General features: G+C 32.2%; 35 protein-coding genes, 1 riboswitch and 1 other annotated feature. Of the genes, 34 read left to right on the top strand and 1 reads right to left on the bottom strand.

What is annotated here, in order from left to right; translation table 11 throughout:
* The coding region (gene mnmA / locus Q0U66_RS00755) for a tRNA 2-thiouridine(34) synthase MnmA (RefSeq protein WP_297376454.1) at positions 1-1,040 on the top strand (1,040 nt) is incomplete at its 5' end.
* Positions 1,041-1,084: 44 nt separating this feature from the next.
* Here mnmA and Q0U66_RS00750 read toward each other — a convergent pair.
* Positions 1,085-1,591, bottom strand: a complete 507-nt coding sequence (locus tag Q0U66_RS00750) for a hypothetical protein (RefSeq protein WP_297376452.1) — start codon at positions 1,589-1,591, stop codon at positions 1,085-1,087.
* A 102-nt stretch (positions 1,592-1,693) separates the two neighbouring features.
* On the opposite strand from Q0U66_RS00750, the gene Q0U66_RS00745 reads away from it, so the two are divergent.
* The 33 genes from Q0U66_RS00745 to rpoC form a co-directional block, all read left to right on the top strand.
* Positions 1,694-2,923, top strand: coding sequence for an NAD(P)H-hydrate dehydratase (locus tag Q0U66_RS00745; protein WP_297376450.1), 1,230 nt, complete (start codon positions 1,694-1,696; stop codon positions 2,921-2,923).
* A complete protein-coding gene (gene alr, locus Q0U66_RS00740) occupies positions 2,913-4,022 on the top strand; it encodes an alanine racemase (protein WP_297376448.1) in 1,110 nt (369 codons plus the stop codon). Before Q0U66_RS00745 ends, alr begins: the two co-directional genes overlap by 11 nt.
* A gap of 3 nt (positions 4,023-4,025) precedes the next feature.
* Entirely contained in the window at positions 4,026-4,373 is a 348-nt protein-coding gene (locus Q0U66_RS00735; protein WP_297376446.1) for a type II toxin-antitoxin system PemK/MazF family toxin, read from the top strand.
* A gap of 26 nt (positions 4,374-4,399) precedes the next feature.
* Positions 4,400-5,251 (top strand): metallophosphoesterase, encoded by an 852-nt coding sequence (locus Q0U66_RS00730; RefSeq protein ID WP_297376444.1) that lies wholly within the window; start codon positions 4,400-4,402, stop codon positions 5,249-5,251.
* 62 nt (positions 5,252-5,313) lie between these two features.
* Complete coding sequence (locus Q0U66_RS00725; RefSeq protein WP_297376442.1) at positions 5,314-5,832, top strand: adenine phosphoribosyltransferase; 519 nt, start codon at positions 5,314-5,316, stop codon at positions 5,830-5,832.
* A gap of 62 nt (positions 5,833-5,894) precedes the next feature.
* On the top strand, positions 5,895-7,385 hold the full coding sequence (locus Q0U66_RS00720; protein WP_297376440.1) for a shikimate kinase: 1,491 nt from the start codon (positions 5,895-5,897) through the stop codon (positions 7,383-7,385).
* Positions 7,386-7,395: 10 nt separating this feature from the next.
* Positions 7,396-8,187 (top strand): bifunctional hydroxymethylpyrimidine kinase/phosphomethylpyrimidine kinase, encoded by a 792-nt coding sequence (thiD, locus tag Q0U66_RS00715; protein ID WP_297376438.1) that lies wholly within the window; start codon positions 7,396-7,398, stop codon positions 8,185-8,187.
* An 11-nt stretch (positions 8,188-8,198) separates the two neighbouring features.
* Positions 8,199-8,894 (top strand): ATP-binding cassette domain-containing protein, encoded by a 696-nt coding sequence (locus Q0U66_RS00710; protein WP_297376436.1) that lies wholly within the window; start codon positions 8,199-8,201, stop codon positions 8,892-8,894.
* A gap of 202 nt (positions 8,895-9,096) precedes the next feature.
* Positions 9,097-10,521, top strand: coding sequence for a hypothetical protein (locus Q0U66_RS00705; protein ID WP_297376433.1), 1,425 nt, complete (start codon positions 9,097-9,099; stop codon positions 10,519-10,521).
* A gap of 110 nt (positions 10,522-10,631) precedes the next feature.
* On the top strand, positions 10,632-10,781 hold the full coding sequence (gene rpmG, locus Q0U66_RS00700; RefSeq protein ID WP_103981515.1) for a 50S ribosomal protein L33: 150 nt from the start codon (positions 10,632-10,634) through the stop codon (positions 10,779-10,781).
* Positions 10,782-10,790: 9 nt separating this feature from the next.
* Positions 10,791-10,976, top strand: a complete 186-nt coding sequence (gene secE, locus Q0U66_RS00695) for a preprotein translocase subunit SecE (RefSeq protein ID WP_297376430.1) — start codon at positions 10,791-10,793, stop codon at positions 10,974-10,976.
* A 16-nt stretch (positions 10,977-10,992) separates the two neighbouring features.
* The gene (nusG, locus tag Q0U66_RS00690; RefSeq protein ID WP_297376428.1) at positions 10,993-11,538 is read left to right on the top strand and encodes a transcription termination/antitermination protein NusG; all 546 of its coding nucleotides are present in this window, start codon (positions 10,993-10,995) and stop codon (positions 11,536-11,538) included.
* 59 nt (positions 11,539-11,597) lie between these two features.
* Entirely contained in the window at positions 11,598-12,023 is a 426-nt protein-coding gene (gene rplK / locus Q0U66_RS00685; RefSeq protein ID WP_103981512.1) for a 50S ribosomal protein L11, read from the top strand.
* A gap of 37 nt (positions 12,024-12,060) precedes the next feature.
* The gene (gene rplA, locus Q0U66_RS00680) at positions 12,061-12,768 is read left to right on the top strand and encodes a 50S ribosomal protein L1 (RefSeq protein ID WP_297376408.1); all 708 of its coding nucleotides are present in this window, start codon (positions 12,061-12,063) and stop codon (positions 12,766-12,768) included.
* A 35-nt stretch (positions 12,769-12,803) separates the two neighbouring features.
* Positions 12,804-12,924, top strand: a sequence feature (ribosomal protein L10 leader region).
* Positions 12,925-12,960: 36 nt separating this feature from the next.
* Positions 12,961-13,494, top strand: coding sequence for a 50S ribosomal protein L10 (gene rplJ / locus Q0U66_RS00675; protein ID WP_297376406.1), 534 nt, complete (start codon positions 12,961-12,963; stop codon positions 13,492-13,494).
* Positions 13,495-13,511: 17 nt separating this feature from the next.
* Positions 13,512-13,895: a 50S ribosomal protein L7/L12 gene (gene rplL, locus Q0U66_RS00670; protein ID WP_103981509.1), complete on the top strand. Its 384-nt coding sequence runs from the start codon at positions 13,512-13,514 to the stop codon at positions 13,893-13,895.
* Positions 13,896-14,063: 168 nt separating this feature from the next.
* Positions 14,064-15,131, top strand: a complete 1,068-nt coding sequence (locus Q0U66_RS00665) for a PTS sugar transporter subunit IIC (RefSeq protein WP_297376402.1) — start codon at positions 14,064-14,066, stop codon at positions 15,129-15,131.
* A 98-nt stretch (positions 15,132-15,229) separates the two neighbouring features.
* A complete protein-coding gene (locus Q0U66_RS00660; RefSeq protein ID WP_297376400.1) occupies positions 15,230-16,153 on the top strand; it encodes a 2-dehydropantoate 2-reductase in 924 nt (307 codons plus the stop codon).
* Positions 16,154-16,273: 120 nt separating this feature from the next.
* The gene (locus tag Q0U66_RS00655) at positions 16,274-16,993 is read left to right on the top strand and encodes an epoxyqueuosine reductase QueH (protein ID WP_297376398.1); all 720 of its coding nucleotides are present in this window, start codon (positions 16,274-16,276) and stop codon (positions 16,991-16,993) included.
* Between the two features lie 50 nt (positions 16,994-17,043).
* Positions 17,044-17,138: riboswitch (SAM riboswitch) on the top strand.
* A 75-nt stretch (positions 17,139-17,213) separates the two neighbouring features.
* Positions 17,214-18,389 carry a methionine adenosyltransferase gene (gene metK, locus Q0U66_RS00650; RefSeq protein ID WP_297376396.1) on the top strand — a complete coding sequence of 392 codons (1,176 nt, stop codon included), beginning with the start codon at positions 17,214-17,216 and terminating at the stop codon, positions 18,387-18,389.
* A 114-nt stretch (positions 18,390-18,503) separates the two neighbouring features.
* Entirely contained in the window at positions 18,504-18,959 is a 456-nt protein-coding gene (locus Q0U66_RS00645) for a nucleoside deaminase (protein WP_297376394.1), read from the top strand.
* The gene (locus Q0U66_RS00640; protein WP_297376392.1) at positions 18,956-22,420 is read left to right on the top strand and encodes a DNA polymerase III subunit alpha; all 3,465 of its coding nucleotides are present in this window, start codon (positions 18,956-18,958) and stop codon (positions 22,418-22,420) included. The genes Q0U66_RS00645 and Q0U66_RS00640 overlap by 4 nt, the downstream gene beginning before the upstream one ends.
* 8 nt (positions 22,421-22,428) lie before the next feature.
* Positions 22,429-23,388, top strand: a complete 960-nt coding sequence (pfkA, locus tag Q0U66_RS00635) for a 6-phosphofructokinase (protein WP_103981503.1) — start codon at positions 22,429-22,431, stop codon at positions 23,386-23,388.
* Positions 23,389-23,407: 19 nt separating this feature from the next.
* Positions 23,408-25,165 carry a pyruvate kinase gene (gene pyk / locus Q0U66_RS00630; protein ID WP_297376390.1) on the top strand — a complete coding sequence of 586 codons (1,758 nt, stop codon included), beginning with the start codon at positions 23,408-23,410 and terminating at the stop codon, positions 25,163-25,165.
* Positions 25,166-25,249: 84 nt separating this feature from the next.
* Positions 25,250-26,893 (top strand): formate--tetrahydrofolate ligase, encoded by a 1,644-nt coding sequence (locus Q0U66_RS00625; protein ID WP_297376388.1) that lies wholly within the window; start codon positions 25,250-25,252, stop codon positions 26,891-26,893.
* 85 nt (positions 26,894-26,978) lie between these two features.
* Positions 26,979-27,665: a cell division ATP-binding protein FtsE gene (gene ftsE, locus Q0U66_RS00620; protein ID WP_297376386.1), complete on the top strand. Its 687-nt coding sequence runs from the start codon at positions 26,979-26,981 to the stop codon at positions 27,663-27,665.
* The gene (ftsX, locus tag Q0U66_RS00615) at positions 27,652-28,578 is read left to right on the top strand and encodes a permease-like cell division protein FtsX (protein WP_297376384.1); all 927 of its coding nucleotides are present in this window, start codon (positions 27,652-27,654) and stop codon (positions 28,576-28,578) included. Before ftsE ends, ftsX begins: the two co-directional genes overlap by 14 nt.
* Entirely contained in the window at positions 28,568-30,010 is a 1,443-nt protein-coding gene (locus Q0U66_RS00610) for a peptidoglycan DD-metalloendopeptidase family protein (protein WP_297376382.1), read from the top strand. The genes ftsX and Q0U66_RS00610 overlap by 11 nt, the downstream gene beginning before the upstream one ends.
* A gap of 118 nt (positions 30,011-30,128) precedes the next feature.
* Positions 30,129-31,331 carry a S41 family peptidase gene (locus Q0U66_RS00605; protein WP_297376380.1) on the top strand — a complete coding sequence of 401 codons (1,203 nt, stop codon included), beginning with the start codon at positions 30,129-30,131 and terminating at the stop codon, positions 31,329-31,331.
* 11 nt (positions 31,332-31,342) lie between these two features.
* The gene (gene uvrB, locus Q0U66_RS00600; RefSeq protein WP_297376378.1) at positions 31,343-33,319 is read left to right on the top strand and encodes an excinuclease ABC subunit UvrB; all 1,977 of its coding nucleotides are present in this window, start codon (positions 31,343-31,345) and stop codon (positions 33,317-33,319) included.
* A 9-nt stretch (positions 33,320-33,328) separates the two neighbouring features.
* The gene (uvrA, locus tag Q0U66_RS00595; RefSeq protein WP_297376376.1) at positions 33,329-36,151 is read left to right on the top strand and encodes an excinuclease ABC subunit UvrA; all 2,823 of its coding nucleotides are present in this window, start codon (positions 33,329-33,331) and stop codon (positions 36,149-36,151) included.
* A 267-nt stretch (positions 36,152-36,418) separates the two neighbouring features.
* Positions 36,419-40,084, top strand: a complete 3,666-nt coding sequence (gene rpoB, locus Q0U66_RS00590) for a DNA-directed RNA polymerase subunit beta (protein WP_297376374.1) — start codon at positions 36,419-36,421, stop codon at positions 40,082-40,084.
* Between the two features lie 23 nt (positions 40,085-40,107).
* Positions 40,108-42,553 (top strand): DNA-directed RNA polymerase subunit beta' (gene rpoC, locus Q0U66_RS00585; RefSeq protein WP_297376372.1); only part of this gene is annotated, 2,446 nt, incomplete at its 3' end.

The raw sequence follows: 42,553 nt of genomic DNA, 5'->3' as shown, positions 1-42,553 counted from the left end.
TTCTTTTAAAAGACCAAGGTTATGATGTTGTTGGTGTCTTTATGAAAAACTGGGATGACACCAATGACCAAGGATTTTGTACAGCAGAGGAAGACTACAAGGATGCGGCTGCTGTTGCAGAAGAAATTGGCATACCAATCTATTCAATAAATTTTGAAGAAGAATACTATGACAGGGTATTCTCGTACTTTTTAGACGAATATAAAAAAGGCAGAACACCAAATCCTGATATCATGTGTAACAAGGAAATCAAGTTCAAAGCCTTTTTAAACTTCGCAAAAGACTTGGGAGCTGATTATTTAGCTACTGGGCACTATGCAAGGATTAGAAGAAATGAAGACGGATCTGTTGAAATGCTAAGAGGTCTTGACAACAATAAGGACCAAACCTACTTCTTATCCCAATTGAGCCAAGATCAAATAAAGGATGTAATGTTTCCTGTAGGAGAATTACAAAAATCTGAAGTAAGAAAAATTGCAGAAGAAAATAATTTGGCAACAGCTAAAAAGAAGGATTCTACAGGTATATGCTTTATAGGTGAAAGAAACTTCAATGAATTCTTATCAAACTACCTACCTGCTCAACCAGGAGAAATGGTTGATGTAGAAACAGGTAAAGTAATGGGTAAACACCATGGACTTATGTACCATACTATTGGCCAAAGAAAGGGTCTAGGTATAGGTGGTGATGGAGAAGCTTGGTTTGTATGTGGTAAGGATTTAGAAAAAAATCAACTTTTAGTTTGTCAAGGTTCAACAAATGAGCTTTTATATTCAAACAGGTTGATAGCTTCAAACTTTGCTAGTTCATTAAAAGATTTTGATAAAAAAGAATTTGAAGCCCAAGCCAAATTTAGATATAGACAGAAAGATATTCCTGTAAAGGTGAAGTTTTTAGATGATGGAAATGTAGAAGTGATCTATGACCATATAAAATCAGTTACTCCTGGTCAAGCGGCTGTCTTTTATGATGGGGAAGTTTGTATAGGATCAGCAATCATAGATGAAGTTTATAATGGTGACAAAAAATTAAAAGTTTAAAAGTAAAAAAGTTAGCTTTAGTATTGATTACTAGGCTAACTTTTTTATTTATGATAAGCGGTTGCTGATATAATTTTAGATCCTTTATTTGGAATATAATACCTAATTTTATTTGACCAGTTATCAAAGATTCTTAAAACTATAGTCTTATCTTCATATTCTATATAACCAATACATAAGATCCAATGCCAATCAAGTGGGGTTCTCATCAATAACAAGCTTACAAGTTTATCTTGGTCTATTGAATTTTTTATGAAATCTATTTTATTAATAAACTTACTTTCATAATTTAGATTTTTCATTATTTTTTTGGTTTTTCTGTTAAAGGAAATAACAGGTCCATTACCAATTTTCTTATAATGGTCTGGATAGCAAGCATTTCCATCAAGTATCTCTTCAATATTTGCAGAGGTTACAGATGCACAATGTCTTTTTGCTTCTGGAAAGTTTGACGTTATATTTAACTTGCTAGGGTCTACCAATATAGATTTGAAAGCAATGGGTTGTTTTACAATATGGTTAATTTCATCAAAAAATCCATAATATGACATAGATTCCTCCTTAAAGTTATTCTATATTATTAAAGTTAACTATATTTTCATAAAAAAGCAATATTTATGATAAAATTAATTATATAACATAAGGAGGGTATTATGCTAGGTGTTGATATAGTTGAAGTATCCAGGATAGAAAGATTATCTGAAAGAGATAGGTTTTTAACTAGAATATTTACAGATGCAGAAATTGAATATTTAGAAAGCAAATCTTTCAATGCCCATTCAATTGCTGGCATGCTTGCGGCTAAAGAAGCTGTAGCCAAGGCTTTTAAAACTGGCATATCAAAAGAACTCGTTTTTAAGAGTATAGAAATCTTGCATAATGCCGATGGTTCGCCTTATGTAAACGAACTTAACAATGATATACAAAGCTTGCTTAAAGATAAAAATGCCAAGGCTATAGAAATAAATATTAGCCATGATGGACACTATGCCGTAGCTGTAGCAAAGCTTGTATTTGATAAGAAAGAGCATAAAGAATATAAGGAATTTTCTAGTAAATTATTGAAAAGATCAAATAATTCTAATAAATATGACTATGGAAGAGTGATGATAATAGGTGGCAGTAAAGGGATGACTGGCTCTATCATGCTAGCTGGAAATGCTGCTTTGAGGTCAGGGGCTGGTATGGTTTATCTCTTAGTGCCTCAAGTGATTTCGTCTTTAGTAGAAGCCAAAACTTGTGAAGAAATAGTTTTAAGTATGAATGATGATGGGGACAAACATTTCGGTAATTTCAAAAGAGACGATCTATTAGAGCTTATCCAAGATAAAAGTGTAATAGCAATCGGACCTGGCTTAGGTACAGGTGACCATGCTAAGAAAATTCTTGAAATTGTGATAAATAATTTTGATGGACCTATCTTGGTCGATGCTGATGCTATTAACCAACTTGCTAAAAATCCAGACCTTATAAAAGATAATATCTATATAACACCACACAATATGGAGTTTTCTAGATTATCATCATTTACTTTAAATGAGATTGAATATAATAGGGAAGAAAGTGTAAAATACTTTTTAGACAAATACCATGTTAATATAGTCCTAAAGGGGAATAAATCTATAATTGCTAATGATAAAAATTATTATGTAAATACAACAGGAAATCCAGGTATGGCAACAGCTGGCTCAGGTGATGTTTTAACTGGAATAATTGCCGCCTTATTGGCTAGACATGATAATTTTAATATGTTCAAATTAGCTGTGTTTGTACATGGACTAGCTGGAGATATGGCTGCGGATAAGTATGGTCAAACTAGTTTAAGGGCCAGTGATATAATTGAATTTTTACCGCAAGCCTTTGGAGAAATAAATGAAGACTGATGCTAATATTTTAATAGTAGATTTAGAAAAAATAAGAAACAATATAAAAATATTAAAAAATCATACTGGTAAAAAATTATATGCTGTAGTAAAGGCTGATGCTTATGGTTTAGGGGCTAAAGAAATTGCACGAAACATCGAAAGTTTAGTAGATGGATTTTGTGTAGCCAATATAAATGAGGCTATCGAATTAAGACAGGCTGGTATAGGCAAAGAAATATTAATACTAGGTTATATATGTCCGGAAAATTATCCGGATATATACAAGTATGACTTAAGCCTTACTATTTACAACTATCAAATAGCTGAAGAATTGAATAAATTGGGACATCCCATCAAGGTACATATTAAAATAGAAACAGGTCATAATAGGTTGGGTTTTCAAAATACCGATGACCATATGGAAGAAATTATTAAAATATCAAAGATGGCAAACATTCATATAGTAGGAATATTTACTCATTTGTCTACAGCTGATGAAGAGGATAAAAGCTATACTCTTAAACAAGAAGCTATATTTGCAGAGGTTTTAAGAAAGCTAAAGTCTATATCCGACCATATAATAAAACATATATCAAATGATGCTGCGGCAATTGCTTATGATTTTACTGGTAAATATGATGCTATCAGGTCTGGTATTTCTATGTATGGAGTTTATCCATCTGCCTATATAAAAGATTCATATAAATTGAATATAGAAGAGTCCTTCCAGCTTGAATCAAGGGTATCAAATGTCAAATTTATAGAAAAAGGTGAAGGAGTATCTTACGGAAGAGAATATGTAGCGGATGGACATATAAAAATAGCTACAATTTCAATAGGATATGCTGATGGCTACCATAGGTTGATATCTAAGCAAGGATATGTTTTGATAAATGGACAAAAAGCTAAGATATTGGGTAGAATTACTATGGATCAAATGATGGTAGATGTAACAGGTCTTGATATAAAAATACATGATAAAGTAGTCTTGATAGGAAAGTCAGGAGATTTGGAAATAAGTGTTGACCAAGTAGCCCAATGGGCTCAAACTATTTCTTACGAAATCATGACTTCTATATCTGCCAGAGTAGAAAGACTTTATATAAATGAGGAGTAAGTTTTGAAGATAAAAAGAGGAGATGTGATCTATGCGGACTTGAGTCCAGTTGTAGGTTCTGAGCAGGGTGGAGTAAGACCTGTAGTGATCATACAAAATGATACTGGAAATAAATACAGTCCAACAGTGATTATCGCTGCAATTACTTCACAAACTGGAAAAACAAATTTGCCTACCCATGTGACTATAGATGGTGACATTAAACTTCCAAAAAACTCGGTTGTCTTGCTTGAACAGGTAAGGACTATTGATAAAAGGAGATTGAGAGATAAGGTAGGAAAGTTAAATGCTAAAGTAATGAGAAAGGTAGACCAGGCTCTACTCTTGTCCATGGCTTTAGAAGTTGATTAAAAATATATTTTGAATTGAGTGTTAAAATGATTTACATAATAGCAGCATTATTAGTATTTATAATTTATGTTGTTTTAGACAATGAAATTCCAAGGTTAACAAGCTATAGTTTTGTAATCAAGGATGGAAAAATAAAAAAACTAGATGAAGCTTATAAGCCGGATAAAAAATATACTATCTATCATATTTCTGACTTGCATAATCATCTTTTTGGTAAAAATCAAAAAAGAATAATAAATCTTTTTGATGAAAGTCCAGATTTTATATTTTTGACTGGGGATATGCTAGACAGGTTACAAAAAAATATAGGTGGAGCTATGACCTTACTAAATGCTTTAAGCGAAAAGTATCCCGATAAAGTATATTTTGTAACTGGTAACCATGAAAAGGCTTCCCCATTTTATAAGGAAATGCTTGCATATATGGAGAAAAACAAGATTATAGTTTTAGATGATACAAATATAGATTTAGAAGATTTTAACTTACTAGGATTGTCAGATCCTAGTGAGTATTATGACAATAAAAAAGTAAAATATATAGCCGGGACAGCTACGGTAGAAGCTAAACTAGATAAACTAATTGTTCCAAACAAGCTAAACCTGCTTTTAGCTCATAGACCTAGCTATTTAGAGTCATATAGTAAATCTGGAGCAGACTTAGTTTTTTCTGGCCACACCCATGGAGGGCAATTTAGGATTTTTAATAGGGGTTTGATAGCACCTGGTGATGGATTGTTTCCTAAATATGATGGAGGCATATACAGACAAGCTGATACTTATATGGTAAATTCAAGGGGGCTTGGAAATAATTTACCTATAGCAAAGAGGGTTTTTAATAGCCCAGAAATTTGTAAGATTAATTTGTACATAGATATTTGAGTAATATTTAAATTTATTGTAAAATGTATAGGTAATATGTAGTAACAGAAATAGAGGATGGTATGGATTTAAAATCAAAAATAAGAGTTATAGAAGATTTTCCTAAAAAAGGAATAAGTTTTAAAGATATTACTACTTTAACTAAGGATGGGGAAGCCTTCCAAGAAGCTATAAATATGATTATAGATGAAGTTAAAGATTTAGAATTTGACTATATAGCAGGTGTAGAAGCTAGAGGTTTTATATTAGCAGCACCTATGGCTATGAAATTAGGTAAAGGTTTCATACCAGTAAGAAAACCAGGAAAGTTACCAGGTGAAATTTTAAGAAAAGAATATTCTTTAGAATATGGCACAAATGCTGTTGAGTTAAGTGCTGATGCTATTAAAAAGGGTGATAAGGTATTATTAGTTGATGATTTATTAGCTACAGGCGGTACAGCCAAAGCAGCCTTAGATCTATTAGAAGAAGCTGGAGCTGAGATAGCAGCTGTAGGATTCTTAATAGAGCTTGAAGAACTACATGGCATGGAATTATTCAAGGATTACAAAAACTTTTCACTTGTTAAATATGATTATTAATATAAAGAATGTGGTTTGTACTTACTATGAACCACTTTTTTTATACTTGAAAGTAGTTAAAAATGAAAGATAAAAATAACATAGATAAGATTGATTATTATAAATATTTACTAAAGGACTTAGATAGTGATTTACTATCACTGATAAAAGAGAGAATAGCTCTATCTAAGGAATATAATAGTTATATTTTTAAGAATAATTTAGAAAATAAAAAAAAGTTAATAAATTCTTTTTCGGAAGTCAATTTAAGGCAGGAAGACTACGAACTCAAAGAAATTTTTAAGCTTTTAGATAATATGTCAAACAAAAGCTATAGGGATTTGTCTAAAAAGTATAGGGCTGATTATGCCTATATATCCGACAAAAGAGATGATTTCTTAGAATTTATTTTCAACCAAATACTTGGTCAAAAAATAGAGCATTTTGATGTAGAAAATTTTAATGAATTATTAAGCATTCTTAATAGAGACAATTTCAAAGGATATATATTAAAGGATTCTTGTGGATATAAATTAATAGATCATCTTACAGATTCTACAGACCAAACTAAAGAAATTGGTCAAATAAATCTAGTTCAAAAATTTAATAAGAAAAACTATGGTTTTAATACTGAATATGTTGGCTTATTAAAATTTTTACAAAAGGAAGCTATAGACCTTAGAGATAAGACGGTAGCAGTTTTATATAAAAAGGATGTAAATAAATCCATAGACTATGTCTTGAATAAGTGTGGAGTGGAAAAGATAGACCATATAGACATAGATGATTTTAAAGATTACCAAGTTTATTACAATCAAGTTCTAATAAATACTGTAGACTTAGAAGAAAATCAAAAATATAAGGAATTCAGTATTAAGAATTTTGACAATTTAGAATTAGTTTTAGATTTTTCTAACAATAATTTTTATACTAGATTATCAATTGATGCAAAAGATAAAAATATAAAATCCTTTAATTCCTTATATAAAAACTTGTACCAAGATAAAAAAAGTATAGAAATATTGACTAAAAAGAGAATTACAGACTATGAACTTGAAGATATTCTTAGTCAATATATAAAAAACAATTTAAATATTGTATTAGTAGGAATGCCAGGGGCTGGTAAAACTACAATTGGTAGGAAGTTGGGTAAGCTCTTAAATAGGAAGCATTATGACCTTGACAGACAATTCTATTTGGAATACGGCATTAGTCCCCAAGATTATTTAAATAACAAAGATGAAGAGTCATTTAGGCAAAAAGAAAAATTAGTAGTTGAAAAACTAGGAGACCTAAAAGGTGTAGTTATATCAACAAGTGGGGGAGCTGTATCAAAAATTGAAAATTATTATCCACTGAAAAGAAATTCCATAATATTTATGGTGGAAAGAGACTTGTCCTACTTGTCTACCAGAAATCGTCCACTATCCCAAGGTGGAATGGATACCCTAGTAAAAATGAGAGAAAATAGAAAAACTAATTATGAATACTTTACTGACTTCACTGTAGAAAATAAGGGCGATTTCAATGGGGTAGCCTATGAAATAGTTAATATTTTTGAAGAGTTATTTTAAAGGAGTAATGATGAAAACTGTATTGACAATTGCTGGTGTTGATCCATTTGGTGGATCAGGTATGCAGGCTGATATAAAAACTATAACTGCCCATAAAGTTTACGCCTTATCGGCTGTGACCTTGCTAACTGTACAAAATACTAAAGAATTTTTAGGAGGCCGGGCTGTAGGGATAGACTTTTTAGAAAACCAAGTAGATAAAATCTATGAAGATGTAGAAGCGGATGCTGTAAAAACTGGTATGTTGTTGACCAGTGATATCATAAGAAAAGTAGCTGACCTAGCAAAAAAACATAAGTTTAAAAATTTTGTAGTAGATCCTGTAATGATGTCCTACAAAACTATAAAGCTGATAGATGATCAGGCTATTGAAACCTTGCTGGAAGAATTAATTCCACTTGCATATGTTATCACACCAAATGCGGGAGAAACCGAAATCTTAGCAGGAATAAAAATAAATAATAAGGAAGACATGCTTAAGGCTGCAGAGATTATTTATAACAAATACAAGGTAAATGTTTTAACGAAGTCTGATTTATCAGATGGTGATGCAGATGATCTTTTATATACTGAAGAAGGAGCTCTTTGGTTAAAGGGTGAAAAAGTTGATACGAAAAATGTAAAGGGTACTGGAGACACCTTATCCTCTGCCTTAGCATCTAATTTAGCCAAGGGCTATAGTCTAAAGGAGTCAGCCATCATGGCCAAAAGATTTGTAAGTAAGGCATTGGAGTCCAACTTGCAAATAGGTGGTGGTAAGGGCCCTATAGACCATATGTTTGATATTAAGGGAATATACTAATAGGAGATAAGATGAAGCTGCATTTAACAGATATAGAAAAATCCTTTGATGATAAAAAAATACTTAAGGGATTAAATTTCACTTTTGAAAAAGGTAAAATATATGGATTATTGGGCAGGAATGGTGCCGGTAAAACTACTCTTTTTAATATAATTTATAAGGAGCTGAATGCTGACAAGGGTGAAGTATCCTATGAAGATGAAGGAAATACTAGAGTACCTGAAATAGAAGACATTGGCATGATTTTTGCTGAACCTTACTTGCCTGAGTTTTTAACAGGTTATGAATATATTAAATTTATAATAGACATATCCAAACCACACGAAATTTCATATATAGACCAGTATTTTGACATGATGGATTTTGATGAAGTTGATAGACACAAGTTGATCAAGGATTATTCATCAGGTATGAAGTCGAAAACTTCATTATTGGCCCTATATGTCCAACAACCACCAATCATTCTCCTAGACGAACCACTAACAGCCGTGGATGTTTTGGCTGGTGCTGAAATAAAAAAGTTTTTCAGGTCACTAAAAAATGACCATATAATAATTTTATCAACCCATATGCTAGACCTTGCTAAGGACATTTGTGATGAAATTGTATTGTTAAACGATGGTTTACTAACATCCTTGAATGATTTAGAAAAGGATGAAAATTATGAAGAAAGAATAGTGAATGCTTTGAGGGAACAAAATGTTTGATGCTATATCCTTAAATGCTAAATATAATTTTTTAATAGCCTATAATGGCTTCTTTTATTTTTTGAAAAAACTTCCTTTAATTGGGAAATTATTTAAAAACTCAAATAAGTGGATCCATAAAATAGACTTCTTAATTTTACCTTTGTCCATTTTATTTGGATTTTTAAGATCCATATTTAATAAAATAATATATTATCTTGTAATGTATTTTATTGTTTTATCCATGACTTTAGATTTTTTTGAAGTAAGCATGTCTAAAAGTACTGAGATGATTTTATTTTATATAGCTGGCTTGACACTTATTGGGACCTTTAGAGATTACGATTTTTTCTATACCAACAATACGACCAGTTATATTTTTATAAAGCAAATGAAATTAGATCCAAAAAAATATTATTTGTCATCATACTTTTATCAAATTATATTGAATGTGATTTCATTTAGCTTAATTTACTACATTATATTAAAAATAGCAGGTGGATTTTTTGGGCAAGTGAATATTAGTTATTTAAATATAATTTCCTTTACTATGATAGCTTATTCCTTGAGATTTATAGTTGCTTATATATTTTTGAAGAGAAACTTAACAAAGGACAAATTCAAAATCTACAACTATACCATATATCCTTTAATGGTAATCTTGCTTATAGGATTAATAGTTTTAATTGGCATAGGAAAAATTATAGATGTACAAGTACTTTTTAATCCATTAATGCTTGTTTTAGCCATTGTGATATTTGGAATACTAGTATTTAGATTTATGGCAACCGACAATATTAGATATATATCTAATAATTTTTTAGTTATCAAAGATTTAAAAAGCATTGAAGAAGCTGAAATAGACGCAATGGGCCTTCAAGCTGAAGATGGACAAATAAAAGTGGATGGAAAAGATTTCTCTTCCTACAAGGGAATTGAATATATAAATAAAATATTTTTCTATAGGCATAAAAGTATTTTGAAGAAAAAGGTAAGGATAGGAAATATAATTAAAATTGCTATATTCATAGGTATAAGTATAGGTGCAGTATATATTAGACAAAACGCTAACTTATCTATAGCAGAGGATGCTAAAAATATAGAGGAAATAAAATCTTACCTACCATATGTAATATTTGCAGCTTCTTACTTTATGTATACTGGTGAATTTTTTGTGAAATATTGTTTTTATAATATGGATAAAGACCTAATGAGGCACGCCTACTATAGGACATCTGAAAATGTACTAAAATCAATAAAAATAAGAATTGTGGAATTAATCAAGTATTATTTATTACCTTATTTATTTATGCTAGGGATGATATTGATAGTATGTGCATCTCTATCATTTGGATACGCCTATACAATTTCACTCTTATTGATATCATTTGCTGGTTTACTATTTTTTAGTATGCATTACCTATATATATACTATTTACTTCAGCCTTTTACAGAGAGTGCAAAGGTGAAAAACCCACTATATTCTGGTTTAACCTATGTTATCTATATGATAATGTACTTTTCTGGAACATCTGATTCTAAAGATTTAATCTTCAAATATATATTGATATTTGTAGTAATATATTTAATTTTAGGTGGTATTTTAGTATATAAATTTGCTCCAAAGAGATTTAAAATACATGATTAAAGAAATAGGAGATAAGAGTCAAAGAATCATTGACTTTTATCTCTTTTTCCTATAGAATATGTAGATGTATTAGAGTTACCGTCTAATAAATTCAAGTAGGAGGTATAAGTATGAGAGATAAAGTTAAACTAGCTTGCACAGAATGTAAGCAAAGAAACTACGACACAATGAAGAACAAATCAAATACTACAGATAGAATCGAGTTAAACAAATTCTGTAAATTCTGTGGAAAACATACTCTTCATAGAGAAACTAAATAGGAGTTTGAAATGACAGAAAAAAAGAAAACAGGTTTTTTTAGAGGAATAAGAAACGAATTTAAAAAGATTACATGGCCTACAAAAAATGAAATTTTCAAATCAACAGTAGTTGTTGTTGCAGCTTTAATAGGTATGTCAATCTTAGTTAAATTACTAGATACAATATTCCGCTTTATTTTATCATTTACTGTATAAGTAGAAGGAGAATCTAATGGACAACGAAAATATTGAACAAGCGAATTGGTATGTTGTTCATACTTATTCAGGACATGAAAACAAAGTAAAAAGTAAAATAGAAAATATGATAGAAAATGGGAGTTCACACAACATTTTCGATGTTAGAGTTCCTATGGAAGAGTACGAAGATATAGTTAGAGGGGAAAAGAAGATTAAAGAAAGAAAAGTTTTCCCTGGATATGTACTAATTAAGATGATAGTTGATTCCAGGAATTGGTATTTGGTAAGAAATACTAGAGGAGTTACAGGTTTTATCGGACCAGATGGGGACCCAGTTCCTTTGAGTCCAAAAGAGATAAAAGACTTTGGTATAGAATCTGAAGATCCAATATCGGTAAAATTAAACGCAGAAGATTTAGGAATCAATGTGGGAGATTCTATAGAGTTAACTGAAGGTAATTTCAAGGGCTATATGGCTACAGTAGTAGAAATAAACTATGAAAAACAAACAATTAATGCAACTATAGACTTTCTGGGAAGGGAAACTGCAGCAGAAGTACCTTTCGATTATTTTAAATAGCATCTTATTTAGTGGGAGGATACTCTCCGTAAACCACATTAGCGATTTAGGAGGAAATAATGGCTAAAAAAGTACAATCAATAGTAAAATTACAAATACCAGCTGGAAAAGCAACACCAGCACCACCAGTAGGTACAGTATTAGGACCTACAGGTATCAATATTATGGAATTTACAAAGGCATTTAATGCTCAAACAGCTGACCAAAATGGAATGATTATACCAGTAGTATTGACAATTTATGCTGATAGAACATTTTCATTTATTACAAAGACACCACCAGCACCAGTACTAATCAAAAAAGCATTAGGATTGGACAAAGCTTCAGGTGAACCAAACAAAAATAAAGTTGGTAAATTAACAAAAGAGCAAGTTAAAGAAATTGCTGAAATCAAAAAACCAGACTTAAACGCAGCTACATTAGAATCTGCAATGAGCATGGTTGCAGGTACAGCAAGATCAATGGGAATTACAGTAGAAGATTAGTGGGAGAAATTTTTCGTTAAACCACAAGGAGGAAAGAATGCCAAAAAGAGGAAAGAGATACGAAGCGTTAGCGGAATTATACGATAAAAATACACAATATGAAATTGACGAAGCTGTTGCAATAGTTAAAAAAGCTGCTACAGCAAAATTTGATGAAACAGTAGAATTACACATTAAATTAGGTGTTGACTCAAGACACGCAGACCAACAAGTTAGAAATACTGTAGTACTACCACACGGTACAGGTAGAGATGTTAGAGTAGCAGTATTTGCAAAGGGTGAAAAAGTTCAAGAAGCTTTAGATGCTGGAGCAGACTTTGCAGGTGAAGACCTAGTAGACAGAGTTCAAAACGAAGGTTGGATGGAATTTGATGTTGCAATTGCTACACCAGATATGATGGGTCAAGTTGGTAAAATTGGTAGAGCATTAGGACCAAGAGGATTAATGCCAAACCCAAAAACTGGAACAGTTACAATGGATGTTGCAAAAGCGGTTAAAGAAGCTAAATCAGGTAAGGTAGAATATAGAACAGATAAGCAAAATATCGTTCACGTACCAGTAGGTAAAGCTTCATTTACAGAAGAACAATTATTTGATAACGTAAAAACACTTTTAGCAGCTGTTATAAAAGATAAACCAGCTTCAGCTAAAGGTAAATACTTAAGATCAGTAACTGTGACATCTACTATGGGACCTGGAGTAAAAATTAATCCAAGTAGAATAGTAGAAATAGCTACAAAATAATTTGACTTTATTTATATAAAGTGATATTATTCATAGGTATATTAAATAGGCTACCAAAGACTATAGGAGGGCAACCTTAAAAATTATCCTATATAGGAGCATAATAATGATTATTATCTCCTTGCGTCTTTTCGTGAGGAGTTTTTTTATAAATTGATGCGAAAGTAGCCAAAGTAACTATGGAGGTGAAAAATGAGTAAGTCAACTTTGACACACAAACAAGCTGTGGTTCAAGAAATCAAAGAAGCTATTGAAAACTCAAAATCCATCTCAATCGTTGAATATCGTGGACTTAATGTAGCAGATATTTCAGAACTTAGAAAGCAATATAGAGAAGCTGGTGTAAACTACAAAGTATACAAAAATACTTTAGTAAACATAGCTCTTTCTGAACTAGGTTATGAAGGCTATGAAGAATACTTATCAGGACCAAACGGTTTTGTATTTAGTAACGAGGACATGGTTCAAGGACCAAAAATATCAGTAGATTTTGCAAAAGATCACGAAGCCTTAAAGGTAAAAGCTGGTATTATTGATGGAAAGGTTGTTGATGCCGATAGCGTAAAAGCTATAGCAAAACTACCAACAAAGGAAGTTTTATTAGCACAAGTATTAGGTGGATTGAACGCACCTATTCAAGGATTTGCTAGCGTGTTAAACGCAACATTAAGCAGTCTAGTATATGCATTAAATGCAGTAAAAGAAAAAAAAGAACAAGAAGCATAATTATATAGGAGGACAAAATGTCAGAAAAATTAACACAATTAATTGAAGATGTAAAATCATTAACAGTATTAGAATTATCAGAATTAGTAAAAGCTTTAGAAGAAGAATTTGGTGTTTCAGCAGCAGCTCCAGTAGCAGCAGTAGCAGCAGCACCAGCAGCAGGTGGAGAAGCAGCTGCAGCAGAAGAAAAATCAGACTTTGATGTAGTATTAACAAGTGCTGGTTCAGGTAAAATCAATGTAATCAAAGTAGTTAGAGAAATTACAGGTTTAGGATTAAAAGAAGCTAAAGAATTAGTTGACGGTGCACCAAAAGCAGTTAAAGAAGGTGTTCCAGCAGACGAAGCTAACCAAATCAAAGAAAAATTAGAAGAAGCTGGTGCTTCAGTAGAATTAAAATAATTAATTTTACAAGTTAAACAAAAATAAATTAATGGCTTAATTATAATATATTTAAGCCATTTTTTATTTTAAATTCATAAATTATTATTATTAATTATATTTAGCTATATTTGATTCCTCCAATCTCTTATTGGTGGTAAAAATATTAGTTTTAACAAGGAGTAAATTATGACAGAAGTAAAAAACAGAGAAACTGTTGGTTCTTTTATATTAAAAGTATTAAATGGAGCAACCATAGCTATAGTTGTAGCCTTAATACCAAATGCAATCTTAGCTACATTCTTAAAACCATTAGCATCCAATCAAATAGCTGCTGATTTCTTACACGTTGTACAAGTATTTCAATTCTTGACATCAGTAATGGCTGGTTATTTAATTGCTATGCAATTTAAATTAAATCCTATTCAATCATCATGTGTTGGTGGTGCAGCCTTTATAGGATCTGGAGCATGGAAATACATCAATGCTACAGTAGGAAACGCTGATCCAACATTTATTTTCCAATTGTCAGGAATAGGTGATGTTATCAATACAATGCTTACAGCAGCCTTAGCTGTTTTAGTAGTAAAATGGATTGGAGATAAATTAGGTTCTCTAAACTTAGTTTTAATGCCAATTATAGTTGGAGCAGGTGTAGGTTTTATAGGAACATTAACATTACCTTATGTATCAATGATTACAGCTGTAATAGGGCAAGGTATTAACTCATTTACTACATTACAACCAATGATAATGAGTATTTTAATTGCAGTATCATTCTCAATTATAATTATAAGCCCTATATCAACAGTAGCTATAGGTTTAGCAATAGGATTAAATGGTATATCTTCAGCAGCAGCTGGTATGGGGGTTGCTGCAGCAGCAGCATTTTTAGTATGGGCAACTATGAAATCTAATAAAGCAGGTGTTCCTGTTGCTATTGGTTTAGGTGCTATGAAGATGATGATGCCAAATTTCTTAACAAATCCAATAATTGGATTGCCAGTTGCAATAACAGCAGCTATCAGCTCATTAAGTGTTCCAATACTAAACATGGTTGGTACACCAGGAACAGCTGGATTCGGTTTAGTAGGGTTAGTATCACCTCTAGCAGCATTAAATGGTGGAAATATAGGGGTCTTAGTTATGGTATTAACTTGGATAGTAGTACCATTTGCTGTAGGATTTATAGTAAATAAAGTGATGTGTGATGTATTAAACATCTATGATGCTGAAATATTTAAATTCAAAGGTTAACTAAGTATAATTAAAAGTAGAGTTTATAATATAACAAACTTTAAAATGTTATAATAAAATAGGAAACAATATATTTAGAAAAAATAAAGGAGATAATTATGTTAACATATATTGCAGGCGCAGGCGCTATGGGTTGTAGATTTGGTTACCAACTACAAAAAGCAGGATATGATGTAATTTTATTAGATATGTGGGAAGACCATATCAAAGCTATTAAAGAAAATGGCTTACAAGTAGAAGGCGATATCAATGACAATGTTAAAATGGAAATAATGAAACCTACTGAAGCAACAGAAGAAGCAGATTACATTATTCTATTTACAAAAGCTATGCAATTACCTACTATGTTAGAAAGTATCCAACAAATTATTGGGGAAGATACAAAAGTATTATGCCTATTAAACGGTTTAGGACATGAAGATGTTATTAAACAATACATCCCAGAAAAGGATATAATCATGGGAGTAACTGTATGGACTGCAGGACTAAAAGGACCTGGTAAAGTTCACTTATCAGCTACAGGTACAGTTAACTTACAATCTATAGATGAAAGTGGTAAAGAAGGTGCAGAAAAATTAGTTGATATGATGAATGATGCTAAATTGAATGTAACCTATGATGAAGATGTTTTACCTTCAATTTGGAGAAAAGCATGTGTTAACGGTACAATGAATTCTAACTGTGCTTTATTAGACTGTACAATTGGAGAATTGTTTGCTACAGAAGAAGGTCTAAGAGTAGTTAAAAAAATCATCCATGAATTTGTATTAGTTGGTGAAGCTTCAGGTGTGAAATTAGACGAAAAAGAAATTACTGATTATGTAATGCACACAAGTGAAGTTGCAGCTGCACATTACCCATCAATGCACCAAGACTTAGTTCAAAATCATAGACCTACAGAAATTGACTACTTAAATGGTGCTGTTGCTAGAAAAGGTAAAGAATTCGGAATTGACACACCATATTGTGAATTAATAACTGATTTAATTCACACTAAAGAAAAAGTATTAGGAATTAAATAATAATATATTGAATTAGACTTTATAAAAGGCTTGTAACTTGTTAAGTTATAAGCCTTTTTGTCATATAATAGTAAAAGTGATAATATTATATATATTTATAATATATTTATGGGAGAATATATGGAAAAGACAAGATCAAAAATTAATTATCAGAAAAAAATGGAAGATATATTGGCTAAGGAAGCAGAAAAAGAAGGGATTCCTAAATTACTCTTGCATTCTTGTTGTGCTCCTTGCTCAACTTATGTATTAGAATATCTTTCACCTCACTTTGATATAGGAGTTTTATATTACAATCCAAATGTTCATCCTTCTGAAGAATATTATAAAAGAGAGGCAGAACAAAAAAGATTTATAGACCTAGTTAATAAGGTAAATAAAATTGAATTAATCCAAGCAGAATACAACCCTCAAGAATATTTTGATGCAGTAAAAGGATTTGAAAATGACAAAGAGGGTGGATTAAGATGTGGTTTATGTTTTGATTTAAGATTAAATGAAGCTGCTAAATATGCTAAGGAGCATGGATACGACTATTTCACTACAACACTTTCCATATCTCCACATAAAAATGCTGATTTGATAAATCGTTTAGGAGAATTATTAGAAAATAAATATGATATTTCTTATCTTTATGCGGATTTCAAAAAGAAAAATGGTTTTAAAAGATCTATAGAATTATGTAACCAATATGATGTCTATAGGCAAAACTATTGTGGGTGTGTATTTTCTCTAAAAGAAGCCCAAGAAAGAATGAAAAATATGGAATTAAAAAGTGAAGACCAATTAGATAAAGAACTGAAAGAAGACCTTAAAGGTATACATACTAACAACAATTAGTTGACTTTAGCCTAACAAAGATATATACTCATATAGCAAATTAAATATATATTTTATCAAGAGTGGCAGAGGGACGGACCCGTTGAAGCCCGGCAACCTATTAAATTAGGTGCTAAATTCCGCAGGACAACCTGAAAGATAAGATTTTAAGCTTACCAATCAGGTAAGCTATTTTTTATTTAAAAAAGAATTGATAAAGATATAAAGAAAGGAAGGAAAAATGAAAAAACTACTTACATCTGAGTCAGTTACTCAAGGTCACCCAGATAAGGTATGTGATCAAATCTCAGATTCTATTTTAGATGCATATTTAGCCCAAGATAAAAATGCTAGAGTAGCATGTGAAGTAATGGCGTCTCCAAATTTAGTATTCATCACTGGGGAAATATCTTCTACAGCAAATGTTGATGTTGAAGAAATTGCTAGAAAAACTATAGATGAAATTGGTTATAATAAGGAAGAATACGGATTTACAGCAGATGGAATAAAAATACTTGTGGATATAAATGAACAGTCAGCAGATATTGCTTTAGGTGTTGATAATTCTCTAGAAATTAAAGAAGAAAGTAGTGACCCATATGATCAAATTGGGGCAGGAGACCAAGGTATTGTATTTGGTTATGCTTGCAATGAAACTGAAGAATACATGCCAATGCCTTTAGTATTATCCCACAAGTTAGCTAAAAAACTAGCAGATTTAAGAGAAGACAATACCATAGATTACTTAAGACCAGATGGAAAATCACAAGTAACAGTGGAATATGTAGATGGCCTAGCTAAAAGAATAGATACAGTTTTAGTATCCACCCAACACGATGACCATATAAGCTTGGATACTATCAAAAAAGATGTTATAGAAAAAGTGATAAAAGAGGTAATTCCGAGTGAATTAGTAGATGACGATACCAAATATCTAGTAAATCCAACAGGTAGGTTTGTAATAGGTGGACCTCAATCTGATGTAGGCTTAACTGGTAGAAAAATAATAGTAGATACCTATGGTGGTTTTTCTAGACATGGCGGTGGAGCCTTTTCAGGTAAAGATCCATCAAAGGTAGATAGGTCAGCAACCTATATGGCAAGATATATAGCTAAAAATATGGTTGCAGCTGGACTTGCTGATAAGTTAGAAGTTGGCGTGGCCTATGCTATAGGTGTTGCTAAACCAGTATCTATCTATGTTGATTCTTATGGTACAGGTAAATTAGACGATGACAAGTTAACTGAAATAGTTAAAGAAAACTTTGACTTAAGACCAAAGGCTATTATAGACAAGCTTGATTTACTAAATCCAATTTATAAAAAAACTGCAGCTTATGGACATTTTGGAAGAAGTGAAGAAAGTTTTACATGGGAAAAACTTGATAAGGTTGACCAGTTGAAAAAATACTTATAAAAATTAAAATATTTTTTAATTAAATAGGAGTCAGGAAGTGTAGGAATGCTTCCTGACTTTCTTATTTATATATTAAAATTAAAGCTATATGCTATAATTTTAATAGGAGAAAATATGGACTTAGAATATTACATGGATCAGGCAATTGAAGAAGCAAAAAAGTCTCTAGAAAAAGATGAAGTTCCTATAGGTGCTGTTGTTGTTTTAAACGGTGAGATCATAGGAAGAGGCCACAATACGATAGAAACAGACAAATCTTCTTTGGCTCATGCAGAAATAAATGCTATAAAAGAAGCTCAAAGCCATCTTGGAGATTGGAGATTAAATGGAGTCTATTTATTTACAAGTGTAGAACCTTGTGCCATGTGTGCAGGTGCCATTGTGAATGCTAGGATAGATACCTTGGTTTATGGCTGCAAGGATGAAAATAGGGGATTTGCGGATTCAGTATTTAATATCATGCAAGTACCAAGCTTGAACCATAGGGTAAATATTATCCCTGCTATTAGAGAAAATGAAGCGAAAAAGTTAATTCAAGATTTTTTTAGAAAATTAAGAGAGATAAAATGAGAAAATTTACACATTTACACCTTCATACCCAATACAGCCTTTTAGATGGCTTTAGTAAAATAGACAAAGTTTTAGATAGGGCCCAAGAATATGGCATGGATTCTGTAGCTATTACAGACCATGGTGTAATGTTTGGCGTGGTTGAATTTTACAAAAAAGCAAAGGCTAAAGGAATAAAGCCTATCATAGGTTGTGAGATTTATGTGAGCGAACAATCTCATTTAATAAAAACTAGAGAGAATAAAAGATACCACCTTGTTCTATTAGCTGAAAATAACGAGGGATATCATAACCTAGTTAAGATAGTTTCTGAAGCCTATGTTCATGGTTTTTACTATAAACCTAGGGTGGACAAGGAATTTTTAAAGAAATATTCTAAAGGTATTATATGTCTATCAGCCTGTTTATCTGGAGAAGTGCAAGAATATTTAAAATATGATGATTATGAAGGTGCTAAAAAAGCAGCCAAAGAATACAATCAAATTTTTGGGCAAAATAATTTTTACTTAGAGATTCAAGACCACGGATTGCCTGAACAGAAAAAGGTTAATATTTTACAAAAAAGACTATCCGAAGAGTTAAATATACCTATGGTAGCTACTAATGATGTCCATTACACAGACCAAGAAGATTCAAAAGCTCAAGATGTGTTGTTAGCAATAGGTACAGCTGCTACAATAAACCAGACTAATAGAATGAGTTTTCCAAATAGTCAATTTTATTTCAAAAAGCCTGAGGAAATGTATGAACTCTTTTCTGACTATCCGCAAGCTTTAGAAAATACTAATTTAATAGCAGATAGGTGCAATATAACATTAGATTTTGATACCATGCACCTACCTAATTTCACAGTAGACAAAGACCATGACCAATATTTAAGAGAATTGGTTTATAAGGGACTTGAAGCTAGGTATGAGGAATTAGATAAAGAAATCACAGAAAGAGCTGACTATGAATTAAATATGATTCAACAAATGGGTTTTACTGATTATTTCTTGATTGTTTGGGATTTTATAGATTATGCTAAAAAACACGATATACCAGTAGGACCAGGAAGGGGTTCAGCAGCAGGATCTTTAGTTGCTTATGCACTAGGTATTACAGGCCTAGACCCGCTTAAGTATGATTTGCTTTTTGAAAGATTTCTAAACCCTGAAAGAGTATCCATGCCAGATATAGATATAGACTTTTGCTATGAAAGAAGGGATGAAGTTATAGACTATGTTAAGGCCAAATATGGGGAAGAAAAAGTTGCTCAAATCGTGACCTTTGGTACAATGGCTGCAAGAAATGCCATCAGAGATGTGGGTAGGGTCTTGGATATAGACTATGCTAAGGTTGACAAGATAGCAAAATTGATACCACAAGAATTAGACATAACTATTGAAAAGGCCCTAGTTCAATCTGAAGAATTTAGAAAAGCCTACCAGGAAGACCAAACAAGTAGAGAGTTGATAGATATGGCTAAAGAAGTTGAGGGGATGCCTAGGCATACTTCAACCCATGCGGCTGGAGTTGTAATAGCATCGAAAGCTGTAGATGAATTTGTTCCACTACTTAGAAATGGTGACCAAATTTCTACCCAATATAATATGATTGAGTTAGAAGAGTTAGGCCTATTGAAGATGGACTTCCTTGGCTTAAGAACCCTCACTGTAATAAGTGACGCTATAAAACAGGTGAAATACAATAGGGGTATTGATGTTGATATTGACAATATTGACCTTGAAGATAAAAAGGTTTTAGAACTATTTAATAAGGCTGAGACGATTGGTATATTTCAGTTTGAATCTGCTGGAATGAGAAACTTCTTATCAAAGTTAAAGCCGAGCAGGTTTGATGATTTGATAGCTGCAAACTCTTTATTTAGACCAGGTCCTATGAATGAAATTCCAAACTATATTAAAAACAGGCACAATCCAGAAGAAATAACCTATTTACATCCAATGCTTGAATCAATTTTGAAGGCAAGCTATGGAACCATAGTTTTCCAGGAACAGGTAATGCAAATAGTTCAAAAGTTAGCAGGATTCTCACTTGGAGAGGCTGACAACCTAAGAAGGGCCATGGGTAAAAAGAAAATGGAAATCATGGAAGAAAATAGAGAATATTTTGTTAATGGTAGGGTGAACAATGGTGTTGTTGAAATTGAAGGAACTAGCCGTAAGGGTATAGATCCTAAAATAGCAAACAAAATTTACGACTTAATGATAGACTTTGCTAAATATGCCTTCAACAAATCACATTCAGCAGCCTATTCTTTAGTTGCCATGCAAACAGCTTACTTAAAAGTCTACTATCCTGAAGAGTTTATGGCTGCCCTCTTATCATCAGTTATGGGCAATGCTTCTAAGGTATACCTATACATAAAAGAAGCTAAAAGTATGGGCATAGACATTTTACTCCCATGCGTTAATTCTTCATATGGTAAATTTTCAGTCGACAAGGGAAAGATTAGAATAGGACTTGATGCAATAAAAACAGTTGGCCACAATATCATTAAATCCATTGTTGATGAAAGAAAAGAAAATGGACTATTCACTTCCTTTGAAAATTTCGTAGAAAGAATGGTACAAGATGATAAGGCGAGCTTAACAAAATCTTATCTTGAAGCCTTGATTTTATCTGGAGCCTTAGATAGCTTTGGCTTGAAAAGGTCTCAAATGATGAGAATTTATCCAAATGTATATGAATCTTACCTAGATAGGGGTAAAAACAACCTACTTGGACAAGAAGATATATTTTCCATGCTTGATGAATCCTCAAAAAACTTTGATATTCCTGATATAGATGAGTTTCCTAAGAGAGAATTCTTAAATTATGAAAAAGAATATTTAGGAGTCTATATTACTGACCATCCCTATAGTGAATATGGCGAATTAGTAAAATCTTTGGTCAACTTTACAAGTTTGGATTTGATGGATGAAAATAAGAATCTTGACAATAAATATGTTGTATTTGGAGGTCTTGTCACTTCTGTAAAGAAGATAATTACTAGAAAAAATCAAGCTATGGCCTTCTTAGAAATGGAAGATGATTATGGGACTATTGAAGTTGTAGTTTTTCCAAATTATTATGAAAAGTTCAAGTCCCTAATGCTTGAAGATAAGGCTCTTTTAATAAAAGGTAGGCTACAAATTTCAGATGATAAAAATCCAAGTATAATATTAAATGAAGTTACTGAAATAAATAAGGAAAATTTCTCGAAAAGTTCACAAACTAATGGTATAATGGAAGATGATACAAATCTTTACCTAAAATTATTATCTAATGATAAAGAAAAGTACAAAAAAGTTAAAAATGTTCTTCTAGCATACAAGGGCGAAAATGAAGTCTTTGTGTACTTTGAAGACTTAAAAAATATGTATTCACTAAAAAGTATACAAGTAAACTTAAAAGATAAAAGTCTATTAAGTGAATTAGAAAATTTATTAGGAAAAGATAACATTGTTATTAAATAGGAGGAATGATGAAAACAATCGGTATTTTGACTTCTGGTGGTGATGCACCAGGAATGAATGCTGCTGTTAGAGCTGTCACTCGATCAGCCCTAGCTAAGGGTTTGAAAGTTAAGGCTATCTTAAATGGATATGCTGGTTTAATGTCTGATCAAGTAGAAGATATGAGCCTACAGTCAGTTGACAATATCATATCATTGGGTGGTACTATCTTAGGTACAGCTAGATCACCAGAAATGGAATCTGATGAAGGCCAAGAAAAAGCTGTTGAAGTAATTAAAAAGCATGGTATAGAAGGTTTAGTAGTTATAGGGGGAGATGGATCTTTCCTAGGAGCTTATGCTTTACATAAAAGAGGTATAAAAACTATTGGTATACCAGGTACTATTGATAACGATATGGGCTTTACTGAATTGACTATTGGTTTCCCGACAGCTACAGAGACTGTAGTTGATTCTATAAGAAGATTAAGAGATACTTCTGGATCTCATGGAAGGGTAAATGTAGTAGAAGTAATGGGAAGACATTGCGGTGATATTGCTTTATATGCTGGTATAGCAGGTGGAGCCGAATCAATAATAGTTCCTGAAGTTGATTTCTCAATTGATGCTATTTGTGACAAAATAATAAAAACTAGAGCAAGAGGAAAGAAACACCACATTATTGTAGTAGCTGAAGGTGTTGATAATATTCCTGAAATAGTTAATGAAATAAAAGAAAAGACACAAAATGATACAAAGCACACAGTACTAGGTCATATACAAAGAGGTGGAAGCCCTATATATAAAGATGTTGTAATGGCAAGTGAAATGGGTGTAAAAGCAGTTGATTTATTGCTTGAAGGCCAAAGTTCACAAGCTATAGGTTATAAGGGTGGTAAAATCTTTAATATGCCTATAACAGAAGCTGTAAAAACAAAAGAAGAATTTAACAAAGAACTGTATGAATTATCAGATGTATTATCTTATTAATCTAAGTTAGGAGACTAAAATGAAGAAAACAAAAATTGTATGTACTATTGGACCAGCTAGTGAGTCACCAGAAAAATTAAGAGCTTTAATGGAAGCTGGTATGAATGTTACCCGTCTAAACTTCTCACACGGTGACCATGCTGAACATTTAGAAAGAATTGAAAACATTAAAAAAGTTAGAAGACAATTAGGAAAACACGTTGGTATAATGCTAGATACAAAAGGACCAGAAATCAGAATTGGTACTTTCAAAGATGGTATGGTTGTAAGCTTATCACAAGGTGATAAATTTACATTTACTACAAGAGATATTGAAGGTGATGAATCAATAGTTTCAGTGTCATATAAAGACTTACCAAGTGACCTATCTGTTGGATCAAGAATTTTAGTTGATGACGGTCTAGTTGAATTCTTAGTTGAAGAAATTGATGGTACAGAAATTCATACAGAAGTAGTTAACTACGGAGCTATCAAAGATAGAAAAGGATTAAATGCTCCAAGTATAAAAATTAACCTACCAGCCTTAACTGAAAAAGATATGAACGATATTAAATTTGGTGTGGAAAATGGTATTGACTTTATAGCTGCATCATTTATCAGAAAAGCTGAAGACGTTATGGCTATCAGAGAAGTTTTAGAAGATTGTGGTGGAGAAGATGTACACATTATTTCTAAGATTGAATCTGAAGAAGGTGTTGAAAACTTAGATGAAATTATAGAAGTTTCAGATGGTATTATGGTTGCTAGAGGGGACCTTGGTGTAGAAATAGAAAACTCAAAAGTGCCTCTAGTTCAAAAAGATATCATTAGAAAATGTAACTTAGCTGGTAAACCAGTTATAACAGCTACACAAATGTTAGATTCTATGACAATAAACCCAAGACCTACAAGAGCGGAAGTTAACGACGTAGCAAATGCTATTTTAGACGGTTCAGATGCAGTTATGTTATCTGGAGAAACAGCAGCTGGTAAGTATCCAGTTGAAACTGTAAAACAAATGGTTAAAATTGCTAAGGATACAGAAGCTTCAATAGACTTTAAAAATGCTAATAGTAAGAGAACAGAATGGATTCAAGCAGATCCAACAAATGCTATTTCAAATTCAGTTACAAGAATAGCATCTCAATTACATGCAGCAGCGATAGTTGCTGCCACAACATCTGGTACAACAGCTAGAGCTATATCTAAGTTTAGACCAGAAAATCCATTAGTAGTTACAACCCACAATGAAAGAGTTGCTAGAAAACTAGCCTTAGCATGGGGTGTAAATCCTATTTTAACTAAAAAAGTTGATGAAACAGACCAATTAATTGATAACTCTGTTTCAGAAGCATTGAAAAATGGATACATTAAAGAAGGTGACTTGGTTGTTCTTACAGCAGGTATACCAGCAGCTACACCAGGATCAACTAATATGATTAAGGTTCACACAGTTGCTAATATCTTATCCCAAGGTCAAGCAATTGGTAGAGGATCAGTTGTTTCAAGAGCTTGCGTTGTTTCTAAAGCTGAAGAATTAGAAGGTAAATTCCAAGAAGGAGATATAATTGTAGCTCCTTACACTGATGCAGATATGGTTAAATATATTGAAAAATCATCAGGCATCATTGTAGAACAAGGTGGTTTAACATCACATGCTGCAATTACAGCTCTTCATTATAAGTTACCAGCTATAATTGGTGCAGATAAGGCTACAAGTACAATTGGTAATGGTGAATTAGTAACCTTAGACGCTTTTGCTGGAATAGTATACGAAGGTTCAGCAAGCGTAATCTAAAAATATAAATCAATAAATGAGATCCTAGGTTATTAAATCTAGGATCTTTCATTTTTGATAATTTATTTATTCAATGAGGTGAAAATGAAATCAGATTATGAAATTTCAAGATTAGCTAAAAAGTTAAAAATAAAGGATGTAGCAAGTAAAATTAATTTAAAAGAAGAAGACATAATTCTTTACGGTGATTATAAGGCTAAGATCAATAAATCTAGCTATGAAAGTGATGATGGAAATTTAATTTTAGTTACTTCTATAAATCCTACAAAGGCAGGTGAAGGTAAGTCTACAATCACTATAGGCTTATCTGATGCTTTAAATAAATTAGGAAAAAAATCTATTGTTGCTCTTAGGGAACCATCTTTAGGTCCAGTCCTTGGAAGAAAAGGTGGAGCTACCGGAGGTGGCTATGCACAAATAGTCCCTATGGAAGATATAAACCTCCACTTTACAGGTGACTTCCATGCAATAACTAGTGCTCATAATGCCATAATGGCTTTGATTAATAACCATATATTTTTCGGTAATGAGTTAGGCTTTGATCAAGTTGAATTTAATTATGTAATGGATATGAATGAAAGAGCTTTAAGGTCCATTGATATCTATGTTGGCAAGGATAATGAAAGAGCTAGTTCCTTTGATATAAGCGTTGCATCTGAATTGATGGCCATAGTATGCCTAGCCACAGATTATAAGGATTTGAAAAATAGAATATCTAATATTTTGATAGGCTACAAAAAGGATAATACTCCTATATTTGTAAAAGACTTAGGAGCAGAAGGTGTAGCCACAGCCTTGTTGAAAGATGCTTTTAAACCTAATCTTGTACAGACCCTAGAAAATAATCCTGCTATTATCCATGGTGGTCCATTCGCTAATATAGCCCATGGTTGCAATTCTGTGATTGCTAGTAAAACTGCTTTAGCACTTGGGGATTATGTAGTAACTGAAGCTGGATTTGGTGCAGACCTGGGTGGTGAAAAATTTATGAATATCAAATCTAGGATATCCGGTCTTAAACCTAAATTAGCTGTTGTTGTAGCCACAATAAAAGCTATTAAATTGCATGGTGGCCAAGATGAAGAATCCTTAACTGAAGAAAACATAGATGCCTTAGAAAAAGGAATAAAAAACCTAGAAAAACATATTGAAAACATGCAAAGTTTTAATTTGCCAGTAATTGTAGCTTTAAATCTTTATAAAAATGATAGTGAAAAAGAAATAGATTTTATGAAGACTTGGGCTATAGAAAAAAACATTGAATTTTCATTAACGGAAGTTTGGTCAAAGGGTGGTGAAGGAGCTATTGACTTAGCTGAAAAATCTATAGATTTAATAGAAGATAATAAGAGAGATATTAAGTATACTTATGAAGATAAAGATGATTTAGATCTTAAAATAGAAAAAATTGCTAAGCAAATATATGGAGCGGATGGTGTAGATTATTCTGATAAGGCTTTGGACAAACTTAAAGATATTAAATCTAGTAGTTTTAGTAAGTTGTCTATTTGTGTAGCTAAAACAGAAAAATCATTATCTGATAATCCTATGTTAAAAGGAAGGCCTAAAAATTTTAATATATTGGTTCAAGACTTAAAAGTAAAGAGTGGAGCAGGTTTTATAGTTGTCTATTTAAATAAAGTATTGACCATGCCAGGATTAAATAATAAACCAAATGCTTTAGAAATTGATTTGGATGAAGATAACAATATAATAAATATATTTTAAAGTTTTGTTTATGTGAATAGTTTCTTGTATACTTTTCTTAACCTTTTTGTAACTTTTATGTTATACTAATTGAAGGTAGGTAAGTATGATAAAATTTGAAAATGTAAAAAAATTATATGAAGACAACATTACAGCTTTAGATGATGTTTCTTTCCATATACATAAGGGCGAATTTGTCTTTATAACTGGAGCTTCAGGAGCTGGGAAATCAACTATTACAAAATTGATTTTGAAAGAAATTGATCCAGATGAAGGTCATATATATTTAGATGGTGAAGAAATTACTAAAGTTTCAAGGAGAATTATTCCTAAGATAAGAAAACAAGTAGGGGTAGTATTCCAAGATTTTAGGCTCCTTCCAAATAGGACTGTATATGAAAATATAGAGTTTGTTTTGGATGCTCAAGGCTTATCAAGAAAAAACAAGAAAAAAAGGATTAATGAAGTTTTAGAACTTGTATCATTAAAAGACAGGTCTAAGGCTTATCCAAATGAATTATCTGGTGGTGAGATGCAAAGAATCTCAATAGCAAGAGCCTTATCTATTAAACCTAAGGTGCTACTGGCTGATGAGCCGACAGGAAACCTTGATCCAGATACAGCCTGGGAAATCATGAATTACTTTGATGAAATAAATCAAAAGGGGACTACGGTAATCATAAATACCCATTCAAAAGAAATTGTTGATGAAATGAAAAAAAGAGTTATTACAGTTTCTAATGGTAAAATAGTCAGAGACTCTGTGGGAGGTTATCTAGATGAAATCTATTAGAAAATTCTTCAATACCTTTAAAGAAGGAATAAAAGGTATTTGGAAAAATAAAAATATGGGATTAATATCCGTTACTTCAACTTTCTTTACTTTATTTATAATAGGTATAATAACTATTATCACTGTCACAGTTAATAACATGTCCCTGCAAGTAGAAAGAAAAGTCAATGATGTTGAAGTTTATATAGTAAATGAGGCTTCAAAAGTAGATATTGAAAACTTAAGGACTAAAATTGACTCTATAAACATAGCAAAAACAGTTGAATTTAGGTCATCAGAAGAGGCCTTAGAATTAATGAAAAAATCTTGGGGAAAAGATGCCCATCTTTTAGAAAGTGTAGATTATGAGGGTCTTTTACCTGCTTCATTTATAGTTAGTTTAGAAAATATTGAAGAAGCTGATGAATTTGTAAATGCTATAAAAGATGAGAATATCGTAGAAGATATAAACTATTATAATAAGCTAGTATCACAAATATCTAAAATCTCAAACTATACAAAAATATTTGGAACTATTTTAGTTTTAGTGCTAATATTTGTTTCAATTTTCATTATTTCAAATACTATTAAATTAACTGTATTTTCTAGGAAAAATGAGATAGCTATTATGAAAAATGTTGGGGCTACAAACTCATATATAAGAATACCATTCTTAATAGAAGGAGTATTCTTTAGTGTACTAGCCTCCGGCTTGAGTTATTTAGCTGTATATTTCCTATATAAATTTATTTATGAAAATTTCGCAAATAAATTATCGGATAACTTATCAATACTAAATTTAATAAGACCTAATTTATATCAATTGCCATTATTATATATATTTATGGCTTTGGGTCTGGGTATTGGTATTATCGGATCAGTATTTTCAATAAGAAAGTATTTATTAGATAGAGAGGTTAATTATGTTGACTAAAAACACTAAGAGAAAAGTATGTGCTTTAGCTTTAACAGCATCTATTGTATTGTCTGGTCAACAAGTCTATGCTACAAATAGTTTAAATAGAAATTTGCAGGATAGAAAAAGAAATTTAAACCAGATAGAAAATAAAATAAGCAATGAAGAAAAAGAGATCAATACTTATAAAAATAGAATAAAGAGTAGAGAAAGCGAAAAAGCTGATGTAAACTCAATCATATCCAATCTATCTTCAGAAAAAAATGCTTTAGAAGATCAAATCAAAACATTGAATGAGGACATTCAAGTTACAATAAATGCTATTTATCAATTAGATACACAAATAATTGAAATAAGTAATGAAATAAAATCTAAAGAAGATGAAATAGAAAATATTAAAAATAGAATTGAAGAAAACACAACACTTTTAAGAGAAAGATTGAGAATATCTTATAAAATTGGTGATGCAGAAAAAGTTGAAATCTTATTGACTTCAGAAGATATAACAGATTTTTTAAGTAGAAGTAAGATGATTACAACAATCACTGAATTTGATAAAAAACTTATAGAAAGCCTTAAAAAAGACAAGGAAAGACTTGATGCCTTATTAGTTGAGTTAAAGGGTGATAAAACTTCACTTGAAATATCTAAGGATAATAGTGAAAAAGAAAAGCTTTATTTAGAAAATCAAAAATCTGCTCAAAATATTTTGCTTGATAAAGTTAAAGAAGAAGAAAGTGAAAAATATGAAGAGTTAGCAAGTATTAATGACGAAATCTCTAAATATCAAGAAGGTTTAGATGAAAGATTAAAAGAAAAATCTAAGCTTGCTAATCAAAGAACTGAGTTAAGTTCAGAAATTAGAAAAATAGAAAATGAAATAAGGACTGAAGAAGCTAAAATTAGAGCTGCTGAAGAGGCTAAAAGAAAAGCTGAAGCTGATGCAGCAAGAAGAAGAAAACAAAATGCTGAATCTAGGTTAACAGATGCAAGTGATAGGTATGGAAGTGTTAATAATAACTATAAGTTTTCAGGACAATTAGCTTGGCCTACAGCTGCTACAAGGATAACATCATACTTTGGTCCTAGAAGAGCTCCAGTTGCTGGCTTATCTAATTACCATTGGGGGTTAGATATTGCAGGACCAGCGGGGACGCCTATATATGCCGCTGAAAGTGGAGTTATAGAGAGAGTTAATTATCCATTCCCAAATCAAACTTATGGTGGTCTATATTCTGGTAGTAACAATTATGTAGTTATCAGGCATTCCAATGGAATATCAACAGCTTATTTACACATGAAATCAATAAATGTATCGGTTGGACAAAGTGTTTCTAGAGGACAAATTATAGGAACTATGGGATCAACAGGATATTCTACAGGACCTCATCTTCACTTTGAAGTTAGGATAAATGGAAGAAAAGTAGATCCACTACCATACATTAGATAGGATGAATAAAAGGGTATTGATAAAAATCAATATCCTTTTTACTTGTTTTAATTTAAAGAGTGAGATTTCTTATAAGTGGTATAATATATAGATATAGTGTTGAAAGGAAGATGTAAAAATGAATAAAAAAGTTAAAGGGATAACATTGGCTCTAATACTGGGATTAGTTAGTGTCTTTAGTTTTGGATTAGGAAAATATTCAAGAAGTTTTGATAATAATGTAGGTGTAGATAGTACTATATCTAATGAAAAGATTTTAACAAATATAGACTCTATAGTTGATAATATTGATAAAAACTACATAGGTGATATAGATAAAGAGAAGATGGAAACTGGTATTTATAAAGGAATCCTATCCTCACTAGACGATCCTTATTCTGTTTATTTCAATGAAGAAGAGTTTAAATCTTTGATGGAAGATACTCAAGGAGAATTTGGTGGTATAGGTATACAAGTTACCGCATCTTCAAATGGATTTATAGAAGTTGTAGCACCGATTAAAGACACACCTGGAGACAAGGCAGGTATACAACCTGGTGATTATATCACTCACATAAATGGAGAAAAATTTGCTGCTGAAGATTTAGAAAAGGCGGTAAAGGTTATGAGAGGTGAAGCAGGCAGTGAAGTTAATATAACCCTCCTTAGAGGTAAGGGTACAGATCAAGAGGTCCTTGATTTAGAAATAAAAAGAGAGATAATCAGTGTACAAACAGTTCATTCTAAAATGCTAGAAGAAAATATTGGATATGTTTTACTTACTGGATTTCAAGAAAAATCTGCCAAAGATTTTATCGCAGCTGTTGAGGATTTAAAGGCAAAAGGAGCAAAAAGTTTAGTCTTTGATTTAAGAAACAATCCAGGCGGATTGCTTAATGTTGCTCAAGAAATAGCCGATTATTTATTAGATGATGGAGTTGTAATATCAGTAAAATATAAAGATGATAAGAATAATGAAGAAATTCGTAGCAAAGACGGAAAGATGGACTTGCCTATGACTGTCCTTATAAATAAAGGGTCAGCTTCTGCTTCAGAAGTTTTATCTGGTGCCTTGCAAGATAACAATAGGGCTAAGCTAGTTGGGGAAACAAGTTTTGGTAAAGGTGTTATTCAACAGATTTATCCTGTATTTAACAATGGGAAAAAAGAAGGAATCAAATTGACTGTTGCTGAATTTTTCACTCCAAATGGAAATAAAATTCATGGGGAAGGAATAAAACCTGATTATCCTGTTGAATTATCTAAAGAAGTTAAAATTATTGGTCCAGAAAACATTGAAGAAGATAAACAATTAAAAAAAGCTATAGAATTATTAAAATAAAAGGATTATAAATGACTTTATTTAATTTACAATCAAAATATACTCCTATGGGAGACCAGCCAAATGCTATAAATCAATTGGTGAAGGGATTGAAGAATGGAGATAAATTTCAGACTTTAAAGGGTGTTACTGGGTCAGGTAAAACTTTTACCATGGCTAATATAATTCAAAATTATGAAAAACCAACCTTGGTGCTGGCTCATAATAAGACCTTAGCCTATCAATTGTACCAAGAGTTTAAAGAGTTTTTCCCGGAAGATAGGGTTGAGTACTTTGTATCTTATTATGACTATTACCAACCAGAAGCCTATGTTTTTGCAACTGATACATATATAGCAAAAGATTCTTCTGTTAATGATGAAATTGATAAGATGCGACATTCTGCTACAGCTTCCTTGTTTGAAGGAAGAAATGTAATCATAGTATCATCTGTTTCTTGTATATATGGACTAGGAGATCCTATAGATTATGAACACATGATGGTTTCATTGAGACCAAATACTGAAATTTCAAGAGAAGAGGTCATGAAAAAATTGATCAATATTCAATTTACAAGGAATGATATTGATTTTTCTCGTGGTACCTTTAGATTAAGGGGAGATGTTTTGGATATCTTCCCAGCTAATGCTACTGAAAATATGTACAGGGTCGAATTTTTTGGAGATGAAATTGATAGAATTCTTGAAGTGAATTCTCTTACAGGGGAAGTTTTAAGTCAATTAAATCATATTATGATTTTCCCAGCATCTCACTATGCAACTTCCAGGGATAAAATCAATGCAGCTGTAAAATCAATATCAGAAGAATTAGAAGAAAGACTAAAAGAACTTAAGTCTCAAAACAAATTATTAGAAGCTCAGAGATTAGAACAAAGAACCTTGTATGATATAGAAATGTTAACTGAAGTTGGATTTACATCAGGTATAGAAAACTATTCTAGACATTTATCACAAAGGGCTCCAGGTTCTAGACCATATACCTTACTAGATTATTTCGATGATGACTGGCTTTTATTAGTTGATGAGTCTCATGTAACCATACCACAAGTAGGTGGCATGTATGAGGGAGACAGGTCAAGAAAACAAAATCTTGTAGATTATGGTTTCAGATTGCCATCAGCCTTAGATAATAGGCCGTTAAAATTTAATGAGTTTGAATCTTTAATCAACCAAGCTGTATTTGTATCAGCAACTCCTGGAACTTATGAAAAAGAACATCAAACTAGACAAGTCGAACAAATAATTAGACCTACTGGTCTTTTGGATCCTTTGGTGGAAGTTAGACCTACAGAAAACCAAGTTGATGATCTTATGAATGAAATACAGGCTAATACTCAAAAAGGTTATAGGACTCTGGTGACTACTCTAACTAAAAGGATGGCGGAGGACTTAACTGATTTCATGAAAGACTTAGGAATTAAGGTAACCTACTTGCATTCTGACATAGATACTATTGAAAGGGTTGAAATTTTAAGAGACCTAAGATTAGGTAAATATGATGTTTTAGTAGGAATTAACCTATTAAGAGAGGGGCTTGACCTACCGGAAGTTTCTTTAATAGCAATTATGGATGCTGACAAGGAAGGTTTTTTAAGGTCTGAAACTTCACTAATACAGACTATAGGTAGGGCTGCTAGGAACGCAGAAGGTAAAGTCTTGATGTATGCAGATACTATTACTAAGTCTATGAAGCAAGCTATGGATGAAACTGCTAGAAGAAGACAAATACAAGAGAAATATAATGAAGACCATGGAATTGAACCTAAATCAATATTGAAAGATATTACAGATATTACAACTGTATCAATGGCAGCTGAAGATGAGGTTGAATTTGATACAAGTACAAGTTCTGTATCATCTGAACAACTCCATGAGATAATTGTTAACCTAGAAGAAGAGATGATGAAATCAGCTGAAAGCTTAGACTTTGAAAGAGCAGCAGACCTAAGAGATCAAATTCGAAAGTTAAAAGATGAATATGGAATATAAAGGAGAAAAATGACTTTAGATAAAATTATAATCAAGGATGCCAAAGCTAACAATCTTAAAGGAATCGATTTAACTATTCCTAGGGATAAGATGGTAGTTTTCACCGGTTTATCCGGATCAGGAAAATCATCATTAGCCTTTGACACTATTTATGCGGAAGGACAAAGAAGATATGTAGAATCATTATCTTCATATGCTAGACAATTTTTAGGTCAGATGGACAAGCCGGATGTTGAATCAATCGAAGGTTTATCGCCTTCTATATCTATTGACCAAAAAACTACCAATAGAAACCCTAGGTCTACTGTTGGAACTGTTACTGAAATATATGACTACCTAAGACTATTATATGCCAAGGTGGGTATTCCACATTGTCCAGTTTGTGGTGAAGTAATCCAAGCCATGACTGTTGATCAAATGGTTGACAGGATAATGACTCTAGAGGAAAAGACCAGACTGATGCTTATGTCTCCAGTTGTGACTGGTAAAAAAGGCGAGCATAAAAAGTTGCTTGAGAATATTAAAAAACAAGGATTTATGAGAATAAGAGTCGATGGTGAAGTTTATGACCTATCAATGGACGAAATTGAATTAGAAAAAAATAAAAAGCATGATATAGAAATCGTGGTTGACAGATTAGTTGTGAAAGAAGGCTTAGAGTCAAGACTAAGCTCCTCTTTAGAAACTAGTTTAGAAATGTCGGATGGACTGGTATTAGTTCACCTGGTAGATGGTGAAGACTTTACAATGTCATCAAGTTTATCATGCCCAAATGGTCATATGTCGCTTGGAGAGATATCACCAAGAATGTTTTCTTTTAATGCTCCTTATGGCGCATGTGAGGAATGTGACGGTCTCGGATTTCATAAATCAATAGATCCTGAATTAGTTATACCTGACTATTCTTTATCCTTGTCTGAGGGAGCTATAGTGCCATACAATACTGCAAAGCCAGGCTCATATTATTATGAAATTTTCAACAATTTGCTTAATATAAATGGCTATAATGAAGAAACCCCCTTTAAAGACTTGCCAAAGACGCTAATAGATGAAATTTTATATGGAGCAAAAAATTCTATTGAAGTGTCTTTTGATTCTCATTTCAAATCATCTGGTAGAGATAAAAAGCGTATCCTTTGGGAAGGTGTTGTTGAAAACTTATCTAGAAGGTCTAGACAAACTATGTCTAAGGCTATGAAAGATAAAATTGAAGAATTTACTTCTGAAATAGTATGTAAATCATGTAATGGTAAAAAGTTAAAACCTGAAATTCTTGCTATTACTATAAATGAAATGAATATTATTGACTTAACTGATATGCCTATTAGAGATTCATATGAATGGGTTAAAAAATTAAAATTTTCAAAGGCTGACCAAAAAATTGCTGAACCAATATTGAAAGAAGTCCTAGCAAGGTTAGAATTTTTAATAGAGGTTGGCCTAGATTACTTGACCATGTCAAGATATGCAGGAAGTTTATCAGGTGGTGAGTCACAAAGAATTAGACTTGCGACTCAAATTGGGGCAGGTTTAGTAGGAGTTGTATATGTTTTGGATGAGCCAAGTATAGGTCTTCACCAAAGAGATAATGATAAGCTTTTAGCTTCTTTGAGAAACCTAACAGACTTAGGAAACACTTTGATAGTGGTAGAACATGATGAAGATACAATGAAAGAAGCTGATATGATTGTAGATATAGGTCCAGGCGCAGGTTTGCATGGTGGAGAGATAGTATTTCAAGGTACTTATAATGAAATATTAAAGGCTAAAAATTCTATAACTGCCGACTACTTATCAAAGAGAAAATTCATTCCAGTTCCTGAAAAAAGAAGGGAAAAAACTGGTGAAATCAAAGTTAAAGGAGCTAAACATAACAATTTAAAAAATATAGATGTTAATATTCCTTTAGGTGTACTTACTGTTGTAACTGGTGTTTCAGGATCAGGAAAATCATCCTTAATTAATCAAACTCTCTACAATGGTCTAATGAAACATTTGCACCATTCTAGGTATCCTGTAGGCGAAAACGATGGAATTGAAGGAATTGATACCATTGATAAGGTTATACAAATAGACCAAAGCCCTATAGGAAGGACGCCAAGGTCTAACCCTGTTACTTATACAAAGGCCTTTGATGCTATAAGAGATGTTTTCGCTATGACCAATGAAGCAAAAATGAGAGGTTATGACAAGGGAAGATTTTCCTTTAATGTCAAAGGTGGTAGGTGTGAACACTGTAAGGGTGATGGAGTGATTAAAGTAGAAATGCACTTTTTACCTGATGTCTATGTACCTTGTGAAGTTTGCGGTGGTAAGAGGTATAATAGGGAAACCTTGCAAGTTAAATACAAGGATAAAGACATATCTGATGTCCTTGAAATGACTGTTGAAGAAGGATTAGAATTTTTCAAAAATCATCCACCTATAAAAAGAAAGCTTCAAACCTTATATGATGTAGGTTTATCTTACATTAAATTAGGCCAACCATCCACAGAATTATCAGGTGGGGAAGCTCAAAGAATTAAACTATCTACAGAATTATCAAAGCAATCGACAGGAAATACAATTTATGTATTAGATGAGCCTACTACTGGCTTGCATACAGCAGATATTCATAAACTAGTTAAGGTTCTTGATAGGTTGGTTGATCAAGGTAATACAGTAATAGTTATTGAACATAATTTAGATGTAATAAAAATAGCAGACCACATAATAGACTTAGGACCAGAAGGTGGTGACGGAGGTGGTCACATAGTTGCTGAAGGGACGCCTGAAGAAGTGGTTAAAGTAAAAGAATCATATACGGGTAAATATCTAAAAAAATATCTATAAAGAATTTTATTTAATTTATTTTATTCTTATTTGTTGAAGATAAAGTAAGAAAACAATCACAAATTAATGAAAATGTTTCAAATGTTAATATTTTTTAACTTTTAAGTGAAAAAAATATTGACATTTGTCTTTTATAGTGATATATTGTTTGAATACTAAATATAAAACAAAAATGGATAAGTGGGCCAATTTTTGTTTTTTGTGTTAGAAAGTTCTGTTACTAAACGGCCAAAATCCGATGAATATACCAAATGAGAGGTGGCATATATGAATAATCATACAATTATGTATGGTAAGAGAGAAAGAGAAAGTTTTTCAAGAATTGCTGAAGCTTTAGAATTACCTAATTTGTTAGAAATTCAAAAGGGTTCATATAAATGGTTCTTGAAAGATGGTATAAAAGAAGTGTTCGATGACATTTCACCAATTTTAGACCATTCTGGGAATATTCTTTTACAATTTTTAGATTATAAATTTGATGAAGAACCTAAATATTCTGAACAAGAATCTAAAGATAGGGATGTTACATACTCAAAAAAAATGAGGGTAAATGTACGTCTTATTATATTAGAAGATGGAAAACCAAAAGAGATAAAAGAACAAGAAGTTCTTATTATGGATGATTTTCCACTTATGACTGAAAATGGGACATTTATTATAAATGGGGCTGAAAGAGTTGTTGTATCACAATTAGTAAGGTCTCCTGGTGTTTATTATAGTGAAGACTATGATAAAAATGGTAAAAAGACTATTTCCTCAACAGTTATACCTAACAGAGGAGCTTGGATAGAATATGATACAGATGCATATGGTGCTTTAACTATAAGAGTTGATAGGACCAGAAAATTGCCAGCCACAACCTTTATGAGAGCTTTGGCCTTTGATACTACAGATGAAATAATTGATGTTTTTGGTGAGTCTGAAGTATTATCTGATACCTTAGAAAAAGAAGTTTCAAGAAATAAAGATGAAGCTCTTATTGAAATTTATAAAAAATTAAAACCTGGTGATCCTGCTTCAGTAGAAGCTGCAACAAGTTTATTAAATAATTTATTCTTTGACCCTAAGAGATATGACCTTTCAAAAGCAGGAAGATATACATTCAATAAAAAACTTGCTATTAGAAATAGGATAAGAGAAAAATATGCAGCAAATGACATCATAGACGAATATGGTGAAATATTATTAAATAAAGATGAATTTATTAGCTTAGACAAGGCTATCGAGATTGAAAATGCAGGTATAAATTCAGTAGATATTAAGTTGAATCCTGAATCAGAAGAAATTACAAGAGTAGTAGGGAACAACTTTGTATCTATAGAAGTGTTTGATGAGTTAAAAGATTTGGATTTAGACCTTTCTGCTTTAAGAATTTCAGAAAAAGTACACTATCCATCAATGGTGGACTTAATCGATAAATTCACAGATGATATGTCTGATAAAGACAAGATAAAATTATTAGTTGATAATAGAGAATTAATTTCTCCTAACACTGTTATTTTAGATGATTTAATAGCATCATTCTCATACCAATTAAACCTTTACCAAGGAGTTGGCAAAATTGATGATATAGATCATTTAGGTAACAGAAGAGTTAGATCAGTAGGAGAATTATTACAAAACCAATTTAGAATTGGTTTATCAAGAATGGAAAGAGTAATCAGAGAAAGAATGACTACTTCTGATATTGATATGCTCACTCCACACAACTTGATAAATAATAGACCAGTTTCAGCTGCTATTAAAGAATTCTTTGGTTCTTCACAATTATCACAATTTATGGACCAAACAAATCCAATCTCTGAATTGACACATAAGAGAAGATTATCAGCTTTAGGACCAGGTGGTTTATCTAGAGATAGGGCTGGTTATGAAGTTAGGGACGTTCATACTTCACACTATGGTAGAGTATGTCCAATTGAAACACCTGAAGGTCCAAACATTGGGCTTATAACTTCTTTAACAACTTATGGAAGAATTAATGAATATGGTTTTATTGAAACACCATATAGAAAAGTAGACAAAGGTACAGGTAGGGTAACAGATGAAATTCATTACCTAACTGCTGATGAGGAAGATATTTATATAAAAGCTCAAGCTAACGAGCCTTTGGATGAAAATGGATACTTTATAAATGAAAGAGTTTCATCTAGAGGTATCAACGGTGTTAACGACTTATTCCTTAAAGAAGATATTGATTACATGGACGTTTCACCTCAACAAATAGTATCAGTTGGTGCAGCCTTGATACCATTCTTAGAAAATGACGATGCTACCCGTGCTTTGATGGGGGCAAACATGCAGAGACAAGCTGTGCCTCTATTAAAAGCTGAATCTCCAATCATAGGTACAGGTATTGAACATAGGGCAGCTAAAGACTCTGGAGTTGTTGTGGTCGCAAAAAGTTCAGGAACAGTTACTTATGTAGGTGACGAAAGAATCGAAGTTAGAAGAGATAAGGCTGACGAATTTGGTGCTAAAGTGGATGAATATAGCATCCTTAAATTCAAGAGAGCCAACCAAGGTACAACTATAAACCAAAGACCAATAGTAAAAGTTGGTGACCATGTAGAAGCTGGAGATATCATAGCTGATGGTCCTTCAACAGATATGGGTGAATTGGCCTTAGGTAAAAATATCCTAATAGCCTTCATGACATGGGAAGGTTACAACTACGAAGACGCCATGTTATTAAGTGAAAAATTAGTAATTGATGATGTTTTAACATCTGTTCATATTGAAGAACATACAGCAGAAGCTAGAGAAACTAAACTTGGACCAGAAGATATTACTAGAGATATACCTTCAATAGGCGAAGATATGAGAAAGAACCTTGATGAAGATGGAATCATAAGAATAGGTGCTGAAGTTCAAGCTGGTGACATCTTAGTTGGTAAGGTTACACCTAAGGGTGAAACTGAACTTTCTCCTGAGGAAAGACTATTAAGAGCAATCTTTGGTGAAAAAGCTAGAGAAGTAAGAGATACTTCATTAAGAGTTCCTCATGGTGAAGCTGGGGTAGTTGTTGATATTAAACATTATTCAAAATCAAAGGGAGATGAATTATCTCCTGGTATTAATGAGGTAATAAGAGTTTATATAGCAACTAAGAGAAAAATCTCAGTTGGTGATAAGATGTGTGGCCGTCATGGTAACAAAGGTGTTGTTTCAAGAATAATGCCTGTTGAAGACATGCCATTCTTACCAAATGGTGATCCAGTTCAAATAGTTTTAAACCCACTAGGGGTTCCTTCACGTATGAACATTGGACAAGTTTTAGAAGTTCACCTAGGTCTAGCAGCTAAAAAACTAGGTTGGAGAGTTGCTACACCAGTATTTGATGGTGCTTCAGATAAAGATATTGAAGAAACATTAGAAAAAGCTGGCTATGACAAGACAGGTAAGATTAGATTACGTGATGGTAGAACAGGTGATGAATTTGAAAATCCTGTTACTGTAGGTTACATGTACATGCTGAAATTACACCACTTAGTTGATGAGAAAATTCACGCAAGGTCTACAGGTCCTTACTCACTAGTTACCCAACAACCATTGGGTGGTAAGGCTCAATTTGGTGGACAAAGATTTGGTGAAATGGAAGTTTGGGCCCTTGAAGCTTACGGTGCCGCACATACCTTACAAGAAATGATGACTGTTAAGTCAGACGATATAAATGGTAGAGTTAAGACTTATGAAGCTGTTGTTAAGGGTGAAAACATACCTGAACCAGGTACGCCTGAATCATTTAAAGTTCTAACAAAAGAACTTCAATCATTAGCCTTAAATGTTACCTTGTTGGATGAAAACAACCAAGAAGTTAAATTAGCTGAAAATACTGAAGAAATCGATGATTTCCGTCAAGTTGAACGTATGGCTGATGAAGAGAAAAAAGATCAAGTAGAGCAAGAAGAAGACCAATCATTTATTAAGTAAGTTCGAGAAAGGAGCACTTCTTAATGACAAGTTTTACATCAATACAAATTGGCTTAGCCTCACCAGACATGATCAGAGATTGGTCAAGAGGAGAAGTTAAAAAACCAGAAACTATAAATTATAGAACATTAAAACCTGAAAAAGAAGGTCTATTCTGTCAAAAAATATTCGGACCAGTTAAGGACTATGAATGTGCTTGTGGTAAATATAAAAGAATAAGATACAAAGGCGTTATATGTGAAAAATGTGGTGTAGAAGTTACCAAGTCAAAAGTTAGACGTGAAAGGATGGGGCATATTGAACTTGCTGCTCCAGTATCACACATTTGGTACTTCAAAGGAATACCATCTAGGATGGGACTTTTACTAGATTTAAGTCCTAAGTCTCTAGAAAAAGTTCTTTATTATGCAAACTATATTGTACTTGATCCAGGTACAGTTGAAGGATTAGCTTACAAACAAATTCTAAGTGAAAATGAATATATGAACCTATATAGGGATCATGGTGATGAATTTGTAGCTGGAATAGGTGCAGAAGCCATAGGTAAACTTTTATCTGAAATAGATATGAATAAGTTGCATGATGAATTAGTTGAAGAAGCAGAGGATGCAAGTGGTCAAAAGAGAATTAGGATTCTTAGAAGATTAGAAGTAACTGAAGCTTTCTTAGCTTCAGGTAATATGCCTGAATGGATGATTCTCCATAACCTACCAGTTATTCCACCAGATATAAGACCAATGGTTCAATTAGAAGGTGGTAGATTTGCAACATCAGATTTAAACGACTTATATAGAAGAGTTATTAATAGAAATAACAGATTAAAGAGATTATTAGAAATTGGAGCTCCGGATATAATTGTACGTAATGAAAAGAGAATGTTACAAGAATCTGTTGACGCTTTAATTGATAATGGTAGAAGAGGAAGACCTGTAACAGGGGCTTCAAACAGACCATTAAAATCTCTTTCAGATATGCTTAAGGGTAAAACAGGTAGATTTAGACAAAACTTACTAGGTAAACGTGTTGACTATTCAGGACGTTCAGTAATTGTTGTAGGTCCAGAACTAGAAATTTACCAATGTGGTCTACCTAAAGACATGGCTTTAGAATTATTCAAACCATTTATTATGGAAAGATTAGTAGAGACATCTACAGCCAATAATATTAGGTCTGCTAAGAAGATGGTTGAAAGAAAAAATCCTGAAGTATGGGGAGCTTTAGAAGAAGTTATTAAAGATCATCCAGTATTACTAAACCGTGCTCCTACCTTGCATAGATTAGGTATTCAAGCTTTTGAACCAATTTTAGTAGAAGGTAAGGCTATTAAGTTACACCCTCTAGTATGTACTGCCTATAATGCGGACTTTGACGGTGACCAAATGGCTGTTCACTTACCATTATCAGCAGAAGCTCAAGCTGAAGCAAGATTGTTGATGATGTCAACAAATAATATCCTTGCACCAAAGGATGGTAAGCCAATTACTACACCTACTCAAGATATGGTTTTAGGTGTATATTATCTAACATCAGATTTTACATCTAAAGAAACAGATTACGTATTTTCTGATTACGATGAACTTATTAAAGCTTATGAAAACAAATTAATAAACCTACATTCAATTGTAGGTCTAAGAATTAAAAAAGATGATGAAGATAAGGGACAAATAGTTAAATCTACTGTAGGTAGATTCATATTTAATAATGAAATACCTCAAGATTTAGGATTTGTTGATAGAAAGAAAGACCCATATTCATTAGAAATAGACCAATTGGTTGATTCTAAAATGTTATCTAAAATCATCGATAAGTCATTCCATAAATATGGAAATATGAGAACAGCAAGATTACTTGACTACATCAAGAAAACAGGTTTCAATTATTCTACAAAAGCTGCTATATCAATAGGTATGGCGGATGTTACTATACCAGCTGAAAAAGCAAAAATAGTTGAAAGAGCTGATGAAAAGATTTTAGAAATAGAAGAATATACAGAAATGGGTATGTACACCGAGGAAGAAAGATACAACCAAGTAATTAAAACTTGGGAAGATGCTACTGATGAAGTTACAGATGCGCTAATGGAAGACTTGGACAAGACAAATACCATAGCTATAATGGCTAACTCTGGTGCTAGAGGTTCCATAAGACAAATTAGACAGCTAGGTGGTATGCGTGGTCTGATGGCTTCTACAACAGGTAGAACTATAGAAATTCCAGTTAAAGCTAACTTCCGTGAAGGTTTATCAGTACAAGAATTCTTTATTTCTACTCACGGTTCTAGAAAGGGTCTAACAGATACAGCCTTAAGAACTGCTGACTCAGGATACCTAACAAGAAGACTTGTTGACGTTGCACAAGATGTAATTGTACGTGAAGATGATTGTGGAACAAATTCATATATTGAAGTTTCAGATATATATGAAGGCAAGGAATTAATTGAAAAATTAAGAGATAGGATAGTTGGAAGAA

The organism is uncultured Helcococcus sp. (assembly GCF_946998255.1).
Taxonomy (GTDB): domain Bacteria; phylum Bacillota; class Clostridia; order Tissierellales; family Peptoniphilaceae; genus Helcococcus.
The sequence above is the reverse complement of the archived record's forward strand: the minus strand, read 5'-3'. Positions and strand labels throughout refer to the sequence as shown.

Coding starts and splice junctions, on each gene's coding strand:
- pfkA (WP_103981503.1), top strand. CDS start 22,429: ATGAAAACAATCGGTATTTTGACTTCTGGTGGTGATGCACCAGGAATG.
- rplK (WP_103981512.1), top strand. CDS start 11,598: ATGGCTAAAAAAGTACAATCAATAGTAAAATTACAAATACCAGCTGGA.
- Q0U66_RS00745 (WP_297376450.1), top strand. CDS start 1,694: ATGCTAGGTGTTGATATAGTTGAAGTATCCAGGATAGAAAGATTATCT.
- Q0U66_RS00625 (WP_297376388.1), top strand. CDS start 25,250: ATGAAATCAGATTATGAAATTTCAAGATTAGCTAAAAAGTTAAAAATA.
- Q0U66_RS00730 (WP_297376444.1), top strand. CDS start 4,400: ATGATTTACATAATAGCAGCATTATTAGTATTTATAATTTATGTTGTT.
- Q0U66_RS00725 (WP_297376442.1), top strand. CDS start 5,314: ATGGATTTAAAATCAAAAATAAGAGTTATAGAAGATTTTCCTAAAAAA.
- Q0U66_RS00660 (WP_297376400.1), top strand. CDS start 15,230: ATGTTAACATATATTGCAGGCGCAGGCGCTATGGGTTGTAGATTTGGT.
- rplA (WP_297376408.1), top strand. CDS start 12,061: ATGCCAAAAAGAGGAAAGAGATACGAAGCGTTAGCGGAATTATACGAT.
- Q0U66_RS00645 (WP_297376394.1), top strand. CDS start 18,504: ATGGACTTAGAATATTACATGGATCAGGCAATTGAAGAAGCAAAAAAG.
- secE (WP_297376430.1), top strand. CDS start 10,791: ATGACAGAAAAAAAGAAAACAGGTTTTTTTAGAGGAATAAGAAACGAA.
- uvrB (WP_297376378.1), top strand. CDS start 31,343: ATGACTTTATTTAATTTACAATCAAAATATACTCCTATGGGAGACCAG.
- ftsX (WP_297376384.1), top strand. CDS start 27,652: ATGAAATCTATTAGAAAATTCTTCAATACCTTTAAAGAAGGAATAAAA.
- uvrA (WP_297376376.1), top strand. CDS start 33,329: ATGACTTTAGATAAAATTATAATCAAGGATGCCAAAGCTAACAATCTT.
- pyk (WP_297376390.1), top strand. CDS start 23,408: ATGAAGAAAACAAAAATTGTATGTACTATTGGACCAGCTAGTGAGTCA.
- ftsE (WP_297376386.1), top strand. CDS start 26,979: ATGATAAAATTTGAAAATGTAAAAAAATTATATGAAGACAACATTACA.
- rplJ (WP_297376406.1), top strand. CDS start 12,961: ATGAGTAAGTCAACTTTGACACACAAACAAGCTGTGGTTCAAGAAATC.
- Q0U66_RS00705 (WP_297376433.1), top strand. CDS start 9,097: ATGTATTTTATTGTTTTATCCATGACTTTAGATTTTTTTGAAGTAAGC.
- metK (WP_297376396.1), top strand. CDS start 17,214: ATGAAAAAACTACTTACATCTGAGTCAGTTACTCAAGGTCACCCAGAT.
- rpoB (WP_297376374.1), top strand. CDS start 36,419: ATGAATAATCATACAATTATGTATGGTAAGAGAGAAAGAGAAAGTTTT.
- Q0U66_RS00710 (WP_297376436.1), top strand. CDS start 8,199: ATGAAGCTGCATTTAACAGATATAGAAAAATCCTTTGATGATAAAAAA.
- Q0U66_RS00655 (WP_297376398.1), top strand. CDS start 16,274: ATGGAAAAGACAAGATCAAAAATTAATTATCAGAAAAAAATGGAAGAT.
- Q0U66_RS00605 (WP_297376380.1), top strand. CDS start 30,129: ATGAATAAAAAAGTTAAAGGGATAACATTGGCTCTAATACTGGGATTA.
- thiD (WP_297376438.1), top strand. CDS start 7,396: ATGAAAACTGTATTGACAATTGCTGGTGTTGATCCATTTGGTGGATCA.
- rplL (WP_103981509.1), top strand. CDS start 13,512: ATGTCAGAAAAATTAACACAATTAATTGAAGATGTAAAATCATTAACA.
- rpmG (WP_103981515.1), top strand. CDS start 10,632: ATGAGAGATAAAGTTAAACTAGCTTGCACAGAATGTAAGCAAAGAAAC.
- Q0U66_RS00720 (WP_297376440.1), top strand. CDS start 5,895: ATGAAAGATAAAAATAACATAGATAAGATTGATTATTATAAATATTTA.
- alr (WP_297376448.1), top strand. CDS start 2,913: ATGAAGACTGATGCTAATATTTTAATAGTAGATTTAGAAAAAATAAGA.
- nusG (WP_297376428.1), top strand. CDS start 10,993: ATGGACAACGAAAATATTGAACAAGCGAATTGGTATGTTGTTCATACT.
- Q0U66_RS00750 (WP_297376452.1), bottom strand. CDS start 1,591: ATGTCATATTATGGATTTTTTGATGAAATTAACCATATTGTAAAACAA.
- Q0U66_RS00665 (WP_297376402.1), top strand. CDS start 14,064: ATGACAGAAGTAAAAAACAGAGAAACTGTTGGTTCTTTTATATTAAAA.
- Q0U66_RS00610 (WP_297376382.1), top strand. CDS start 28,568: ATGTTGACTAAAAACACTAAGAGAAAAGTATGTGCTTTAGCTTTAACA.
- Q0U66_RS00640 (WP_297376392.1), top strand. CDS start 18,956: ATGAGAAAATTTACACATTTACACCTTCATACCCAATACAGCCTTTTA.